The organism is Neisseria sp. HMSC070A01 (assembly GCF_001810165.1).
Taxonomy (GTDB): domain Bacteria; phylum Pseudomonadota; class Gammaproteobacteria; order Burkholderiales; family Neisseriaceae; genus Neisseria.
This window is the reverse complement of sequence record NZ_KV800123.1, coordinates 149540-206901: the sequence shown is the minus strand read 5'-3', so window position 1 is coordinate 206901 and position 57362 is coordinate 149540. Positions and strand designations below refer to the sequence as shown.

The 57362-nt window shown below is 51.2% G+C and carries 55 protein-coding genes and 1 riboswitch (1 of these 56 cut by a window edge); of the genes, 28 read left to right on the top strand and 27 right to left on the bottom strand.

What is annotated here, in order from left to right:
- From HMPREF2711_RS06500 to HMPREF2711_RS06455, 10 genes are all read right to left on the bottom strand, one after another.
- Positions 1-767, bottom strand: partial view of a glycosyltransferase family 8 protein gene (locus HMPREF2711_RS06500; RefSeq protein ID WP_003748940.1) — the 5' portion only. It extends 262 nt beyond the left edge of the window; the window shows 767 of its 1029 coding nt (coding positions 1-767); its start codon is at positions 765-767; the stop codon falls past the left edge of the window.
- Complete coding sequence (locus tag HMPREF2711_RS06495; protein WP_070615850.1) at positions 760-1830, bottom strand: WaaS/CpsH family glycosyltransferase; 1071 nt, start codon at positions 1828-1830, stop codon at positions 760-762. Before HMPREF2711_RS06495 ends, HMPREF2711_RS06500 begins: the two co-directional genes overlap by 8 nt.
- Before the next feature lie 54 nt (positions 1831-1884).
- Positions 1885-2886 carry a WaaS/CpsH family glycosyltransferase gene (locus HMPREF2711_RS06490; RefSeq protein ID WP_003748933.1) on the bottom strand — a complete coding sequence of 334 codons (1002 nt, stop codon included), beginning with the start codon at positions 2884-2886 and terminating at the stop codon, positions 1885-1887.
- Positions 2887-2960: 74 nt separating this feature from the next.
- Positions 2961-3887, bottom strand: coding sequence for an ACP S-malonyltransferase (gene fabD, locus HMPREF2711_RS06485; RefSeq protein WP_003748931.1), 927 nt, complete (start codon positions 3885-3887; stop codon positions 2961-2963).
- Between the two features lie 9 nt (positions 3888-3896).
- The gene (locus HMPREF2711_RS06480) at positions 3897-4244 is read right to left on the bottom strand and encodes a DUF1294 domain-containing protein (protein WP_036494016.1); all 348 of its coding nucleotides are present in this window, start codon (positions 4242-4244) and stop codon (positions 3897-3899) included.
- Positions 4245-4295: 51 nt separating this feature from the next.
- A complete protein-coding gene (locus HMPREF2711_RS06475; protein WP_003748928.1) occupies positions 4296-5258 on the bottom strand; it encodes a beta-ketoacyl-ACP synthase III in 963 nt (320 codons plus the stop codon).
- Between the two features lie 153 nt (positions 5259-5411).
- Positions 5412-6482, bottom strand: a complete 1071-nt coding sequence (gene plsX / locus HMPREF2711_RS06470; protein ID WP_003748926.1) for a phosphate acyltransferase PlsX — start codon at positions 6480-6482, stop codon at positions 5412-5414.
- Between the two features lie 120 nt (positions 6483-6602).
- Complete coding sequence (locus tag HMPREF2711_RS06465; protein ID WP_003748924.1) at positions 6603-7127, bottom strand: phosphoribosyltransferase; 525 nt, start codon at positions 7125-7127, stop codon at positions 6603-6605.
- A 92-nt stretch (positions 7128-7219) separates the two neighbouring features.
- Positions 7220-7399 carry a 50S ribosomal protein L32 gene (gene rpmF, locus HMPREF2711_RS06460; RefSeq protein ID WP_002240035.1) on the bottom strand — a complete coding sequence of 60 codons (180 nt, stop codon included), beginning with the start codon at positions 7397-7399 and terminating at the stop codon, positions 7220-7222.
- Between the two features lie 33 nt (positions 7400-7432).
- On the bottom strand, positions 7433-7936 hold the full coding sequence (locus HMPREF2711_RS06455) for a YceD family protein (RefSeq protein WP_003748922.1): 504 nt from the start codon (positions 7934-7936) through the stop codon (positions 7433-7435).
- 55 nt (positions 7937-7991) lie between these two features.
- Between HMPREF2711_RS06455 and HMPREF2711_RS06450 the strand changes: the two genes are divergently transcribed.
- Positions 7992-8582 carry a Maf family protein gene (locus HMPREF2711_RS06450; protein ID WP_172884824.1) on the top strand — a complete coding sequence of 197 codons (591 nt, stop codon included), beginning with the start codon at positions 7992-7994 and terminating at the stop codon, positions 8580-8582.
- Between the two features lie 54 nt (positions 8583-8636).
- A complete protein-coding gene (locus HMPREF2711_RS06445) occupies positions 8637-9347 on the top strand; it encodes an SAM-dependent methyltransferase (RefSeq protein ID WP_003748918.1) in 711 nt (236 codons plus the stop codon).
- A 94-nt stretch (positions 9348-9441) separates the two neighbouring features.
- Here HMPREF2711_RS06445 and yidC read toward each other — a convergent pair whose 3' ends face one another.
- From yidC to rpmH, 4 genes are all read right to left on the bottom strand, one after another.
- Complete coding sequence (yidC, locus tag HMPREF2711_RS06440; RefSeq protein WP_003748915.1) at positions 9442-11088, bottom strand: membrane protein insertase YidC; 1647 nt, start codon at positions 11086-11088, stop codon at positions 9442-9444.
- A 118-nt stretch (positions 11089-11206) separates the two neighbouring features.
- Entirely contained in the window at positions 11207-11428 is a 222-nt protein-coding gene (yidD, locus tag HMPREF2711_RS06435) for a membrane protein insertion efficiency factor YidD (RefSeq protein WP_003682178.1), read from the bottom strand.
- Positions 11425-11766, bottom strand: a complete 342-nt coding sequence (gene rnpA / locus HMPREF2711_RS06430; RefSeq protein WP_003748912.1) for a ribonuclease P protein component — start codon at positions 11764-11766, stop codon at positions 11425-11427. Before rnpA ends, yidD begins: the two co-directional genes overlap by 4 nt.
- Positions 11767-11768: 2 nt before the next feature.
- Positions 11769-11903 carry a 50S ribosomal protein L34 gene (gene rpmH, locus HMPREF2711_RS06425; RefSeq protein WP_002214728.1) on the bottom strand — a complete coding sequence of 45 codons (135 nt, stop codon included), beginning with the start codon at positions 11901-11903 and terminating at the stop codon, positions 11769-11771.
- A 319-nt stretch (positions 11904-12222) separates the two neighbouring features.
- Between rpmH and dnaA the strand changes: the two genes are divergently transcribed.
- On the top strand, positions 12223-13791 hold the full coding sequence (gene dnaA / locus HMPREF2711_RS06420) for a chromosomal replication initiator protein DnaA (RefSeq protein WP_070615848.1): 1569 nt from the start codon (positions 12223-12225) through the stop codon (positions 13789-13791).
- 105 nt (positions 13792-13896) lie between these two features.
- Complete coding sequence (dnaN, locus tag HMPREF2711_RS06415; RefSeq protein WP_003748908.1) at positions 13897-15000, top strand: DNA polymerase III subunit beta; 1104 nt, start codon at positions 13897-13899, stop codon at positions 14998-15000.
- 137 nt (positions 15001-15137) lie between these two features.
- Here dnaN and HMPREF2711_RS06410 read toward each other — a convergent pair whose 3' ends face one another.
- The 6 genes from HMPREF2711_RS06410 to orn all read right to left on the bottom strand — a co-directional run bounded on the left by HMPREF2711_RS06410 (position 15138) and on the right by orn (position 19947).
- Positions 15138-15500 carry an ACP-like domain-containing protein gene (locus HMPREF2711_RS06410; RefSeq protein WP_003748906.1) on the bottom strand — a complete coding sequence of 121 codons (363 nt, stop codon included), beginning with the start codon at positions 15498-15500 and terminating at the stop codon, positions 15138-15140.
- A gap of 297 nt (positions 15501-15797) precedes the next feature.
- Positions 15798-17384 (bottom strand): L-lactate permease, encoded by a 1587-nt coding sequence (locus HMPREF2711_RS06405; protein WP_003748905.1) that lies wholly within the window; start codon positions 17382-17384, stop codon positions 15798-15800.
- Between the two features lie 330 nt (positions 17385-17714).
- Positions 17715-18350, bottom strand: a complete 636-nt coding sequence (locus tag HMPREF2711_RS06400; protein WP_003748903.1) for a 7-carboxy-7-deazaguanine synthase QueE — start codon at positions 18348-18350, stop codon at positions 17715-17717.
- A 108-nt stretch (positions 18351-18458) separates the two neighbouring features.
- Positions 18459-18830 carry a DUF1304 domain-containing protein gene (locus HMPREF2711_RS06395; protein ID WP_003748902.1) on the bottom strand — a complete coding sequence of 124 codons (372 nt, stop codon included), beginning with the start codon at positions 18828-18830 and terminating at the stop codon, positions 18459-18461.
- A 73-nt stretch (positions 18831-18903) separates the two neighbouring features.
- The gene (gene queD, locus HMPREF2711_RS06390; RefSeq protein ID WP_003748900.1) at positions 18904-19326 is read right to left on the bottom strand and encodes a 6-carboxytetrahydropterin synthase QueD; all 423 of its coding nucleotides are present in this window, start codon (positions 19324-19326) and stop codon (positions 18904-18906) included.
- Between the two features lie 63 nt (positions 19327-19389).
- On the bottom strand, positions 19390-19947 hold the full coding sequence (orn, locus tag HMPREF2711_RS06385; RefSeq protein WP_003748898.1) for an oligoribonuclease: 558 nt from the start codon (positions 19945-19947) through the stop codon (positions 19390-19392).
- Positions 19948-20080: 133 nt separating this feature from the next.
- On the opposite strand from orn, the gene dxs reads away from it, so the two are divergent.
- The 4 genes from dxs to HMPREF2711_RS06365 all read left to right on the top strand — a co-directional run bounded on the left by dxs (position 20081) and on the right by HMPREF2711_RS06365 (position 25466).
- A complete protein-coding gene (gene dxs / locus HMPREF2711_RS06380) occupies positions 20081-21970 on the top strand; it encodes a 1-deoxy-D-xylulose-5-phosphate synthase (RefSeq protein ID WP_003748896.1) in 1890 nt (629 codons plus the stop codon).
- Between the two features lie 35 nt (positions 21971-22005).
- Positions 22006-23016: a glycosyltransferase family 2 protein gene (locus HMPREF2711_RS06375; RefSeq protein ID WP_003748894.1), complete on the top strand. Its 1011-nt coding sequence runs from the start codon at positions 22006-22008 to the stop codon at positions 23014-23016.
- A 35-nt stretch (positions 23017-23051) separates the two neighbouring features.
- Entirely contained in the window at positions 23052-24452 is a 1401-nt protein-coding gene (locus tag HMPREF2711_RS06370; protein WP_003748892.1) for an L-serine ammonia-lyase, read from the top strand.
- Between the two features lie 159 nt (positions 24453-24611).
- Positions 24612-25466: an ankyrin repeat domain-containing protein gene (locus tag HMPREF2711_RS06365; protein ID WP_003748891.1), complete on the top strand. Its 855-nt coding sequence runs from the start codon at positions 24612-24614 to the stop codon at positions 25464-25466.
- Positions 25467-25525: 59 nt separating this feature from the next.
- Here HMPREF2711_RS06365 and HMPREF2711_RS06360 read toward each other — a convergent pair whose 3' ends face one another.
- Entirely contained in the window at positions 25526-25747 is a 222-nt protein-coding gene (locus tag HMPREF2711_RS06360) for a hypothetical protein (RefSeq protein ID WP_003748889.1), read from the bottom strand.
- 8 nt (positions 25748-25755) lie between these two features.
- Complete coding sequence (locus tag HMPREF2711_RS06355) at positions 25756-26385, bottom strand: C40 family peptidase (protein ID WP_003748886.1); 630 nt, start codon at positions 26383-26385, stop codon at positions 25756-25758.
- 260 nt (positions 26386-26645) lie between these two features.
- Here HMPREF2711_RS06355 and hslO point away from each other — a divergent pair, with 260 nt between their 5' ends.
- Positions 26646-27542 (top strand): Hsp33 family molecular chaperone HslO, encoded by an 897-nt coding sequence (gene hslO / locus HMPREF2711_RS06350; protein WP_003748884.1) that lies wholly within the window; start codon positions 26646-26648, stop codon positions 27540-27542.
- A 174-nt stretch (positions 27543-27716) separates the two neighbouring features.
- Here hslO and tyrS read toward each other — a convergent pair whose 3' ends face one another.
- The 4 genes from tyrS to ppc form a co-directional block, all read right to left on the bottom strand.
- Positions 27717-29012, bottom strand: coding sequence for a tyrosine--tRNA ligase (gene tyrS / locus HMPREF2711_RS06345; protein WP_003748882.1), 1296 nt, complete (start codon positions 29010-29012; stop codon positions 27717-27719).
- 75 nt (positions 29013-29087) lie between these two features.
- A complete protein-coding gene (locus HMPREF2711_RS06340) occupies positions 29088-30947 on the bottom strand; it encodes an acyltransferase family protein (protein ID WP_003748880.1) in 1860 nt (619 codons plus the stop codon).
- A 484-nt stretch (positions 30948-31431) separates the two neighbouring features.
- Entirely contained in the window at positions 31432-32523 is a 1092-nt protein-coding gene (gene ychF / locus HMPREF2711_RS06335; RefSeq protein ID WP_003748877.1) for a redox-regulated ATPase YchF, read from the bottom strand.
- Positions 32524-32665: 142 nt separating this feature from the next.
- A complete protein-coding gene (ppc, locus tag HMPREF2711_RS06330) occupies positions 32666-35368 on the bottom strand; it encodes a phosphoenolpyruvate carboxylase (protein ID WP_003748875.1) in 2703 nt (900 codons plus the stop codon).
- Between the two features lie 187 nt (positions 35369-35555).
- On the opposite strand from ppc, the gene HMPREF2711_RS06325 reads away from it, so the two are divergent.
- The 6 genes from HMPREF2711_RS06325 to HMPREF2711_RS06300 all read left to right on the top strand — a co-directional run bounded on the left by HMPREF2711_RS06325 (position 35556) and on the right by HMPREF2711_RS06300 (position 40756).
- Positions 35556-36020, top strand: coding sequence for a cyclic pyranopterin monophosphate synthase MoaC (locus HMPREF2711_RS06325; RefSeq protein ID WP_003748873.1), 465 nt, complete (start codon positions 35556-35558; stop codon positions 36018-36020).
- A gap of 49 nt (positions 36021-36069) precedes the next feature.
- Entirely contained in the window at positions 36070-36816 is a 747-nt protein-coding gene (locus HMPREF2711_RS06320) for a HesA/MoeB/ThiF family protein (RefSeq protein WP_172884835.1), read from the top strand.
- Positions 36817-36999: 183 nt separating this feature from the next.
- Positions 37000-37344, top strand: a complete 345-nt coding sequence (locus HMPREF2711_RS06315; RefSeq protein ID WP_003748870.1) for a CidA/LrgA family protein — start codon at positions 37000-37002, stop codon at positions 37342-37344.
- 8 nt (positions 37345-37352) lie between these two features.
- Positions 37353-38045, top strand: a complete 693-nt coding sequence (locus HMPREF2711_RS06310; protein WP_141745661.1) for an LrgB family protein — start codon at positions 37353-37355, stop codon at positions 38043-38045.
- A gap of 42 nt (positions 38046-38087) precedes the next feature.
- Positions 38088-39308 carry a bifunctional glutamate N-acetyltransferase/amino-acid acetyltransferase ArgJ gene (argJ, locus tag HMPREF2711_RS06305; protein ID WP_003748863.1) on the top strand — a complete coding sequence of 407 codons (1221 nt, stop codon included), beginning with the start codon at positions 38088-38090 and terminating at the stop codon, positions 39306-39308.
- Positions 39309-39385: 77 nt separating this feature from the next.
- Complete coding sequence (locus HMPREF2711_RS06300) at positions 39386-40756, top strand: chloride channel protein (protein ID WP_036494011.1); 1371 nt, start codon at positions 39386-39388, stop codon at positions 40754-40756.
- An 81-nt stretch (positions 40757-40837) separates the two neighbouring features.
- Here HMPREF2711_RS06300 and ubiB read toward each other — a convergent pair whose 3' ends face one another.
- Entirely contained in the window at positions 40838-42349 is a 1512-nt protein-coding gene (gene ubiB / locus HMPREF2711_RS06295) for a ubiquinone biosynthesis regulatory protein kinase UbiB (RefSeq protein ID WP_003748860.1), read from the bottom strand.
- 206 nt (positions 42350-42555) lie between these two features.
- A riboswitch (glycine riboswitch) is annotated at positions 42556-42652 on the top strand.
- 210 nt (positions 42653-42862) lie between these two features.
- On the opposite strand from ubiB, the gene gcvT reads away from it, so the two are divergent.
- The 13 genes from gcvT (at position 42863) to rho (ending at position 57326) form a co-directional block, all read left to right on the top strand.
- Positions 42863-43963 carry a glycine cleavage system aminomethyltransferase GcvT gene (gene gcvT / locus HMPREF2711_RS06290; protein ID WP_070615846.1) on the top strand — a complete coding sequence of 367 codons (1101 nt, stop codon included), beginning with the start codon at positions 42863-42865 and terminating at the stop codon, positions 43961-43963.
- 146 nt (positions 43964-44109) lie between these two features.
- Positions 44110-44508: a glycine cleavage system protein GcvH gene (gcvH, locus tag HMPREF2711_RS06285; protein WP_036494010.1), complete on the top strand. Its 399-nt coding sequence runs from the start codon at positions 44110-44112 to the stop codon at positions 44506-44508.
- A 107-nt stretch (positions 44509-44615) separates the two neighbouring features.
- Positions 44616-45167 (top strand): DNA-3-methyladenine glycosylase I, encoded by a 552-nt coding sequence (locus tag HMPREF2711_RS06280; RefSeq protein WP_036494008.1) that lies wholly within the window; start codon positions 44616-44618, stop codon positions 45165-45167.
- Between the two features lie 55 nt (positions 45168-45222).
- Positions 45223-48075, top strand: a complete 2853-nt coding sequence (gene gcvP / locus HMPREF2711_RS06275; protein ID WP_003748853.1) for an aminomethyl-transferring glycine dehydrogenase — start codon at positions 45223-45225, stop codon at positions 48073-48075.
- A 224-nt stretch (positions 48076-48299) separates the two neighbouring features.
- Positions 48300-49109, top strand: coding sequence for a bifunctional hydroxymethylpyrimidine kinase/phosphomethylpyrimidine kinase (gene thiD / locus HMPREF2711_RS06270; RefSeq protein WP_003748851.1), 810 nt, complete (start codon positions 48300-48302; stop codon positions 49107-49109).
- 111 nt (positions 49110-49220) lie between these two features.
- A complete protein-coding gene (locus HMPREF2711_RS06265) occupies positions 49221-49640 on the top strand; it encodes an OsmC family protein (RefSeq protein WP_003679886.1) in 420 nt (139 codons plus the stop codon).
- Positions 49641-49899: 259 nt separating this feature from the next.
- Positions 49900-50613 carry a GntR family transcriptional regulator gene (locus tag HMPREF2711_RS06260; RefSeq protein WP_049348122.1) on the top strand — a complete coding sequence of 238 codons (714 nt, stop codon included), beginning with the start codon at positions 49900-49902 and terminating at the stop codon, positions 50611-50613.
- A gap of 72 nt (positions 50614-50685) precedes the next feature.
- Positions 50686-51465: a DeoR/GlpR family DNA-binding transcription regulator gene (locus HMPREF2711_RS06255; protein WP_070615844.1), complete on the top strand. Its 780-nt coding sequence runs from the start codon at positions 50686-50688 to the stop codon at positions 51463-51465.
- Between the two features lie 149 nt (positions 51466-51614).
- Positions 51615-52214 (top strand): hypothetical protein, encoded by a 600-nt coding sequence (locus HMPREF2711_RS06250; protein WP_070615842.1) that lies wholly within the window; start codon positions 51615-51617, stop codon positions 52212-52214.
- Between the two features lie 123 nt (positions 52215-52337).
- Positions 52338-54026, top strand: a complete 1689-nt coding sequence (locus HMPREF2711_RS06245; RefSeq protein ID WP_003748842.1) for a glutamine--tRNA ligase/YqeY domain fusion protein — start codon at positions 52338-52340, stop codon at positions 54024-54026.
- Between the two features lie 74 nt (positions 54027-54100).
- Positions 54101-54862 carry a hypothetical protein gene (locus HMPREF2711_RS06240; RefSeq protein ID WP_003748840.1) on the top strand — a complete coding sequence of 254 codons (762 nt, stop codon included), beginning with the start codon at positions 54101-54103 and terminating at the stop codon, positions 54860-54862.
- Positions 54863-54919: 57 nt separating this feature from the next.
- On the top strand, positions 54920-55822 hold the full coding sequence (locus HMPREF2711_RS06235; protein ID WP_036494007.1) for a DMT family transporter: 903 nt from the start codon (positions 54920-54922) through the stop codon (positions 55820-55822).
- A gap of 244 nt (positions 55823-56066) precedes the next feature.
- The gene (gene rho / locus HMPREF2711_RS06230; protein WP_003748836.1) at positions 56067-57326 is read left to right on the top strand and encodes a transcription termination factor Rho; all 1260 of its coding nucleotides are present in this window, start codon (positions 56067-56069) and stop codon (positions 57324-57326) included.
- Positions 57327-57362 lie beyond the last annotated feature (36 nt).

The following is a 57362-nucleotide window of genomic DNA, read 5'->3' as shown; positions in this document are numbered from 1 at the left end:
TGTACGAGCTTGATTGCATTTGGGTTTTTGTTTAATTCATAGGCTTTTTTTTGCCAATGTATCCAGTTGTATGTATCGGGAAGCCAGCGGATTTTATTGATACAAGTAAGGTTGAGGATGTCTTGGTCGGGGCATGATAGGCGGATGTTGGCATTTTCCACGGCTTCTATTTTGTTTTGTAATATATTGTCTGTTTGTGAATCGTTCCAGTTTTGGATGTTGAACAGTAATACGCCGGAATTGAAGTAGGGGGCGGTGTCGTTGAAGCCGACAGGATTTAGCTTGCAGATATAAGCGCGGAACATGGTATCGGGAGCTGCCGCGACGAGTTGGCCTGTAAGGTCTATGGTAAAGAGTTCGGAGATGTCACCCAAGCATAATACGTCGGTGTCGAGATAAAGAGCAGTATCGCTGATGCCGCCAAGTATGGCAGGTATGCACATGCGGTAGTACATGGCTATGGTGAAATAGCCGTTGGTTTGCAGGGTGGTAAAGTATTCGGTGTTGAGATGGTAAACCGTTACTGCATAGTTGGGGTTGATGGTTTCGAGATGGTTGAAAATGCTGAAGTCGTAGCTTTCCGATCCGCTGACCAGTAGGTGGAAGTGGATGGGGAAGTGGTTGTTTTCCAATACGGAAAGCATAGATGTGCCGATATGTCGGATGTAATTTTGATCGGCTGCATAGACGATGTGCCGTGTGTTTTTTTCAGGCGGCCTTTGTCTGACTGGCAGGACGGCAGTTAGTAGTTTTTCTTTTTCAAACATGCTGTTTCTCCAAAATGGACGGGTCCGCTTGGGGCAGGGTAATGGGGATGTTGGGTTCGATGTTAAAGGCGCAGCTGATCCAGTTGCTGAAGCTGTATTTGTGCTTCAAGCCTGGGGCAAGCGGTACATACGGCAAGGTCAGGAAGGCTTTGAGTTCTTTAAGGTTGCTTCCGTCCCAGTAGAACATATTGTTCGGGTGATAAAAATCGTAATGTACGATGGTCGGATTGGTTGTAATCAGTTTTTTGTCCAAACCAATCGCTTCGAAAATCCGCAAAGAGAGGCCGTAGTGCTTGCGGTTGAGGAAATCCACCAATACGGAGGATTGGGCCGCTTCTTCTAAGTTTTGACGATAGGAGAGGGCGTTTTCAAAGGAGAAAAACTCGACTTCTGGAATGCCCAAAGCCGCTTTTTCTTCTTCGATTTTCTTGCTGGCCAAGCGGAAATCTATTTCTAAACCGATTGAACGTGCAGCTTCGCAAAATGCGCGGATGTCGTTGTTGCGGTCGGCAGCGTACGAGCCGATAAACAAGATTTTGTTTTGCGGGTTTTCAGACGGCCTGAAGCAGTCAAAGTAGAAGCTGGTGGTTGGAAAGAGTTTTTCGGTGTATTCGGGATGTTTGCCCTGGTCAAACGGATCGAAAAAGTAAAATTTGTCGAAAAATTCGATGTTGTCGAAGTCTTCTTTTAAGAAGGTCAGGGCTTCCCAGTTGTAGTACACCATTAATTTGGAATGCGCTCTGAGCTTGGCGATAAAGTCTTTTGGATAGGCGCCCAGCCAAATCATGAAGCAATAATCCGCTTGTTCGGGATGTTCGCTTAACAGGGTATTGAGGCGTTCTTCTACGGCGTGGAACATGGTCCGTTTTTTGAAGTCTTTTTGTCCAAGAATATTTCGATACCAGATTTTTTTCAGCCGTTGAAATACATTTTTGTATTTGAACTCTTTTTCTTCATAGGTCAGAGACAGCACTTCAAATCCGCATTTCTCTAAGTTCTCAATAATGAGTTCGTGGATTTTGAAGAGTTCCGGCATGGCGAGAATGACTTTTTTCTTACTCATAATGTATTCAATATAATATTTTGTCAGATAGGGATATTTGCTATCGGCATAGGGTTAATCAATGCCGAGTAGGCGGTTCAGCCATTGTGTAAATGAATAATAGGCTTTGATTTCAGGGGCAGGTTGCTGATACGGGCGTGCCAAAAATTCAGGCAATGCGTCTAAACTACCGCCGTCCCATAAGAACACGCGGTCTGGGTGGTATAGGTCGGTCTCCAAGATATGTTTGTTGGTGGTAATCAGTTTTTTATCGAAACGCAACGCATCAAAGATACGGAATGATAAGCCGTAATGTTCGAATTGTGCAAAATCGACGACTGCGCCGCAACTTTGCACTTGGCTGAGGTTTTCTTCAAAGCTGAGGATGCTGCTGCGGTTGAGATAGCGGATGCCGTTGTGTCCGAAGGCTTTTTCGGCCCTGTCATCTTTGCAGTAGATATGGAAATCCAAGGGTAGGTTGAGGCGTTCGGTTTCTTGGATAAAGCGTTTGGTTTGCTCTTCGCGTCGGAGTTCATAGCCACCCAAAAAGTAGAGTTTGTTGGTAGGCGCATATTCCGCCACAGGAAAGTCAAAGTAAAAATTGGTGGTGGCTTTGAAACGGCATTGTGGATATTTTTGAATATCGTCGGGATCGAAAACCCAACATTGGTCAAAATAATCCAAATATTCAATAATATCTGGGAAACGACCTACGCCATCCCATTGATAATTCACGCAAACATTGCTGTATTCGCGGATGGTGGCGATGATTTCTTTGGGGTAAATATTGGCGCGGATACAGAGCGCATAGTCGGCTTTTTTACCGTTTAGCGAGGCCAATTTTTGCTGAATGTCGTCGAGGTGGCGGCTGTATTTGAGGTATTTTTTATAGTTGCCGTCTTTGGTGATGTGTTTGTGGTAGAGGTTTTTGAGTCTGCTGCCCAAGTTCGGGTAATAGGAATCCCGGTCGTCATAGCACAGGTTGATGACCTCAAAACCAAGAAAACGCAGATTTTTTTCGATACATTGATCCAGTCCGTACATGTAGGGAACGGCAAGAATAATGGTTTTTTTCATAATGTATTCGGATTGGAGTGGAGCTGATTTTTCAGACGGCCTTGCCTGACAGGATAAAGCCGTCTGAAAACGTTTTAGTGGGCTTCGATAAATGCAGCCACTTGGTCGGCATTGGTCAATGCGCTGCATACGGCTTCTTTGTTAATGCGTTTGGCGAGGCCTGCGAGGACTTTGCCGGGGCCGCATTCGGCGGATTCGGTGATGCCTTCGGAAACAAGCGCGTTGACGGTTTCTGTCCAGCGCACCGGGCTGTACAGTTGGCGTACTAGGGCATCTTTGATTTTGTCGGCATCATCATAAGAGGCAACATCGGCGTTATGAATGACGCGGATTTGCGGTTGTTTGATGGTGATGTCTTTCAATGCTTCGGCAAGTTTTTCCGCTGCGGGCTTCATGAGGCTGCAATGTGAGGGAACGGAAACGGGCAGCGGTAGGGCGCGTTTGGCTCCGGCTTCTTTGGCGGCGGCCATGGCGCGTTCGACTGCGGCGGTATTGCCGGCAATCACGACTTGGCCTGGGGAGTTGAAGTTGACGGCTTCAACGACTTCGCCTTGTGCGGCTTCGGCACAAATGGCTTTGACTTGTTCGTCTTCCAAACCCAAAATAGCGGCCATTGCACCTACGCCTTGCGGTACGGCAGATTGCATGAGTTCGGCGCGCAGGCGGACCAGTTTGACTGCGTCTGCAAAATCCAATGCGCCGGCGGCGACGAGGGCGGTGTATTCGCCGAGGCTGTGGCCTGCAACGACGGAAGGGGTTTTTCCGCCGGCTTCCAAGTAGGCGCGGTAGGTGGCAATGCCGGCAGCCAGCATGATGGGCTGGGTGTTGACGGTTTGACCGATTAATTCGGCATCTTCGCCGTTAATCATTGCCCACAGGTCTTGACCCAATACGGCGGAAGCTTCTTCAAATGTGGCTTTAACGATGGTTTGCTCGGCAAAACCGTTCATCATGCCTAGGCTTTGTGAGCCTTGTCCGGGGAAGAAGAATGCGAAAGACATGGTAATTCCTTATTGGTTTGAATGTTTGAGGGTGTCTGCCAGCAGAAGGAGGGTGGCGACAATATTGGTTGCGGCACTCAGCCGGAAGGTGCGGACAAATTCGGGTTTGCTGGTTTTATGCCGGAATATGAGGCTGCCGCAATAACCGCCCGGCCAGCCGCCAAGCAGGTTGAGCAGGTGCAATTTTGCTTCGGGTATGCGCCTGTCGTGCTTGCGTGCGCGCTGTTTGTCTTGGTAGTAAAGCAGGAAAACGTATGCACTCAGTGCGAGATAGGCGATTGCCAGTTTGGGCAATATTACAGCCGTTATGCTTAAAAACAGGCTGCTGATGCAGAGTGCAAACGTTAGGGATTTCATGGGTTTGAGCAGAATAGGCCGTCTGAAAGAGGTGTTCAGACGGTCCAACCATTAGTATTTCACCAAAACCGCACCCCAGGCAAAACCGCCGCCGATGCCTTCGAGCAAGAGGTTTTGTCCGCGTTTGATTTGGCCGTTTTTAATGCCGACATCCAGTGCCAACGGAATGGAGGCTGCGGAAGTGTTGCCGTGGTCTTGGACGGTCAAGATTACTTTGTCCATGCTCAAGCCCAAGTGTTTGGCGGTAGAGTCGATAATGCGCTTGTTGGCTTGGTGCGGCACAATCCAATCGATTTGATCGGCGGTGTATCCGGCTTCTTCGATAACGTCATCTGCAATTTTTGCCAGCATTTTGACGGCAAATTTGAATACGCCGGGGCCGTCCATGCTGATGTAGGGCGAGCCGCAAACCTGGCCGTTGGCGATTTGTCCGGGGACGTTTAAAAGGTTGAGGTAGTTGCCGTCGGCTTTGAGTTTGCTGTGGATGATGCCCGGTTCGTCAGATGCGCTTAAGACAACCGCGCCTGCGCCGTCACCAAAGAGGACGCAGGTGGTGCGGTCGTTCCAATCGACGATGCGGCTGAAGGTTTCCGCGCCGATAACCAAAGCGTTTTTCGCCATGCCGCTTTTGATGTATGCATTGGCAGTGGTCATGGCATACATAAAACCGGCGCACACGGCTTGGACGTCAAAGGCGGGGCAGCCGTTGGTTATGCCTAATTTTTGCTGAACGATGGTCGCAGTAGAGGGGAACTGCATATCGGGAGTGGCTGTGGCAACGATAATCAGGTCGATGTCGTCAGCCTGTAAATGGGCATCTGCCAAGGCGCGACGTGCTGATTCGGCGGCCAAGTCGCTGGTTTTTTCGCCCTCGTCTGCAATATGGCGGAATTTGATGCCTGTACGCGTGGTAATCCATTCGTCGGAAGTGTCCACTTTTTTGGCAAGGTCGTCATTGCTGACGCGGTTGGCAGGAAGATAGCTGCCTGTGCCGGAAATTTTGGCATATTGCATGAGAACGGCCTTTTTAGAGAGTTAATTCGGATAGTCGGATATTGTAAGCGAAAATGGGGAAATTCCCAATATGAAGCATGAAGTTGGTGTTTCAAAGATAAAAACAGGCCGTCTGAACGTTTTGAAGTTTCAGACGGCCTGTGTATATCAGCCTTAAGCTTCCGTGGCCGGAGCGGCGGTTTCTTCCTGCTCTGCTTCTGCTTTGGCGGCTTCTAAAGCGGCCAACTGGGTGGCTACGCCTTGTTCGATTTGGGCGAGGCCGGCGGATTTGGCTTCGTGGTAGGCTTCCTCCAAAGCATAACGGAAGCCGACTTCGTCGGTTCCGCCGTGGCTCTTAATCACGATACCGCGTAAACCAAGCAGGATGGCGCCGTTAAATTTACGCGGATCAAGTTTGCCTTTCAAGCCTTTGAGCGCGGGCAGGGCGGCAATGGCGGCAAGTTTGTTGAACAGGGTGCTTTGGAATTCACGGCGGATGGCACCGCTCATGAATTTAACCGCGCCTTCAATGGTTTTGAGCATAACGTTGCCGACAAATCCGTCTGCGACAACGACATCGGCTTCGCCATACAAAACGCTGTTGCTTTCGATATTGCCGATGAAGTTGAGTTTGCTGCTGCTCAACAGTTTAAAGGTTTGTTTGACGGCATCCGTACCTTTGATATCTTCAGTACCGACGTTCAAAAGAGCGACGCGCGGGCTGCCTTTTTCCGGGTGCAGGGCGTGTACCAGCTCGCTGCCGATGATGGCAAATTGAACCAGTTGCTCGGGCGTGCAATCGACATTTGCACCCAAATCCAAAGCTAAGGTAACGTGTTCGCTGTCGGAAGGCAGAAATTTGGCGATGGCGGGGCGCTCAATGCCGGGAATGGTTTTGAGGACGAATCGGGCGGTCGCCATCAATGCGCCGGTATTGCCTGCCGATACGGCGGCTTGCGCGTTGCCTTCTTTAACTTGGTTGATGGCGATGCGCATGGATGATTCTTTTTTGTTTTTCAGCGCGGATTGCGGCGCTTCATCCATTTCAACAACTTGTGCTGCATGGCAGACGGTAATGCGGTCCATGGGCGCGCCTGCCGAGCTTAATGCTTGGCGGACTGCTGCTTCATCGCCGACCATAATCAGGTGTACGTCGGATTGTTGTTTTAGGAAATCCACTGCACCGGGGACGGTAATCGCAAGGCCTGCATCTCCGCCCATGGCATCTACGGCCAGTGTAATCATGTTGTTCTCCGGTTTGTGTGTTTCAGATGGCCTCGGACCATCGGACAAGCACACTCATCTGATTTTCAGAGATAGATTGAAAATCAGATGGAAAGGCTTGTTGCGACGGTTATGCCGGATTTATCGGTTTTGCGCGGCCAATTTATTGTGTTCGTCGATGTCCAGCGCGTCCCAAGGATAGTTAATCCACCAGTCTTCCACGGTAATGCCGCTGAAATAAGGGATGCCTTCGGGAATCTTGCCGACTTTGGCTTTGATTTTTTCATGCAATACTGCCACGCCGATGGTGCCGAAATCTTCTTTCAACAATTCGTTCAGGCAGAATTCCATGGTAACGCGGCTGTCGTCCACTTCGTCAACAACCAGTACGTTTTTGCCTTTCAGTACATCGGGAACGGGATCGAGCCATTGGACTTTTTTCACTTCTTCGGTCACTTGACCTTCGTGATCGTTGTCGTAGTAGGCTGTGGTCACGGCGTAAATCGGGATTTCCAAGAAGCAGCGCAACATGCGGGCAGGGATAAAACCGCCGCCGCCAATGGCAATCATGGCATCGTATTTGGTGCCGGAGTTTTGGATTTTTTCCGCCAATCCTTTGATTACGCGGTGGATGTCGTCGTAGGTGTACCAGATTTTACGTTTCATGGTGTGCTTCCGAAGAGGAAAATACAGGGTGCAATGCAAAAAAGCCAGTCATTGCATGGCAATATTCTGGCTTTTTCAGTCAGACGAACGGATTATTCGCCTTTAGCTTTTACCACTTTACGGCCACGGTACATACCGTTTGGAGAAATGTGGTGTGGACGATGCACTTCGCCGGTTGCGCTGTCGACAGACAGAGAAGGCGCAGTCAGAGCGTCGTGTGAACGGTGCATACCGCGTTTAGAAGGGGATTTTTTGTTTTGTTGAACGGCCATTTCAAGCTCCTAAATAAATAAACTGTGTCCTAATTAACTGCTTTTCAAACCTGCTAAAACAGCGAAGGGGTTTGGTTTGTCCCGATTGACTTCTTCCAGTGTCCCATTGTTGCCGCAGTCTTTGTGTCGAGGGGAGAAAGGGAGCGACATCAGGATTTGGTCTTCGACCAGAGTTCGTACGTCTAGCTCTTTTTCGAGCAGCATACCTTCCAATTCTTCATCGGCAAGCATGGCTTCGTCCAAACTCTCTTCATCGGCAAACAAGACGATACGGCTGGTTTCATCGAGTAGAAACGGCATGGGCGTAATGCAACGCTGGCAAATCAGGGGCATGTCGGCTTTGACGTTCAAATCGAGAAACAGACGTTGCAGCCGGTCGCGGCCACCTTGCAGCGTAAACGACACGCGCGTCTGTTTGTCGGCCGGATAATCGTGCGAACTGACTCGTTCATCCAATTCTTCGAGCAGGAAGCTGCCTTGCAGATTCTGCCCTTCGGCGGCGAAAACTTCTGGGTCAATCAAATTAGGGTATGACATAAACGGAGTATGATATAATTTCGGCGGTCTAACGTCAATGTTTTTAAGTAAAAATATGGAAGTAAAACTGCCTTTGGTTTTAGGGTCGAGTTCGGTTTTCCGCTGCGGACAGCTTCGCCGTTTGGGTATCGATTTTCAGACGGCATCGCCTGATTTTGACGAAACGCCTATTGCGGGCGAGCATGCGGGCGAGACGGCGCTGCGTTTGGCTAAAGGCAAAGCCCGTTCATTGGCGGCAGCTTTCCCTGCCGCGCTGATTATCGGCGCAGACCAAGTCGCATGGTGCGAAGGACGGCAGTTGGGCAAACCGATGAACGTCGCAAATGCACAACAGATGCTGGCGGACTTGAGCGGAAAACGGATTGAATTTTACAGTGCAATCGTGCTTTTGAATACTGCCACGGGCAAGGTTCAGCATCATGTCGATCATACGGTGGTTACCATGCGCCAGTTGTCGCAGGAACAAATCAGCCGATATTTGGAACGCGAGCCGGATGCGGTTTATTGTGCAGGTGCGGCGAAGAGCGAGGGTTTGGGCGCTGCTTTGTTGGAGCGTATTGAAAGTACGGACCCGAATGCTTTGATCGGTCTTCCGATTTTCCGTCTGATTGATTTTTTGAAAAACGAAGGTGTGGAAGTTTTATAGTTTGAAGCCGTCTGAATGTGTTCAGACGGCCTGAGATTTTTTGGAGCTGCAAGAATGAAACCGATTTTGTATTTGATTCCTACCCCTTTGGGTGCGCCTGATACGCCAAGCCTGTTGCCGCATGAGCAACAGGCGATTGTCGGGCTGACGGATTTTGTCGTGGAAGCGGAGAAAACAGCGCGCGCGCATTTGAAATACTTGGGCGTAACTACGCCTATCCGCGAGCTGAATCTGCAAACGCTGAATGAACACACGGATTTGAAGACTTTGCCGGAATTGCTGAAACCTTTGCAAGAAGGGCGCAGTATGGGTATTGTCAGCGAGGCAGGTTGCCCGGCTGTTGCCGACCCGGGCGCGAATTTGGTGGCGTTGGCGCATAAACACGGTTTTGAAGTACGACCTTTGGTCGGGCCGTCCAGTTTGTTGCTGGCGCTGATGGCTTCGGGTGCGAATGGTCAGAACTTTGCGTTTAAGGGTTATTTGCCGTCTGAAAAAAATGAGCGGATTCAGCGTTTGAAGGCTTTGGAACAACGTTCGCGCCAGCAGAATGAAACGCAGCTGTTTATCGAAACGCCGTATCGCAACGATGCGTTGTTGGCTGATGCGGTGGAAAACCTGCATCCTGAAACGCGATTATGCGTGGCCACGGACTTAACCTTGCCGACACAGGAAATCATCAGCCAGACGATTGCGCAGTGGAGAAAAAGAAAAGAAATGCCGAATTTGAAAAAACGCCCGACAATTTTTGTGTTGCATGCCGCTTAAAACTGGATTGGGTTCAATTTCAAACTGTATTTGTTTGGGGAAATAAAAAAGGCCGTCTGAACAACAGACGGCCTTTGTGTTGCCTAAGCTTTTATCAAGAAACGACTTCGCCTTGGGCGCGTTGTTTTTCGATGCTGCGGTTGATGTGCCATTGTTGGGCGATGGTCAAGAGGTTGTTGACTACCCAGTACAGAACCAAACCGGCAGGGAAGAAGAAGAACATGATGGAGAAAATCAAAGGCATGACTTTCATCATTTTCGCCTGCATAGGGTCGGTTGACGGCGGATTCAGATAAGTTTGTGCAAACATGGTTGCCGCCATAATCAAAGGCAGGATGTAGAAAGGATCCGGACGGCTCAAGTCGGTAATCCAGCCCAACCAAGGCGCTTGGCGCAATTCTACGGAGGCGAACAATGCCCAGTACAGACCAATGAAGACGGGGATTTGCAACAGCATAGGCAGACAGCCGCCCAGCGGATTGATTTTCTCGTCTTTGTAAAGCTGCATCATGGCTTGTTGTTGTGCCATGCGGTCATCGCCGTATTTTTCTTTGATGGCTTGCAATTTAGGCGCAGCGGCACGCATTTTTGCCATAGAGCGGTAAGAGGCGTTGGTCAACGGGTACAGCACGGCTTTGACGATGATGGTCAAAACGATGATTGCCCAGCCCCAGTTGCCGATGATGTTGTGCAGTTGGTTCAAGAGCCAGAAGAGCGGGGAGGCGAACCAGTGTACTTTGCCGTAGTCTTTGGCCAGTTGCAGTTTGTCGGCAATGTTGGCGATAACGGAAGTGGTTTGCGGACCGGCATACAGGTTGATGGCGGTTTCGGCTTTCGCGCCGGCTTGGATGGCGGCTAAAGGCACGCTGACGCTTGCGCTGTACAGGTTGTCGTTGCGGCGTTTGATGTCGATACGGCAGTCGCCTGCGGCGCAAACGCTTTGGCCGTCTTTAGGCTGCAAAATCCAAGTGGACATGAAATGGTGTTCAATCATGCCGAGCCAGCCGGTCGGCGTTTTGCGGATGTATTCGGCTTCGGATTTGCCGGATTTGGCATCGTCGTCCAAATCAGAGAAGCTGACTTTTTGGAAGCCGCCTTCAGGGGAGTAAACCACCGGGCCGACGTAAGAGCGGGTAAAGTAGCCTTGGCCTTCGGGTTCGCTGTGGTCGCGGACGATGCGGTAGTCTGCGCTCAGGTTGACGGGTTGGCCTTTGCTGTTGGTAATGTCGAAACGGACGTTAACCAAGTAGCTGCCTTTGGTGAAAGTATAAACTTTGTCGATTTTCAGGCCGTTGGTTTCAGGCGCGCTCAGGCGGACTTCGACTTTGTCGCCTTCCAAACTGTATTGTTTTTGCGGAGCGCTAAAGCTGATGCCTTTCAGAACGTTGTTGCCTTGTGCGTCCAAAAGCTCGGATTGGGCAACGTAGGTGTATTCTTTGCCATCGTTAAACAGGACGAAAGGTTTGTGTTCGTCGCCGGTTGCTTTGTATTGCAAGAGGGTCAGCTGGCGCAGGTCACCGCTTTTTTCATCGATGACGGCTTTAACTGTGTCCGTGGTAACGGTAATGGGGGAGGCCGGGGCAAGCGCGGCTTCGGCAGCGGCTTTTGCTGGGGCGGCGGCCGTTTGCTGTTGCGCGGCTTGTTGCGCCGGATTAGGTTTGGGGCTGGGGAAGAAATGTTCCCAGCCGGCAAAAATTGCTACTGAAATGGCAAAAAACGCCATTAGTCTTTTAAAATCCATAAGAGATTCCTGGAATTGACGGATAGGTAATCGAGATGAAAACTGCTTCAGACGGCATTATATAGAAACCGACGGGAAATTAAAGGAAATCGTGTTCTTTAAATGGTTGACAGCAGCATTATGGAACAGGGTCGTGTCCGTGTCCGCCGAAAGGATGGCATCGTGCGATGCGTTTGATGGCTAGCCATCCGCCTTTGAATGCGCCGTATTTTTTGACGGCTTCGACTGCGTATTGTGAACAGGTCGGGGTATAGCGGCAGCGCGGCGGAATGAGGGGGCTGATGCAGTATTGGTAAAAGCGGATGAGTGCAAGGAGGAGCTTGGAAAGCAGGGTGTTCATCGGCGTTTTTTCATCAGCTGGGCAAGTTGGTTGCGGGCTTCTGGGGCGGTTTCCCGATTAAACGCCTGACGCACGCGCACAACAAAATCATGCGGCGGCAGCTGGTGTTGATTCAGCCTGAACCAGTCGCGGATGACGCGCTTCATATAATTGCGGTCATGGGCACGTTTGGCGGTCTTTTTGCTGACGACCAAACCAAGTCGCGGATGGCCGAGCGCGTTGTCTGCGGACTGGGAGACTTGCAGCAAATCGCGGCTGCGTCGGTTTTTCAACGCAAAAACGGATGAAAAATCATCCGTTTTTAATAAGCGATACTGCTTCGAGAAGCCGTAATTCAAAATTATACAGCCAGGCGTTTGCGGCCTTTGGCGCGACGGGCAGCCAATACTGCGCGACCACCGCGGGTTTTGGAGCGAACCAAGAAGCCGTGGGTGCGTTTGCGTTTGGTAACGGAAGGTTGATAAGTGCGTTTCATGATGTTTCCTAAAAATTGGTAGATAATTAAACCGTGAATTACACTCCAATTTGTTGCTTTTGTCAATCAATATAAAAACTTTTCGTCGGCTAAAGTGTGACAACGGGTTTGATGCGTTGATAGAATTTGTGGATAAAATTTTGCGGCGGTTGTGGATAAAAAAGAGCGGAATGGGTATAATCGCCCAACCTTGCTTTTCTCTGTGCGCAAGGCCGTCTGAAAGCAGCGGGAATATTGTAAAAATTTGATTTTTATCGGATTGCCTGTCTGCTCTGCCTTCTTGTATTTCCCAAATCTTCCATTTTCCGAGCTTAATCTCATGACGTTAGCTGAATTTTGGCCGCTGTGCCTTTGCCGCCTTCACGAAATGTTGCCTGCCGGGCAGTTTGCGCAATGGATTGCGCCTTTGACCGTGGGCGAAGAAAACGGCGTATGGGTGGTGTATGGTAAAAACCAATTTGCCTGCAATATGCTCAAAAGCCAGTTTGCCGCCAAAATTGACGCCGTGCGTGCCGAATTGGTGCCTCAGCAGGCTGCGTTTGCGTTTAAGCCGGGCGTAGGTACGCATTATGAAATGGCGGCTCAGGCTGTTGCTCCGGTGCAAGTGCAAGAAGTCATTGAAGTTGAAGAGTGTGTAGAGCCTGTTCAAATGCCTTTGCAAACTGCTGCGGCGGTGGAAGAAGATGGGCCGTCTGAAACGGTTTCCAAGCCTGCCGTTGCCATGACGGCTGCCGAGATTTTGGCGCAACGCATGAAAAACCTGCCGCATGAGCCTCAAGTGCAAACTGCCGCTCCGGCTGAGTCTAAAGCAGTTGCCAAAGCTAAAGCCGCCGCGCAACACGATGCGGAAGAAGCGCGCTACGAACAGACTAATCTGTCGCGCGACTATACATTTGAAACCTTGGTGGAAGGTAAGGGCAACCGCCTTGCCGCAGCCGCCGCCCAAGCGATTGCGGAGAATCCGGGGCAGGGCTACAACCCGTTTTTTCTGTACGGCAGCACGGGTTTGGGTAAAACCCACTTGGTGCAGGCCATCGGCAACGAATTGCTGAAAAACCGTCCTGATGCCAAAGTGCGCTATATGCACTCGGACGACTATATCCGCAGCTTTATGAAGGCTGTGCGCAACAACACTTATGATGTGTTCAAGCAACAATACAAGCAATATGACCTGCTGATTATCGACGATATTCAGTTTATTAAAGGTAAAGACCGTACGATGGAAGAATTCTTCTATCTATACAACCATTTCCACAACGAGAAAAAACAACTGATCCTGACGTGCGACGTATTGCCTGCCAAAATCGAGGGTATGGATGACCGTCTCAAGTCCCGTTTCTCATGGGGTTTGACTTTGGAACTCGAACCGCCTGAATTGGAAATGCGCGTGGCGATTTTGCAGAAAAAGGCAGAAGCAGCCGGTATCAGTATCGAAGACGAAGCCGCTTTATTTATTGCCAATTTGATCCGCTCCAATGTGCGTGAGCTGGAAGGCGCGTTTAACCGTGTCAGCGCCAGCAGCCGTTTTATGAACCGTCCTGTTATCGATATGGATTTGGCGCGTACGGCTTTGCAGGATATTATTGCCGAGAAACACAAAGTCATTACCGCCGACATCATCATCGATGCGACGGCCAAATATTATCGCATTAAAATCAGCGATATATTGGGAAAAAAGCGTACGCGTAACATCGCCCGACCGCGCCAAGTCGCCATGAGCCTGACCAAAGAGCTGACCACGCTCAGCCTGCCGTCTATCGGTGATGCCTTTGGTGGACGCGACCACACGACTGTGATGCACGGCGTGAAAGCAGTGGCGAAACTGCGCGAAGAAGACCCTGAATTGGCGCAAGACTACGAAAAGCTGCTGATTTTGATTCAAAACTGACCCAATGCAATTTCAGACGGCCTGATATCGATATGAGGCCGTCTGAATACAAAAAATATTTTAAAATACCCAAATCAACCGATTTCAAATTCAAAGGAATGGAACATGCTGATTTTACAAGCCGACCGCGACAGTCTGCTCAAGCCGTTGCAAGCCGTTACCGGTATCGTTGAGCGTCGTCATACTCTGCCGATTCTGTCCAATGTGTTGCTGGAAAGCAAAGACGGACAAACCAAACTTTTGGCAACCGACTTGGAAATCCAAATCAATACCGCCGGCCCTGAAAGTCAGGCAGGCGATTTCCGCATTACGACCAATGCTAAAAAATTCCAAGACATCCTGCGCGCCCTGCCCGACAGTGCGCTGGTGTCCTTAGATTGGGCGGACAACCGTTTGACTCTGCGTGCGGGCAAATCCCGTTTTGCCCTGCAAACCCTGCCGGCAGAAGACTTTCCTTTGATGAGTGTCGGCAACGATGTCAGCGCAACTTTCTCGCTGACTCAAGAAACCTTCAAAACCATGCTTTCGCAAGTGCAATACAGCATGGCGGTTCAAGACATCCGCTATTACCTCAACGGCTTGCTGATGCAGGTCGAAGGCAACCAACTGCGCCTTGTTGCAACCGACGGCCACCGCCTTGCTTATGCGGCCAGCCAAATTGAAGCGGAACTGCCGAAAACAGAAGTCATCCTGCCGCGTAAAACGGTATTGGAACTCTTCAAGCTGTTGAACAATCCGTCCGAATCCATCACCGTTGAGCTTTTGGACAATCAAGTACGCTTCCAATGCAATGGTACAACCATTGTCAGCAAAGTCATCGACGGCAAGTTCCCCGACTTTAACCGCGTGATTCCTTTGGATAACGACAAGATTTTCCTCGTTTCCCGTACTCAGCTTTTGGGTGCGCTCGAACGTGCCGCCATTCTTGCCAATGAAAAATTCCGCGGTGCGCGACTGTTCTTACAGCCAGGTTTGCTGAGTGTCGTATGTAGCAACAACGAGCAGGAAGAAGCGCGCGAAGAGTTGGAAATCGCTTACCAAGGCGGAGAACTCGAAGTCGGTTTCAATATCGGCTACCTGATGGATGTGTTGCGTAATATCCACTCCGACGATATGCAGCTTGCCTTCGGCGATGCCAACCGCTCAACGCTGTTTACTATGCCGAACAATCCGAACTTCAAATACATCGTAATGCCGATGCGTATTTGATTTGGAAAACAAACAAAAAGAGCGTGTACGGTACACGCTCTTTTTTATAGGCTTGAATCAAAAGGCCGTCTGAAAATTGTTTTTCAGACGGCCTTTTGATTAAACCGGGATGATTCGGTTAAATAGGAAAGCTGGGATTAACGTGGACGTGGTTCGCAGTTTTTCACCAGGAATGAGCCGTTAGGGGCGTTCACGCCAACTACTTCAGAAGTAGTGTGGGTGTTTTTGTCGATGAAACCGGCAGACATTACATAGCCGCGACGGTTGGTGAAAGTAGTGCCAGTGCTGTCAGAACGTTTTTTGTCGACAACCAAAGAGGCTTTTTTGCCACCGGCGTTTACGTCGGCAGTAACTGCGCGGCCGCTGCGGTCAAAGCCGTACATCACGTTCAGTGATTTGCCACCGTCACAACGGTAAGAAACGAAGCCGGCAGGTGCAGCGGCAGCAGAGAAGGAAACAGTAGCCAATGCGGCTGCAGTGATAACAGAAAGTAATTTCATGATCTAAGCTCCATATGAGGGTTGTGTGTCATCTTGCAAAGTGAGAAAGGGTTTCCGTTTGCAGATGAAGCGTATTTTAGGCGTTTTGTCGGTAGTGGCAATTAGGTAAATTGCAAAACAGTGTTTACTTATGATTACCTGATTGTTTATTAATAGAAAGTTGTTTGTAATTTGGTGTTGCAAAGTGGCTATGCGGATTGTTGCGGAATATATACATTAATGATTCTTTAAGAAATATAGCGAAAGAATACAAAAAAGGCCGTCTGAATATTCAGACGGCCTTTGATATGAAGTGGTTTACAAGAAGAAAATTGAAGCGATAGTCACGGCGATGACGCCATAGATGCTCATCGGGATGACAGTTTTCTTAATGATCGCGCCTTCGGCGTTGTTCACGTTCAACACGCTGCACACGGCGATGATGTTGTTGATGCAGACCATGTTGCCCATTGCGCCGCCGACAGATTGCAGGGCGAGGATGAGGGTAACGGACAGGCCGGTATCAAGCGCGATTTGTTGTTGAATCGGACCGAAGGTCAGGTTGGATACAGTGTTGGAGCCTGAGAAGAATGCACCGATTGCGCCAAGGTAAGGGGAGAAGTACACCCAGTGTTCGCCTGCCATCGCGGCAAACTCTTTACCGATGATTTTCACCATGGAGTCATCGCCGCCGACCATCATCAGCTGAACCATAATCAGCGCACCCATCAGGGCAAGCAGCGGTTTTTTGGTTTGGTTGAACGTTGCAGCGTAGAAAGACCATGCATCTTTGAATTTGGTTTTGTACAGCAGGATGCAGATCCAAACGGTGAAGACAAACGGAATCCAAGCCGGAACGTAGAGGGTTTGATAGGAAGCGTTTACGCCTTGACCGAAGATGTTGCCGAAGGTGATGGTCAGGGAGTCGCTGACGGTGATTTTGGATAAATCAAACGGCAGTTGGAAGCTGAACCATTCTTCTTTGCTGGTCAACAGGCCTTTAATGCCCAGTTGTTTGATACGGGTGACCACCAGCATGCCGATCAGCATACCCAAAGGGGCCAGTGCTTTGGCAACTTGGGTGAAAGGTACTTTTTCTGCATTCGGGTCTTTGGCGTAATCTTTGCTCAAGCCCCAGCCGCGGTTTGCTGCGAATACGGAAACCATCAGGCCGATTGCGCCAGCAACCAGAGATGGGAACTCTTCATTGACCATTGCCAATGCGACATAAGGAAGGGTACAGGAGAAGACGGCAATGCCGATGAAGCCCAAGTTTTTGCGGATTTCAGCCCAAGGCACGATGAAGCTCAAGCCGATGACAGGGATGATGAAACCTGCGAAGAAGTGCATGACGCCGGTTTGTCTGCCGATGGCAAGGATGTTTTCGGCACTCAGGTTCAACGGAGCGAAACCGAACCAAGTCGGTGTGCCTACCGCGCCGAAGGAAACGGGTACAGAGTTCATCACCAAAGTAAAGATGGCTACTTTCAGCGGATTAAAGCCCAAGCTCATCAAGATTGGCGCGGCAATAGCGGCAGGCGTACCGAAACCGGATGCGCCTTCAATCATAAAGGCGAAAGACCAGCCGATGATCATCAATTGGGCAATCGGGTTCGGGCTGATGGTGGCCAGCCATTTGCGGATGACGTCGATACAGCCGGTGGTTTCCATCATGCGGTTGAACATAATGGCACCGAAAATCACGGTAATCGGGGTCAGGGTAGAGACGAGGCCTGACGCTGCCGTTGCGTTGAGCAACATGGCGTTGTCGCCGAAATAAAACAGTTTGATGACGTAAATCAGCGCGGCGGTAATCGGCAGCGCAATGTAAGACGGCATACTGTTTTTCTTAACCATCAGCCAAATCAGCAGGATGATGGGGAAAATGCTGAGAAAGAGAGCCATAGGAATATCCTCGGGGCAACAAGCACCATAACCGTCAATGTAATGGCGGTTTGATACGATGTGTTGAGCAATAAATGTTTTTCGAATAGATATTTGCATCCTCAGATGCGGTTAGTTATCAGGTAAATTGGTTATACCAATTTATGAAAACTGTTGCACACTTTACGTAATCTTATGTAATCGGTCAAGAGTTTTATAACAAAAAAGGCCGTCTGAAATAGGGTTTCAGACGGCCTGAGCGCTTTGCCAGTAGTGCATTTGGTCGAATATCGAATGGTATTTACATTCAATATTTTGTAAAGGTTTAATTTTTGATTGATTTCAAACGAATTATTCTATTCCTGCCCACTTATGCGTCTGTACGCTCAGTTGCCAATGGACGGGGGCATCGGCTCGGCTGTTTAACACGCCGATTTGGCGGATGGTGTCGTAGATATTCATCGCACCGTCTTGTTCGCAAGGCGAGAGATAGTAATGTCGGGCGCGGATTTTGCGTTCCATTTCCTGACAAAACGCAATGACTTCGCCGTCGGCGACAATGCGCACTTCGTCTGCTTTTTCGATGCAGCTTTTTTCATATTTGGCAGCGTAACAGGCTTTGGGACTGGTGGCAACGTAGTCGATTTGCGGCGGAGCGGGGTTGAGGCCGTTGGTTTCGATACACAGAAAATAGCCTTCGGCTTTGAGTGCGTTGAGCAGGGTATCCAAATGCGGTTGGATGGTGGGTTCGCCGCCGGTAATAATGATATTGCGCGCCGTGTAGGTTTTCAGACGGCCCAAAATATCGGACAGGCTCATCATGCCGAATTTGAGGTAGTCGGTATCGCACCAGCTGCACGCAAGATTGCATTTGCCCAGGCGGATGAAAACGGCGGGCATGCCTGTGTTCCAACCTTCGCCTTGCAGGCTTTCAAAGATTTCGACAATGCGGTATTGGGGATTGTTCGGCGTGATGTGAATGGTCATGAATATTAGGTGTGCGGGATTGAATTGTTGTCGTGAAGCGTTTTGAGAAATCGGTTGAGGCAGCCATTCTTTCTGTCAGTTCAATAGGAAAGAATGGCTGGTGTGTATTTAAGCGGCAATGACGGCTGCGGCGGCCAAAAATGCCGGCAAGCCTTGTTTGAACAAAATGCCTTTGTTGCCGGACGAAAATGCGCCCCATGCGGCGGCGATGAGGACGAAGCCGAGGAACAGGATGGTCGCGCCGTAAACGGCGTTGTCGGGTGCGGCAAAGCGCGCCCATACCAAGCCGATGGCGAGGAAGCCGTTGTACAGGCCTTGGTTGGAAAACAGGGTTTGCACGCGCTTTTGTTCCATAAATTCGTAAGGCATATTGAACAGTTCTGCCGCTTTTTCGCTTGGGATTTGCGTCATTTCGAGCCAGGCGATGTAGAAATGTTCGACAGCGACGAAGAGGACGAGGAGGGTGGAGAGGAGTTTCATGAGGATTCCTTTTGATGTTTAGCGGATGGGTGTGTTTGGGGAACAGGCCGTCTGAAAAATACAAAATGCCGGTTTATTCCCCTTCATATTCTGCACACGAAGTCGGCGTTTCCCATAATTTCACGCTGCACACTTTGACACCGGCGTTTTTCAGACGGCCATACATTTCTACGCTCATGTTTTCGGCGGTGGTGCGGCAGGGCAGGCGTAGGGTTTTCATGTTCCAGCCTTCCAAAAGTGCGGCGATTTGGCTTTCGCGTTCGTTGTTGCCGTGATAAATGAAGGCATGGTCGAACGGGTCGGTAATGTGTTGTTTGACGATGGCTTTCAGGTCGGTAAAGTCCATCACCATGCCGTCTTTTGCACCGCCTTGGATAACGGGCGCGGAGACGGTGATTTCGAGTTTGTAGGTGTGGCCGTGCAGGTTTTGGCACTTGCCGTCATGCCCGTCGAGCATGTGCGAGGAATCGAAGGTAAAGATTTTGGTGATTTTCATGAGATGAAGGAAGCCGATCAGGCCGTCTGAACGGTGTCAAACCGGTTTCAGACGGCCTTAAGATTATTGTTCGGAAGGGAGTTTGAGGAAATGCTCGCGATAATGACGCATTTCTTCGATACTTTCGAGGATGTCGTCCAATGCCTTGTGCGAACCGCGTTTGACCACGCTTTTGGCAACGGCCGGATTCCAGCGTTTGGCCAATTCTTTCAGCGTGGATACGTCTAGGTTGCGGTAGTGGAAATAAGCTTCCAAACGCGGCATGTATTTGACCATGAAGCGGCGGTCTTGATGAATGGAGTTGCCGCACATGGGCGTGGATTTCTCGGGTATCCATGCGGACATGAAGTCCAGCAGGTTTTGCTCGACTTCGGCTTCGGTCAGTGTGGATTCGCGTACGCGTTGGGTCAGGCCGGTGCGGCCGTGGGTGGCGGTGTTCCACTCGTCCATGCTGTCGAGCAATTCATCGCTTTGATGGATGACGTATACGTCCGATTGCGCCAGTACGTTCAAATCGGAGTCGGTAATGATCATGGCGACTTCGATAATGCGGTCGTGTTCCGGGTTGAGGCCGGTCATTTCCATATCGAGCCAGCAGAGATTGTTTGCGTTTTGGGTCATTTCAGACGGCCTTGTGTTTTCAGTTGGCAGTATTATAAAGGATAAAGGTTCGGGCCGTCTGAAAGCATTTGTAACAAGTTGTGCAATCTCTTGATATAATCGTCCGTTACACAAAAATTCACCGCCAAAAATCATGAACCCAAGCCCTTTGCTCGATATTATCGATACGCCTCAGGATTTGCGCCGTCTGGAGAAAAAACAGCTGCCGCAAGTCGCCGCCGAATTGCGCGAATTTCTGTTGGATTCCGTCGGTAAGACGGGCGGCCATTTCGCCAGCAACTTGGGCGCGGTCGAGCTGACGGTGGCTCTGCATTATGTGTACGACACGCCCGAAGACCATTTGGTCTGGGATGTCGGCCACCAAAGCTATCCGCACAAAATTCTCACCGGCCGCAAAAATCAAATGCACACCATGCGCCAATACGGCGGTTTGGCGGGTTTTCCTAAACGCAGTGAGTCGGAATACGACGCGTTCGGCGTGGGACATTCTTCCACATCCATCGGCGCGGCCTTGGGCATGGCCGTTGCGGACAAACAGTTGGGCAACAACCGCCGCAGCGTCGCCATCATCGGCGACGGCGCCATGACGGCAGGTCAGGCGTTTGAAGCCCTGAACTGCGCAGGCGATATGGATGTCGATTTGCTGGTCATCCTCAACGACAACGAAATGTCGATTTCCCCCAATGTCGGCGCGCTGCCGAAATATCTTGCCAGCAACGTCGTGCGCGATATGCACGGCCTGTTGAGCACCATCAAAGCCCAATCGAGCAAAGTGTTGGACAAATTGCCCGGCGCGATGGAGCTTGCCCAAAAAGTCGAAAATAAAATCAAAACCTTGGCAGGCGAAGCGGAACACGCCAAACAGTCGCTGTCTTTGTTTGAAAACTTCGGTTTCCGTTACACCGGCCCGGTGGACGGCCACAACGTTGAAAATTTGGTGGACGTATTAAAAGACTTACGCGGCCGCAAAGGCCCTCAGTTGCTGCACGTCATCACCAAAAAAGGCAACGGCTACAAATTCGCCGAAAACGATCCTGTCAAATATCACGCTGTTGCCAAGCTGCCGAGCGAAGTGCCTGCTCCGGAAGTCAAACCTGCCGCGGCCAAGCCAACCTATACGCAAGTGTTCGGCCAATGGCTGTGCGACCAAGCGACGGCGGACGAGCGTTTGGTTGCTATCACGCCTGCCATGCGCGAGGGCAGCGGCTTGGTTGAGTTTGAACACCAATTCCCCGACCGCTATTTCGACGTCGGTATCGCCGAGCAACACGCCGTTACCTTTGCAGGCGGTTTGGCGTGCGAAGGCATCAAGCCTGTCGTGGCGATTTACTCCACTTTCCTGCAACGCGCTTACGACCAGTTGGTACATGACGTTGCCCTGCAAAACCTGCCTGTTTTGTTCGCCATCGACCGCGCAGGTATTGTCGGTGCAGATGGCCCGACCCATGCCGGTTTATACGACTTGAGCTTTTTGCGTTGCGTGCCGAACATGATTATTGCCACACCCAGCGACGAAAACGAATGCCGCCTGCTGCTCTCAACCTGCTATCAGGCAAATTCGCCGTCCGCCGTCCGTTATCCGCGCGGTACAGGCACGGGGGCAACTGTTTTAGACGGCCTGGAAACCGTTGAAATCGGCAAAGGCATCATCCGTCGCGAAGGCAAGAAAATTGCCGTTATCGCCTTTGGCAGCATGGTTGCCCCATCATTGGCCGCTGCCGACAAGCTGAACGCGACCGTTGCCGATATGCGCTTTGTCAAACCGATAGATGAAGAGCTGATCGTCCGTCTCGCCCGAAGCCACGATTACATCGTTACTGCTGAAGAAAACGCCGAACAAGGCGGCGCAGGCAGCGCGGTGTTGGAAGTGTTGGCGAAACACGGTATCTGCAAACCGGTATTGCTGCTGGGTGTAGAAGACAAAGTTACCGAACACGGCGACCCGAAAAAACTCTTAGCCGATTTGGGACTGAATGCCGAAGCCGTTGAAAAACGCATTGCCGGTTGGATAGAGGTCGTCTGAAAAATATTAAAACATCTCAATACATTGCGTAATTTATGGGAAAAAAATTAATCAGCATCAGTATGGTGCGCAACGAAAACGACGTGATCGAATCGTTTGTCCGTCATAATCTCGAGCTGATGGATGAAATGCACATCATCGATCATGGCAGCAGCGATGGTACAAGGGAAATCCTGATTCAATTGAAAGAAGAAGGTTTACCGGTATTTATCTATCAATATCAAGCGCTCAAGTTCAATCAAGACCAATTGGTAAACCTGCTTATGAAGCAGCTTGTAGCAAAAGATGAAGCGATAGATTTTGTTTTTCCGCTGGATGCGGACGAATTTATTTCATGTCCTAGCCGTATCATGCTGGAACAACTTTTGGATGTCATCGGCGAAAACAGGATCGGCATGTACCTTTGGCGCGGCTATTTGCCGACATCGTTGCAATACAACCCTGATTTCACCACTCAATTTACCGAGCAACGCCTCGAAACGCTCTTTACCCCTAAAGTCATTATTCCCAGATGGGCTGCCGAATCTTGCAGCGTGATTATCGGCTGCCATTACATGTTGGATAAAGATGGCAACAAGGTTGAATCAACCCTGTTTCATTCGCCGAATTATCGAGGTTTACATTCCTGGTTTATCGAGCAGTTTTCCGCACAATTTGCAGAGACCGATTTGTTGTGGCTGGGGCATTTCCCAATCCGCTCCTTGAACCAGCACATCAAAAAAATCCTAGAAAAGTCTATCTTGATTGCCATTAAAGACGGAAGTACCGATATTGCCTGGGAAAACCAGTTGCGCGAATTGTTGGACAACGGCATGAAGATGGACTTGAACGATTTACGGCTGTTGGCATACAGATACCGCGCCGGTTCCACAAGTTTAGAGGCCTCACAGTGTGAAGTCAGCCATTACGAACCCTTGCGTAAAAAACCGCTGACGCTGAAATACACCTCGCCGGAAGCAGGCGATCCTTTGATGACTGTCGGACATTTGGTACTTGCATTGGCAAGCGGCGCACAAGATTCCTCTTTAGGCCTTAAGGCCGTCTGAAAAACACAGCCCGCACACACAATGATAGGAAAATTATGATCAGCATCTTTGATATTTTTAAAATCGGCATCGGCCCGTCCAGCTCGCACACCGTCGGCCCGATGAAGGCCGCGGCCGCTTTTGCCGATTTGCTGAATGCCGAAAACTTGGATACACAAGTGGCGCGCATTGTCATTGAAGTGTACGGCTCGCTTGCTTTGACCGGCATCGGACACGGTACATTCGACGCATTATTGCTTGGTTTGGAGGGTAGCCTGCCGCACGATATTCCGCTGGCAGACATCCCCCAACGCTTGGAACGCATCCGCACGCAACACGTTTTAAAATTCAACGGCCGTGAAATGGCCTTCAATCCCGAAAAAGATTTGGATATCCGCGGCGACAAAGTGTTGCCCAAACATCCGAACGGCCTGAACTTTATCGCCTACCATTCAGACGGCCAGAAGCTGAAAGAGCAGATTTATTATTCGGTCGGCGGCGGTTTTGTCGTAACAGACGAAGGGTTTGCACAAGAAGCGCAGGAAAATTCGGACGTGCCATATCCTTACAAAAACTGCGACGAGTTGCTGGCACAATGCCGTCTGAACCAGTTGAATATTTCCGAAGTCGTGTTGGCCAATGAAGCAGCGTTGGCAGGTTGCGATGAAGCGGAAGTTCGCCGCCGTGTGGCCGCCGTAGCCGATGTGATGGAAAACTGCATCAAGCGCGGCTTGGGTGCGGAAGGGCAATTGCCTGGCGGCCTGAACGTACGCCGCCGCGCGCCGCAGTTGGCGGCCAAACTCAAAGTCTTGCGCGAGAGCGAAATCGTCAATACCCAACTTTGGCCGATGGTGTACGCCATGGCGGTCAACGAAGAAAATGCCGCCGGCGGCCGCGTCGTAACCGCACCGACCAACGGCGCGGCAGGCATTATTCCTGCCGTCTTGCACTATTTCCGCAAATTTAATCCGCACGCCAACCAATCGCGTGTTGAAGACTTCCTGCTGACTGCCGGCGCCATCGGCATTTTGTACAAAACCAACGCATCGATTTCCGGCGCGGACGTCGGCTGCCAAGGCGAAGTCGGCGTAGCGTGTTCCATGGCGGCGGGTGCATACGCCGAAGTTATCGGCGGAACACCGAAACAAGTGGAAAACGCCGCCGAAATGGCCATGGAACACCACTTGGGCCTGACCTGCGACCCTGTCGGCGGCTTGGTGCAAATCCCCTGTATCGAGCGCAACGGCATCGCCGCCGAAAAAGCCCTCAAGCTCGCCACGCTTGCGCTTTTGGAAGACGGCACAGACAAAAAAGTTTCACTTGATGAAGTGATTCAAACCATGCTGCAAACCGGCCGCGATATGAAGGCAACCTACAAAGAAACCTCACTCGCCGGCCTGGCCGTTACCTTGCAGAAAAAAGCCGTCCCCGTATCCGTGCGCGTGGTGGAATGTTAGAAATAGAATAGGGCAATTGTCCGATAAAAAAGGCCGTCTGAAATCATTGAGTATTTATTACTGTAATACAAGAACAGATATGGTTAAAAATATGTTCTTCGTAAAATTGGGTTGATGATGAATTGGAAATATACTGCATATTATTAAAAGGAGAATCCTATGCCGAAATACTCTAACATTTGCAGTGCCGCACGTGCTAGCGATTTGGCTGCTGTGCAGGATATTGTTCAAGTCGATCCAAAATCTGTTTTTACTATAAACAGTTACGGTTTTAACGCACTACATGAAGCTCTCATTGCCGACAGTTGCGGGAATGTCAATTTTGAATTGGTAAAATTTTTAGTAGGAGCAGGCTGCCCAATCAATCAAATCAGTAAAGGGGAACACCCTCGCTCTCCGCTGTGGATAGCTGCAGAGTTTTGTCCTGATACTGAAATTGTACAATTTCTTATCGATAATGGGGCAGACTTGGCTACGTTGGAGTCAGCCGGAAATCATAAGCATGTTATAGACTGTATAGATAACCTCAGTGAGCAAAAAGCTGTCCAACAACTACTTAGTAAATTGACAGGGTATCCACTTCCTGAGCCTCCGCCACCACCCAAATTTCCCGATCAGCGTGCTGATACCGCAACATGGAGAAAAACCACGGCGGCAATTAAAAAAGCTTTTGCGCAACTGGAGTGCGCAGATATTATTGCGATACCGAATGCAAGTTATACTGTCGGTGAATGTATTGCTGAATGTTTTGATAGGCTAGAGCGTCAGCCTGACCGCAATCGCTTTGTGGGTTACTGCTTTTATACAGAGCCTAATAAAAACCGTGCAAGAGAATATGGTTGCTTATATTTGAACTATGGCATGATTGGAGATGACGAAAGCGGAATCATCGAATTAGCAGACCGTATTGTTTCTTTATTGCGGCAACAAGGTTTTGATGCAGAGTGGAATGGTAATCCTGACGATTATATCAATGTATGGTTACAGCCATTTTATGCAGCCATAAGGGAGTAAGAATAAGAAAGTGCCGTCTGAAAAACTTTCAGACGGCCTTTTTTGTATGGATTGAAGAACTAACCGTTTTTTTGATAAGGGTTTTCCAGCCCAGCCATTAAGTCGCGGAAGTATTCGCGCAACTGTTTTTCGGAGCAACCCATCAGCAGGGCGTCTTCAAAAGCGTCCTGCGCCATTTGGTAGAGTTCGTTCAAGTTTTCGGTCATGACTTTGACTTTTTCGGTACAGGAAACGATCTGACCGTCGTCGTCATACCATTTGGGCATTTGCGGCATTCCCATAGCTCACCTCAGTTTAAGAAACGGGAAGGGTCGTTTTTCTTTACACGGCGGCCGAAGGCGTATTTCGCGCTCCAATATTTGTGGCCGAGGCTGGTAATTTCGATGCGTTTGCCCGTCCTCGGTGCGTGAATGAAATTGTTGTTGCCGATGTAGAGGCCGACGTGGGAGATACGGCCGCGACCCATGGTGCGGAAAAAGACCATGTCGCCCGGCTGCAATTCCGAACGGCTCACGGCAACGCCCATTTGCGCTTGTTCGGCAGAAGTGCGCGGCAGGTTCAGGCCCATGGCGCGTTTAAAGATGTGTTGCATGAAGCCGCTGCAGTCAAAGCCGGTAGAGGCTGATGTGCCGCCGTAGCGGTAGGCCACGCCGAGCAAGCCCATGGCGCTGCCGATTAACTCATCTGCATTGCCCGAAGGTGCGCGCGTATTGTTGCTTGCGGCAGGATAGGTATTGATGGGATGGACAGGGGTTGCCTGACGCGTATTGCCGTAAACGTTGGCGTTGTCGTTGAATTGGTTTAAAACACGCTGACGGGTGGTAATCAGGTTTTCCAAATCATCGGCGTAAGAAAAATTGACGCTCGCGAGCATGGCGACCGAAGTCCAAACTGCTGCGAGCCGGAGTAAAAAATTCATTGTACAAACTTCCGTTTCAGAAGGCATTCCCTGCCGATTGCAGGCACATTGCCGGTTTCTGAGATGTTATCCCGTATCATTCTCTTGTTATCTGCTTGATTGTATTAAAAAACTGTCTTTTTGGCAAAAAAACTGCTGTTATTTTGCGTTAAACCCTTGTTTCCAAAAGAACTAGAAAAACATCAGGCGCGGTTTCGCTTGATTTATCCGCCGCTGCAACCATATAAGCGGCATTCATTGATTTATTTTCAGAGACTGACATGACACAAAATCACAGCGATATCCGTACACGCTTTATCTTTGACGATATGCCCATCCGCGGTATGCACATCCGCCTCGAAAAGGTTTGGCAACACATCGTCAACCAAAAACATTATCCTGTCGCCATCCGCCGCGCTTTAGGCGAGTTGTTGGCCGCCTGCTCTTTATTGTCTGCCAACCTTAAAAACGAAGGCACGCTGATTGTTCAGGTTCAAGGTCAGGGCCGTCTGAAAATGTTGGTGGTGGAAGCGACTTCTGAAAATACTGTCCGCGCTACCGCCCGTTGGGACGAAACTGCTGAAATCCGTGATGATGAAAGCCTGACTGCGCTGTTGGGCGAAAACAGCGTGTTCGTTTTGACCCATCAGCCTAAAGATGCCGACCCTTGGCAAGGTGTTGTGCCGCTGGAAGGCGACAGCATTGCGCAAATGCTGGTCAACTATATGAAACGTTCCGAGCAGCTCGATACTTATATTACGCTTGCCGCCGACGACCACGCCGCAGGCGCATTATTGCTGCAACGCCTGCCGGAAGAAGAATTGGATGATGCCGCTTGGGAGCATGTGACCACGCTTGCGCAAACGCTTACTCCGCAAGAATTGACCGGTTTGGACGCTCATCACGCCCTTTACCGCCTTTACCATGAAACCCCGCCCCGCGTTTTTGAACCGGAAGCCATTGAATTTGCCTGCACCTGCTCCCGCGGCAAAGTCAGCGATATGCTGTTGATGCTTGGCGGTCAGGAAGTCGGCGGCGTGGTGGCGGAACAAGGCAGCATTCAAATTGACTGCGATTTCTGCCATAGCAAATATGTGTTTGATGAAACCGATGTCAACGCTTTGTTTGGTGCGGACGTGGTGAATGCCGTCCGTCAAGAAAATGAGCGTTTGCAGTAATTGCGCGATAAAAGTTGCTTAAAAAATTAGATTATTTAATAGAAGGGCAGGTGTAAAACCTGCCCTTTCTTTTTGGGAAAACTGAATATCATCAATAGGAAATGCCGTCTGAAAAAAGCGTGGCTGATTTCAGACGGCATGATTGTTTTAAACGATGCGTTTAATGTTTAAAGATTATTTCCAAACCAACAAAGCGTGGTTGCGTTTGCCGCGGCGGACGATGGTGTATTTGCCGAAACGTTTGTGTTCGTCGGTCAGCATATAGGCATCGTCAGGTTTTTCAGCGGCATGGTTCGGATTGTTGGCTTCAGCAGGTTTGCCGTTGAGCAAAACCGCTTTGCTGTTGACAAAACCGCGCGCTTCTTTGTTGGAAGACGCCAAACCGGTTTTCACCAAAGTCTCCACCACGTTGAGGCTCTCGGAAACTTCAAAAGTCGGCAGGCCATCGAGTGCCAGCTGCTCGAAGTCGCTTTCGGTGAGATGGCTTTGGTCTTCGGCAAACAAGCTTTCAGAAATGCGTTGGGCGGCGGCAAGGGCTTCTTCGCCGTGAATCAGGCGGGTCATTTCCTCTGCAAGAATGCGTTGCGCTTCTGGTTTGGTGCCGCTGGCTTTGTCTTTCGCTTCGATGGCATCGATTTCTTCGATAGACAGGAAGGTAAAGTATTTCAGGAATTTATACACATCTGCATCGGCGACTTTCAGCCAGAACTGGTAGAACTGATATGGCGAGGTTTTCTTCGCGTTCAACCATACCGCGCCGCCCTCGGTTTTGCCGAATTTGGTGCCGTCTGATTTGGTAACCAAAGGCAGGGTCAGGCCGAATACTTGTTTTTGGTGCAGGCGGCGGGTCAAGTCGATACCGGCAGTGATGTTGCCCCATTGGTCGGAACCGCCGATTTCCAAAACCGCGCCATGGCGTTTGTTCAATTCGGCAAAGTCGTAGCCTTGAAGCAGGGAGTAGGCGAATTCGGTAAAGGAAATGCCCACGTCGTCGCGCTCGATACGCTGTTTGACAGATTCTTTGTTCAGCATGGCGTTGACGGAGAAATGCTTGCCGATGTCGCGCAGGAAGTCGAGGCAGTTCATGCTGCCGAACCAGTCGGCGTTGTTGGCCATAATAGCAGCGTTATCGCCTTCAAAGCTCAAGAAAGGGGTCAATTGGTTGCGGATGCTTTCTACCCAGCCGGCAACGGTTTCGGCGGAATTCAAGCTGCGTTCTGTCGCTTTAAAGCTTGGGTCGCCGATCATACCGGTCGCGCCGCCCACCAAAGCAATCGGCGTATGACCGGCTTGTTGGAAACGGCGCAATGCCAATACAGGCAGCAAGTGGCCGATGTGCAGGCTGTCGGCCGTCGGGTCAAAACCGCAATAGAGGGAAATTTTTTGTTCGTTTAGCAAAGCGTCTAAGGCTTCGATGTCGGTAGTTTGCGCGATTAAGCCACGCGATTGTAGGTCTTTGATGACGCTCATTGATGTCTTCCAAAAAAATTAGCAGTTTTACAAACTGCTAATTGTAGCAAATTTCATCGGATGAATGGCTATGGCTTACTGAAGAAGCGTGTGTTTTTCAGAAAAACGCTTGGCCAGTTCTCTGCCGCCGTAAGGGTTGATGTGGTCTCTATCGGAATAAACCGGCAATCCGTTGATTTTGAAATTCTGCGGAATATAGGCGGCGGCATCGATAATATACACATTGGCATATTTTTCGGCTAATTTTTTGATGCGTTCGTTTCCTTTAAAAGTGTTTTGTTCATCAATAACAAGATTTTGATTAAATCCCGGTATGCGGTAAGACAGGATATAGGCGCGCAAACCGTTGTAGGATAGATTAGGGTTGTCTATCATCAGGTAAACCGCTTGTTTTTCCGAAGAAAGTTTTTGCAACATGAGGTCGAATTTTTTGAAAAAATCGGCATCGTAAGCAAGGGAATGGCTGTTTTCAGGCATTTGGCTGCCCCAGCGCATGGCTAAAAGCACTTTTGAGTATTGGGGCAGATGCTCTTTGGCATACTCATAAACGGCACGGCAGGAAGCGTTTTGCTTGAATACGGGGGCGGCATAACCTTCTACATAGGCACAACTGTCCGCAGTGACCATTGTTGCCGACCATTTTTCTTTTTTGCCGACGGTATCAAAAAACGTTTTATATTGGTCGGCATGCGAATCGCCTAGAATCAGTAATTCCGGCTGTTTGTCGGTATCGCCCCAAACACATTGTTTGTCGGTATTGTTGTGGCAAGAAGTGTAGGAACGCGCCAATCCCATATGGTCGTACTGCTCCATAAACGGGAGCCTCATGGCAAGAAAAGGCGTTATGGCCAAAACAAGCATGGGGGCGGCATAAACCCATGCCACAGATTGGGCAAAAGAGCCTTTCCACTTTTTAAACGGTTTCTCGACAAAATAATAAGAAAGCAGGGAGAGTGCAAACATTAAGACAATCGCGGCCGCAGTCGAATACGAAGGCAGATTGTTTGCACCGATGTATCTCATAAAAGCCAATACAGGCCAATGCCACAGATACAGTGAATAGGAAATCAAGCCTATGCCGACTGTAATCTTCCATTGGAAAAATTTTTTCAGCCGGTGTTCAAATTGATTGAAATAAATGAATGCGGCGGCGGCCAAACAAGGAATGATGGCGGCAGGCCCCGGGAAATAGGCGGTTTTTTCCGTATAGGCAAACAGGCAGGCAAACAGTACGCATACGGAAAGTAATGCGCCTGCCGCCGCATATGGTTTGCCGGTATCCAGCCCTTGTTGTTGCCGGTATTGCATCCACACTGCAGTCAACGAGCCGATCAGCATTTCGCAGGCGCGCAGATGGGGCAGGTAATATTTATCCAGCGAAGTCGGTATAAAAGAAGCTAAAATGCTGAATACGCATAGCGTGATGAGGAAGGCAAACTGGGTGCGCCAGCTTTTGCGGACAACCAATAACAGCAATATCGGGAAGACGAAATAATATTGTTCTTCGACCGATAAAGACCAAATGTGAAGCAAAGGTTTTTCTTCTTGTATGGGGTCGAAATAGCCCTGACCCTTTGCAAAAAAGATATTGGAAATGAACCCCAAGGTGGACAGTGCCGTCCTCCATAAAAGGGAAAAATCATCTTTGGTGAATAAAAGAAAGCCGCATATCAGCGTTGCCGCCAATACGGTAAAAAATGCGGGCAGTATCCGCTTGATACGGCGGATGTAAAACTTTTTGAACGAGAAAATTCCACTGCTCATTTCACGATGGATAATCATCGTGATCAGAAAGCCGGAAATGACAAAAAAGATATCAACACCAAGAAAGCCGCCAGGCAGCCAGTTTTTTTCAATATGGAAAACGACAACGGATAGAACAGCAACGGCACGCAATGTATCAATATCTGGGCGGTAAGATAAAACTTTGCTCATAATATTTTGATTTTAATTAGTTTATTTTAATGGCGTCGTCTGAAAAGTGATTCCTGCCGAGAATGGCAGTATTTCGGAGGTCGGCCATCGTTTGTCGGAACAGGGCAGTTTGTTTGCCTTCTTAGAATGATTGCTGATGATATGCGTTTGAATAGTAATGGATTAGAGTAGGAATAAAGTTGATAGTTTCAACATAATATTTAATATGTTGTTTTTATAATGAATCAATACGATGTGGTATTGTTTAATTTTTTATTGTCATATCAATGATATTGTTATTGATGATGTAACCTTGCGCTATTTTTAGGTGAGGCGTCGGTAAGAGATGGGAGATTTGAAGAAAGAAAAATTACGGGCCATGTCCGTATTTATTATGGAGATAATGTCTTGTTTTGTTGATATTTCAAGACGTGAGGCCGTCTGAAAATAAATTCAGACGGCCTTAATCTTAGAAAAGGCCGTCTGAAAAAGCGTTTTACCGGGTTTATACGTTAAACAGGAAGTGCATCACATCGCCGTCTTGTACGACGTATTCTTTGCCTTCCACACGCATTTTGCCGGCTTCTTTGGCTTTGGCTTCGCCGCCTAAAGCGATGAAGTCTTCGTAGGAGATAACTTGGGCGCGGATGAAGCCGCGTTCAAAGTCGGTGTGAATGACGCCGGCGGCTTGCGGTGCAGTGTCGCCTTTGTGGATGGTCCAGGCGCGGACTTCTTTGACGCCGGCGGTGAAGTAGGTTTGCAGGCCCAAGAGGTCGTAGCCGGCACGAATCAGGCGGTTCAGGCCCGGTTCTTCCAAGCCCATTTCGGCGAGGAACTCGGCTTTTTCGTCGTCTTCCAACTCGGCGATTTCGCTCTCCATCGCGGCGCAAACGGCAACGACGGGCGCGTTTTCTTTTTCAGCCAATTCTTTCAGGCGGTCGAGGTGCGGATTGTTTTCAAAACCGTCTTCGGAAACGTTGCCGACGTACATGGCAGGTTTGGCGGTCAGCAAGAACAGCGGCTTGAGCATGGCGAGTTCTTCCGCGTCCAAACCGAAGGAGCGGACGGGTTTGCCTTCGTCCAGATGCGGCAGCAGTTTTTTGCACAGTTCGACCAGTTTTTGCGCGTCTTTGTCGCCTGAGCGGGCGCGTTTTTCTTCGCGGACGATGGCTTTTTCGACGCTGGCCAAGTCGGCCAGTGCCAATTCGGTGCCGATGGTTTCGATGTCGGCAATCGGATCGACTTTGCCTGCAACGTGAACGATGTTGTCGTCGTCAAAGCAGCGTACGACGTTGACGATGGCGTCAGTCTCGCGGATGTTGGCGAGGAACTGGTTGCCCAAACCTTCGCCTTTGCTCGCGCCTGCAACCAAACCGGCAATGTCGACGAATTCGACGATGGCAGGCTGCATTTTTTGCGGATTGACGATTTTTGCCAATTCAGCCATACGCGGATCAGGGACTTCAACGATGCCGACGTTGGGTTCGATGGTACAGAAAGGATAGTTTGCCGCTTCGATACCCGATTGGGTCAGCGCGTTAAATAGGGTAGATTTGCCGACGTTGGGCAAACCAACGATGCCGCATTTCAAGCTCATGGTTTTTCCTGAAAAGATAAAAGTTTAACGGCGGATTATAGCATATTGTGGAGGTACTCAAAACAGCCGCAATGCTGGTGTATGTTCATCATAAAAAGGCCGTCTGAAAACTGTTTCAGACGGCCTTTTTTTCCGTACTGCTTTAACCGGTATTACGCAAACCTTGCGCTACGCCGTTGATGGTCAAGTGAACCATCAGCAGGGCGTGCGGATTGTCGGGCTCTTTGCGCAGGCGTTTGAGCATGGCAACTTGCAGGCCGTTGAGGGCGTTCAGGTATGGAATCCTCAAGGCAAGCGAACGGGCGAGGCTGCGGTTGTCGCGCAGAAGCTCTTCGGTTTGCAGCAGGTCGAGCAGTGCTTTGCGGCTGCGTTGGTATTCTTCCTTGATCATGCCGAAGATGATTTTTGCTTTATCGGGCGATTCGCTCAAGCCGGCATAGTTTTCCGCCAAAGTGATGTCGGTTTTCGCCATGACTTGTTCCATATTGGAGAGCATGGCTTGGAAGAACGGGTTGCTTTGGGCGTGTTCGCGCAGGGCGGCGAGGGTTTCGGGTTTGCCTTCGCACAAGGTTTCCACTGCGCTGCCGAAACCGTACCAAGCCGGCAGCATGAGGCGGTTTTGCATCCAGGAGAATACCCACGGAATCGCGCGCAAGTCCTGAATCCGCGCCAGGGTTTTGCGGCTGGCGGGACGGCTGCCGAGGTTGAGGGTGGCGATTTCCTGAATCGGGCTGGTTTGCAGGAAGTAGTCGATGAAGTCGGGGTGGGTAATCAGTTCGCGGTAGTATTTGAACGATACGTCCGACAAATCCTGCATCAGCTTGGCATCAGGGTCTTTTTTGTCCGGCAGGATGCTGGCTTCCAAAGTCGCGGCGACCAAGGTTTCCAAGTTGCGTTGGGCATTGCCCGGATCGGCGTATTTGGCGGTAATGACTTCGCCTTGCTCAGTAATGCGGATTTGTCCGGCAACGCTGCCCGCGGGTTGCGCCAAAATGGCTTGGTAAGACGGGCCGCCGCCGCGGCCTACGCTGCCGCCGCGGCCGTGGAACAGGCGCATGCGGACATCGTATTTTTTGAAGAGTTCGACCAAGCCCAATTCAGCCTGATACAGACACCATGAGCTGGTAACGTAGCCGCCGTCTTTGTTGGAGTCGGAGTAGCCGAGCATGATTTCTTGGATGTTGCCGCGACTTTCGAGCAGGGCGTCATACCAGTCGAGGCGGAACATGGTTTCCATGACCGGGCAGGCGTTTTCGAGCGCTTCGATGGTTTCAAACAGAGGCACGATGTTGATGCGGCTGCGTGGTTTGCCGTTTTCCACTGTCAACAGGCCGCTTTCTTTCAGCAGCAATGCCAAGGCGAGCAGGTCGCTGGGTTGTTCGCAGTTGGAAATAATGCTTTGCGTCACGGCATCTTCGCCGAATTCGTCTTTGATTTTGCGCGCTTCGTTGAAAATCGCCAGCTCGTGGCGGGTATGGTCGCTGTATGTGATAAACGGGCTGTACAGAGGACGTTGATGGCTCAATTCGCGCAACAGGGCAGTTTGTTTTTGCTCTTCGTTCAGGCTGTTGTAGTCTTCCAAGCCTGCGTGTTGGAAAAGCTCGGCAACCACATCGGCGTGTTTGCCTGCGTGTTGGCGCAGGTCGAGCGGCATCATGTGGAAGCCGAACACGGACACGCTGCGGATAATGTCGGCCAGACGGCCTTCCGCCAGCAGTTGGCTGCCGTTTTCGTGGAGCGAGCGTTGCAGTTTTTTCAGGTCGTTGAGGAACTCTTCAACCGTGGCATAAGGCTCGAGGAAGCCGAATTTGCAGCCCATCCCCAAACCGAGTGAGCGCGCTTTGCCCATGGCGCGTGCCATGATGTAGGCGATGGCGCGGCGGTAGGGTTCTTCGGTACGGGCGATTTCTTCGTCAGGCGAGAGGGCGGCCAATGCCATCACATCGTCGTTGACTTTGACGCGGCGGATGGAGAGTGGCAATTCGCGGTAAAGTTTGTCGAGTTCGCCACGATAGAAACGGAACACTGCGTCGGCATGCCGTCTGAACGCAAAACGCAAGGTTTCGGCAGAAACGAACGGGTTGCCGTCGCGGTCGCCGCCGATCCAGCCGCCGATTTTAAGGATATTCGGAACGCGGACGCCGGGATAGGCCGTCTGAAAGTCGCGTTCCATTGTGCGGTAGAGTTTAGGCAGGGCTTCAAAGAAGCTCATTGGGAAGATGGATACACCGTTGTTGATCTCGTCGTTGACGCTGAGTTTGTGGCGGCGCGTTTCGCTGGTCTGCCACAAGCCCAAAAGGACTGTGTCGATTTCGCGGCGCAACTGAGCCAGCGCATCAGGATTAGTGCAGCGTTCGCGTTGCGGCAGCAGCGCACGGATGCGGCGGTTAAAGCTCAAGACGGTTTGGCGTTGCACTTCGGTCGGGTGCGCGGTCAAAACGGCGGTAACGACCGTGTTGTCCAGTTGTTGCTGCACCGATTTGCCGTTGACTTTTCCGGCTTTAAGCTTGCGCACGGTTTCCGTCAGGCTGCCTTCGGCGCCGCTGTGGCCGGCTTCTTCGTGGATTTGGCGGCGGCGTTCGTGGTGCACGTCTTCGGCGATGTTCAGAATTTGTGCGAACAGGCCGCAGGCCAGGGTTAAATCGTGGGTTTGCTGTTCGTCCAGTTGCGGCAACACCTTCTCAATCAAGGCGGCGCTGTCGTCTGAAGTCGATAACAACTTAACGGTTTCGACCACCAAAGGCGATGCTTCCTCATGCAGCAGATTGAACAGAGACTGTTTTAAAAATTCCGCATCCGCTGCCAAAGCGGCATCTTTGGGATTGTTTAAGATATGCAGTTGCATGATTTTTCTCTTATTTAAATGTTAATTTGGGTTTGTCCCGAACCCATTGTATAGCAAATTTTTGTAAACCGCCAATGCTGCCGTCCGATACATTTCAAACCGGAAAACGGCCGTCCGTATCCGCCGCGTGGCCGGTGTCTGTAAAATGCCGTAAAATATTGGCTGTCAAAACAGAGGCGAGAACCCCATGATCGAATTCCCCAACCAGCCCGATTTTCCTGAGCAACACACCGCCGTCGCCGTCGGCACCATCAACATGAGCCAGCAGGCGATACGGGTGTTGATAGAGAATGCCGCCGAAAAGGCAAGCATCCTGACCATCGCCCGCGTTGCCGCCATTCAAAACATCAAACAAAGCGGCAACCTGATTCCGCTGCACCTGCCCGGCCGCATCATCGGCGTGCAGGTTGATTTCGATATTAACGTCGAGCTGGCCTGCCTGAAAGCCACATTGACCGTCCAAGCGCACAGCAACGGCAGCATTGCCACCGAAGCCCTGACCGGCCTCAATCTGGCACTCTTGAGCGTTTACGACATGATGAAAGACGTTGACCGCAATATGATGCTCAGCGGTATCCGCCTCGAATCCGAAACCAGCAGCGAAGGCCGCCCTTTCCTGTTTGACAACGCCTACGAAAATATTAATTTCTAAACCACTCAGGCCGTCTGAATATTCGGTTTCAGACGGCCTTATTGTTATGATGAACGATCAACAACTTTTGCGGTTCAGCCGCCATATCCTGTTGGATGAAATCGGTATCGAAGGCCAAGAAAAACTCTTGGCCGCCCATGCGCTCGTTGTCGGTTGCGGCGGGCTGGGTGCGGCGGCCTTGCCGTATCTTGCCGCCGCCGGTATCGGCCGCCTGACGATTGCCGATGCCGATACCGTCGACGAGACCAACCTTCAACGCCAAATCACGTTTACCGAAGCCGACATCGGCAAAAACAAGGCTTTGGTCATGCAAGGCCGTCTGAAACAGATCAACAGCCAAACACACATTACCGCCATGGCCGAATTTCTCGATGAGGCCAAGCTGGTCGAATTGGCAAACGCCGCCGACATCATCCTTGATTGTTCCGACAACTATCCCACACGCCAGGCGGTCAACCGCGCCGCCGTTGACGCGTGCACGCCTTTGGTTTCCGCCGCGGCCGTCCGCTTTGATGGACAAATCGCCGTGTACCGCCCCGACCTTCCCGATACGCCTTGTTATGCCTGCCTGTTTGACGGCGAACAAGCCGACGACGGCGCTTGTGCATTGTTCGGCGTTTTTTCGCCCTTGGTCGGTGTTGTCGGAACGACCCAAGCCGCCGAAGCGCTCAAAGTGCTGCTCGGTATCGGCACGCCGTCGCACGGCAAACTTTCCACCTACAACGCATTGAGCGGACAATGGCGGCAATACGGGGTGAGGCGCAATCCCGAATGTCCGGTTTGCAGCGGCCGTTAAAGACAAAAGCAGGGCAAAGGTTTCACTACTCCGAAGCCAATCCGCCGGAGCAATCATGCTTATCTTTCATTAAACTTGAAAGAAGGCGTTTCTTCCCTTTTCAGACGGCCTGTGGCACGATATGATTCAATGATTAATAAATTTTTTGAGGCCGTCTGAAAAAGATAGGGAGAAACCGGCTTAATGAATATTATTCGTGCCTTATTGGTGGTATTGGGTTGCCTGACTTTGGGCGAGGCGGCCGTTTGGATTTTGGGGTTGAAGCTGCCGGGCAGCATTGTCGGCATGGGTTTGCTGTTTGCCGCGCTTCAGGCCGGCTGGGTCAAATTGTCTTGGGTGGAAGAGCTGGCGGACATTTTGATGGCGAACCTGACTTTGTTTTTGGTGCCGCCTTGCGTAGCCGTCATCAGCTATTTGGATGTGATTGCAAACGACTGGTTTTCGATTTTGACGGCCACCATCGTCAGTACGGTGTGCGTGTTGTTGGTCACGGGCAAAGTGCATGAGTGGGTCAGGAGGCTGATGTGATGGGCGATATCGACAATTTGTTGCGTATGCCCGTGCTTATGCTGTTTCTGACTTTGGCCGTGTATGCTTTGGCGGTGCAGATTCGGGTGCGCACGGGAAACGTTTTGTGCAATCCGGTATTGATCAGCACGCTGGTGTTGATGGGGTATTTGAAGGTATTTGCCATCGATTACGAGCTGTATCACGATGCGGCGCAGTTTATCGATTTTTGGTTGAAACCGGCGGTCGTATTGCTGGCCGTGCCGCTTTATCGAAATTGGGACCGTATCCGCAGCCAGTGGTTGCCTGTGGTGTTGTCGCAATTGGCGGGCAGCGTGACGGGCATTGTTACGGGCGTGTATTTCGCCAAATGGCTGGGCGCGTCGCGCGATGTGGTTTTGTCGTTGGCTTCCAAATCGGTGACCAACCCGATTGCAATTGAAATCACGGCATCGGTCGGCGGTATTCCGGCGATTACGGCGGCAACGGTGATTATCGCCGGACTTTTTGGACAGATGGCCGGATATAAAGTGTTGAAAGGGGCGTTGTACATGCCTTCTTCAGTGGGGATGTCTTTAGGGACGGCTTCCCATGCGATGGGGATTGCGGCGTCTTTGGAATACGGCCGCCGTATGGCCGCATATGCCGGCTTGGGCTTGACGCTCAACGGCGTGTTGACGGCGATATTGGTGCCTATCTTGATTCCCTTATTGGGCGTATAGCGTTTAGGCCGTCTGAAAATAGTGTAAACAGGAGAAAATGATATGGCTGTAAATTTGACTGAAAAACGTGCAGACGAATTGTTGGAAATCGACGGCATCCGTCTGTTTACGGGGCGTGCCGGCATCAAGCAACAAGACCGCGACGATTTGACGCTGATGGTGTTGGGCGGCGGCCATACGGTGGGCGCGGTGTTTACGCAAAACCGTTTCTGTGCCGCGCCGGTGCATATCGCCAAGTCGCATCTGTTTGACCAAGACGGTGTGAGTGCCTTGGTCGTTAATACGGGCAATGCCAATGCGGGTACCGGCGCACAAGGCCGTCTGGACGCGATTAAAGTGTGTGCGGCCGTGGCGGAACAGGTCGGCTGCCAATCCAATCAGGTGATGCCGTTTTCGACCGGCGTGATTTTGGAGCCGCTGCCTGTGGATAAAATCGTGGCCGCTTTGCCGCAAGTGCGCCCTGCATTCTGGTCGGACGCGGCGCGTGCCATCATGACGACGGACACTGTGCCGAAAGCCGCTTCACGCACAGGCCTGGTCGGCGAGAAACACACAGTCCGCGCCACCGGCATCGCTAAAGGCTCGGGCATGATTCATCCGAACATGGCGACCATGTTGTCGTTTATCGCCACCGATGCCAAAGTGTCCCAGCCGATTTTGCAGCTGATGACGCAAGAAATCGCAGACGAAAGTTTCAATACGATTACTGTGGACGGCGATACCAGTACCAACGACAGCTTCGTGATTATGGCGACAGGCCGTTGCGGTCAGAGCGAAATCGACAATACTGCCGATCCGCGCTATGCCCAGCTCAAAGCCTTGCTCGGTTCGCTGGCATTGGAATTGGCGCAGGCGATTGTCCGTGATGGCGAGGGCGCGACCAAGTTCATCACGATTGAAGTGCAAAACGCGAAAACCCGCGAAGAGGCGCGTAAAGTGGCTTATGCCGTCGCCCATTCGCCTTTGGTAAAAACCGCGTTCTTTGCCTCCGACCCGAACTTGGGCCGTCTGTTGGCTGCCGTCGGCTATGCCGGTATTGAAGACTTGGATGTCGATGCTTTGAAAATGTGGCTGGATGACGTGTTGGTAGCCGAAAACGGCGGCCGCGCGGAAAGCTATACCGAAGAGGCCGGACAAGCCGTGATGAACCGTCCGGAAATTACCGTCCGCATCGATTTGCAACGCGGCGATACGGAGGCGGTCGTCTATACCTGCGATTTGTCGCACGAGTATGTGTCGATTAACGCGGATTATCGTTCTTAAAAACCTTTATCCTTGTGTTCAGACGGCCTTTGAGAAAAGCATCAAGGCCGTCTGAATACATTGACTGTATGCCTATTATGAAATTTCCACAGACTTGGGCGGCGCGCCTCGCCCACAAAATCCGCCAAACCAAACGCCTGTCGAAAAAAAGCATGGCCTTTCTGTTTTTGCTGGCAGGCTCGGCACTGGTTGCCCTGACAGCTTTGCTGTTTGCGCGTCTGGCGGATTTGGCTTTGGAATGGAATGCTTTGCTGGCGGGCAAATATCCGTGGTTTGCGTGGGTGGCCTTGCCGCTGGGCTTGCCGCTTTTGGCGTGGTTTACGCGCAAATTTGCGCCGTACACTTCCGGCAGCGGTATTCCGCAGGTCATCGCTTCGTTGTCTTTGCCGTATGGTGCGCAGAAAACCCGTCTGATTCGTCTGGGCGAAACCTTTTTTAAGATTCCGCTGACGTTTTTGGGCATGATTTTGGGGGCGTCGATCGGTAGGGAAGGGCCGTCTGTACAAGTGGGTGCGGCGGTCATGAACGCTTGGGGCGCGTGGTGTAAAAAGCACGGGCTGGCGTTTAGGGGCATGCAGGAAAACGATTTGATTGCCGCAGGCGCGGCCGGCGGTTTGGCGGCGGCGTTTAACGCGCCTTTGGCCGGCGTGGTGTTTGCCATCGAAGAATTGGGGCGCGGCGTGATTTTGCGTTGGGAACGCCAAATCTTGATGGGCGTGTTGGCGGCCGGTTTCATTCAGGTGGCGATACAGGGCAACAACCCGTATTTTTCAGGGTTTCAAGGACACGAGCTGCCAAACATGCTGATGTGGGCCGCGGTGTCGGGCATCGTTTGCGGCGTGGCCGGCGGATTGTTCGGCAGCTTTTTGTATCGCGGCGCGGCGGCATTCGCACCGGTGCGCTGGCGCAGTTTCATCCGCCGTCATTTGTTGGTGGTCGCCTTTGTAATGGGCATTTTGCTGGCGCTGCTCGGTACGTTTTATCAAGGCAAAACCTATGGCACGGGCTATCACGAAGCCGCCGCCGCACTCAAAGGCGCGTATGAAGCGCCGTTCGGCTTGGCCGCCGCAAAATGGGCGGCAACCGTGTTCAGCTACTGGGCAGGCATTCCCGGCGGCATCTTCACGCCGTCGTTAACCATCGGCGCGATGATAGGCGAACACATGGCTTCTTTCGCACAACTGGGCGACGCATCCAATGTCGCGGTTTTGCTCTGCATGGCCGCATTCCTTGCCGCCGCGACCCAATCGCCGTTGACCGCCGCCGTGGTGGTAATGGAAATGACGGGCGGACAGAATTTGCTGTTTTGGATGCTGCTGACGTGCATCTTCGCTTCGCAAGTCTCGCGCCAATTCTCGCCGCATCCGTTTTACCATGCCGCAGGTTTGCGCTTCAGACGGCATATCGAAGCCGAAAGCGGACATGTTCCGCATGAGAAAAAAGAATAGATAGGCATATAAAAGGCCGTCTGAAAATCAGAGTTCAGACGGCCTTTTACTTTTATATATCGTTTAAAGCTGTATTACGGTTTACTTAAACAGCAAAATCAGCAACAAAACAACCGCAATCATACCCAGCCACAAACTTTGGCGTTGCTGTACTTTGACCAAGTGCACATAGGCATCGCGCATTTCCTGCTGGCGGTTTTCATCAACCAACGCATTGATTTTGCGCGGCAGGGAAGGGATGATTTGCGCCCAGTCAGGGGCTTCATTTTTGAGGTTGCGCCAAAGGGCCTTGGGGCCGACCTGTTCGTTCATCCATTTCACCAAAAACGGTTTGGCGGTTTTCCACAAGTCCAAATCGGGATCAAGCTGGCGGCCCAAGCCTTCGATGTTGAGCAGCGTTTTTTGCAGCAACACAAGCTGCGGTTGGATTTCGACATTGAAGCGGCGGCTGACTTCAAACAGGCGCATCAGCACCAAGCCGAAGGAAATTTGCGAAATCGGTTTGTTGAACACCGGCTCGCACACGGCGCGGACGGCGGCTTCCAATTCTTCCGCGCGCGTGTCGGCAGGTACCCAACCCGATTCGATGTGGGCGGTGGCGACGCGGTGGTAATCGCGGTTGAAAAAGGCAAGGAAGTTGATGGCGAGATAGCGTTTGTCGTAATCGGTCAGCGTGCCGACGATGCCGAAATCGAGGGCGATGTAGCGGTTGTCGGCGGCGACCAGAATGTTGCCGGGGTGCATATCCGCATGGAAAAAGCCGTCGCGGAAAACTTGCGTGAAGAAGATTTCCACGCCGTAATCGGCAAGTTTGTGCAAATCGATGCCGTCGGCTTTGAGTTTGGCAATATCGGATACCGGTGTACCGTCCATCCATTCGATGGTCAGTACGTCGCTGGTGCAGTAGTCGTAAAATACCTTGGGCACAATCAGCATATTGCTGTTTTGGAAATTGCGACCAAGCTGGCTGGCATTGGCAGCTTCGCGCATCAAATCCAATTCGTCGTGCAGGTATTTGTCAAATTCGGCCACGACTTCGCGCGGCTTCAAACGCTTGCCGTCTGAAAACAAACGTTCTACCCAGCCTGCACCAAAGCGCATCAGCGACAAATCCTGTTCGATAACGGGCAAAAGGTTGGGGCGCAAGACTTTCACGGCGACCTGTTCGCCCGAATGCAGGCGGGCTTTGTGTACCTGGGCGATGGACGCGCTGGCGACAGGCTCTGTTTCAAATTCCGCGTATAAAGTGTCGATGGATTGGCCTAAAGATTTTTCGATTTGCGAGCGCGAAAGCTGCGCATCAAACGGCGGCACTTTGTCTTGCAGTCTTGCCAGTTCGACCGCGTAATCATGCGGAATCAAATCGGGGCGCGTGGACAATACCTGTCCGAATTTGATGAAAATCGGCCCCAGGCTTTCCAACGCCAAACGCAGGCGCACGGCAGGCGTCTCGTGTTTGAACTTGGACGACTGCGGCAGCATATTGAGGAAAGTCCGCGCCCAACCCGGACGGACCAGCGAGGCAATCAGCTCGGCGAGGCGGTAGCGGTAGAGCGTGCAGAGGATGGTTTTGATGCGTTTGAGGCGGTTCATAGTGGGCGCGGATAAATCGAAAAAACAGAATTATATAGGAAAAACGGGTAAGGGCTTCAGACGGCCTGAGACTTTTGCAAAAATGTTTGCCGCATATCCGGCAATTTCGCAAAGGTTTGCGGTCGGCCGTTTTGATAAAAAGATGAATATTCACATCATAAATATTCGTCGGCCACTTGCCCAAACCGCCGATTCAAGCCATAATCGGAGCATGTGCAGGAGAGAGCTACACCCAACTACATGTGGCCACCGAAGGCGCAGACACCCTTAAATCGCTCAGGTATCAGGGACTGCACATTGAAACAAACAATCTGGAGAGCGGCGTTGGAATAACGTCCACCGAAGGGGAGAAGGCCGTCTGAACCACCATTCAGACAACCGCGCAAAGCAGTGAGCAGACTGGTTTGCCGTCCAGCGGATACGGCCGAAAATCTCAGGTTCAAGGACAGATAGGGTCATCCGCGCACAGGTGCGCGGGCGGCATCTGAACAATAAATCCGGAGAAACTTGAGAATGACTGCCCTGAAAACCACCCCGTTTTATCAAGCCCATCAAGATGCAGGCGCGAAGCTGGTCGATTTTGCCGGCTGGGAGCTGCCCATCCATTATGGTTCGCAAATCGCCGAACACGAAGCCGTGCGCACCGACGCCGGTATGTTCGACGTATCACACATGCTTGTTACCGACGTAGCAGGCGCAAATGCCAAAGCCTTTTTCCGCAAGCTGATTGCCAACGACGTTGCCAAACTCGCCTTCGTCGGCAAAGCCCTTTATTCCGCGCTGCTCAATGACAACGGCGGCGTGATTGACGACTTGATCGTTTACCGCACCAACGAAGCCGAAACCCAATACCGCATCGTATCCAACGGCGCGACCCGCGAAAAAGACACCGCCCAGTTCCACAAAGTCGGACAAGAGTTCGGCGTTGCCTTCAACCCGCGCTACGACCTCGGTATGCTTGCCGTGCAAGGTCCTAAAGCCATCGAAAAACTTTTGACCGTCAAACCAGAATGGGCGGATGTCGTCAACAACCTCAAACCGTTCCAAGGCGCGGATTTGGGCAATGACTGGTTTGTCGCCCGCACCGGTTACACCGGCGAAGACGGCGTCGAAGTCATCCTGCCCGGCACCGAAGCCGTCGCATTCTTCAAAGCCCTGCAACAAGCCGGCGTGCAGCCCTGCGGCCTCGGCGCACGCGACACCCTGCGCATGGAAGCCGGCATGAACCTCTACGGCAACGATATGGACGACGACACCAGCCCGCTCGAAGCAGGTATGGGTTGGACGGTTGATTTGAAAGACGAAAACCGCGATTTCGTCGGCAAAGCCGCCTTGCTGGCATTGAAAGAAAAAGGCGTTGCCGTCAAACAAGTCGGTTTGCTGCTCGATAAAGGCGGCATCCTGCGCGCACATATGGAAGTGTTGACCGACAAAGGCAAAGGCGAAACCACCAGCGGCGTATTCTCGCCCAGCCTGAAACAATCCATCGCCATCGCCCGCGTACCGAAAGAATTTGACGGCGATACCGCCAAAGTGCTGATTCGCGGCAAAGAAGTCGATGTGCGCGTACTGAAGCTGCCGTTTGTGCGCAACGGTCAAAAACAGTTTGATTAATATCGATTCAGACGGCCTTTATTTGTTAAGGGCCGTCTGAAAGCAGGTTTTAATTGTCGTCCGATACGGACGTTTATAGAAAGCATTGAACAAGGCATCTGTGGATATTGATTCACGCAGAGGCCGTCTGAAAATAACCCCTATCAATGGAGAATCAAACCATGAGCAACATCCCAGCCGAACTGAAATACGTTGCCAGCCACGAATGGCTGCGCCTTGAAGAAGACGGTACCATCACTGTCGGCATTACCCATCACGCGCAAGAGCTGTTGGGCGACATCGTGTTCGTCGAGCTGCCCGAAGTCGGTGCGAACCTGGCTGCCGAAGAGCAAGCCGGTGTGGTTGAGTCTGTGAAAGCCGCGTCCGACGTGTACGCGCCGATTGCAGGCGAAGTCGTTGCCGTCAACGAAGATTTGCCAAGCGCGCCGGAAACTGCCAACAGCGACCCTTACGGCGCAGGCTGGTTCTTCAAAATCAAACCTGCCAACCCTGCCGATTACGACGGTCTGCTGACTGCCGAACAATACGCAGGCGAAGTAGCTTGATTTTTGCAAACATCCAAACAGGTTTTATGCCTGTTTGATATTGCAGGTCTTAGGTCGTCTGAAAAATGCTTTCAGACGGCCTTTGTTTCAATTTTTCCTCAGTAAACATGAATTACTGCGAATTTGTCGCCACGCTGCCCGACGATACGGACAACCCCAACCAACATTATCACGACACGCAATACGGTTTTCCGATTGAGGACGACAATGAATTGTTTGAGCGGCTGGTGTTGGAAATCAATCAGGCAGGATTGAGCTGGACGCTGATGCTGAAGAAGCAGCAGGCATTTCAGACGGCATTCAAAGGTTTCGACATTGATACGGTTGCCGCATTTGACGAAGCCGATATTGAGCGGCTGCTTGCCAATGCAGGCATCGTCCGCAACCGCCTGAAAATCAACGCAGCCATTTATAACGCGCGACAAATCAAACAAATACAGCAAGAATACGGCTCATTCAAAAACTGGCTGGATGCACACCATCCGCTCGACAAGGCTGAATGGGTGAAGCTGTTTAAAAAACATTTTAAATTTGTCGGCGGCGAAATCGTCGGCGAATTTCTGATGAGTACCGGCTACCTGCCCGGCGCGCATGTGGAAAGCTGTCCGGTTTATAGGGAAATATTGGCATGTCGTCCGAAGTGGGCGGAGGCCGTCTGAAACAACATCTGAAAGAAAAAGCGGTTTTGATACCGATAACAAAAAAGGAGTAGAAATGAAACTATCTGAATTGTTCAACCCGAACGAATTTGCCGCGCGCCATTTGAGTTTCGGCGACGAGGCTGCGCTTTTGGAAGCGCTCGGTGAGAAGAGTATGGACGATTTTGTCGGCAACACCGTGCCGCAAAGCATCCGTATGCCGTCCGAACTCGACCTGCCCGAAGCCTTGACCGAGGCGGACGCTTTGGCGAAATTGAAAGGCATTGCGTCGAAGAACGTGATCAACAAATCCTATATCGGTTTGGGTTATTACCCGACTCGTGTGCCGAACGTGATTTTGCGCAACGTATTGGAAAATCCGGGTTGGTATACCGCCTACACCCCGTATCAGGCGGAAATCGCGCAGGGTCGTTTGGAAGCGTTGCTGAACTTCCAACAAGTGTGTATCGATTTGACCGGTTTCCCCGTGGCGGGTGCGTCTTTGCTGGACGAGGCGACCGCTGCCGCCGAAGCGATGGCGATGGCGCACCGCGTGGGCAAGGTGAAATCCGAGCGTTTCTTTGTGGACGAGCGCGTCTATCCGCAGACTTTGGACGTGATGAAAACCCGCGCCAAATATTTCGGCTTCGAGCTGGTGGTCGGCGATTTTGCCAAAGCGGATGAAGGCGAATACTTCGGCGCGCTGTTCCAATACGTCGGCAAAGACGGCGACGTGCAAGACTTGCAGGATGTTATCGGCCGTCTGAAAACCAAAGGCACGATTGTCGCCGTTGCCGCCGACATCATGAGCTTGGTTTTGCTGAAATCGCCTGCCGAGTTGGGCGCGGACATCGCGTTGGGCAACACGCAACGCTTCGGCGTACCGATGGGCTTCGGCGGTCCGCACGCTGCTTATTTCGCGTTTAAAGACGAGTTCAAACGCTCTGCCCCGGGCCGCATCATCGGCGTATCCAAAGACGCATCGGGCAAACCTGCCTTGCGCATGGCTTTGTCCACTCGTGAGCAACACATCCGCCGCGAAAAAGCGACATCCAATATTTGTACCGCGCAGGCATTGCTGGCGAACTTGGCCGGTATGTACGCCGTTTACCACGGCCCCGAAGGCGTAAAACGCATTGCCAACCGCATTCACGCGCTGGCTTCTGCCTTTGCCGATGCGCTGGTTTCAGACGGCCTGAATGTGGTTCACAAGGTCTTCTTCGATACCGTTACCGTTGATTTCGGCAGCAAAGAGAAAGCAGACCAAGTGTTCGCCGCTGCTTTGGAATCGGGCTACAACCTGCGCCGCGTCAACGATACTCAAGTTGCGGCAGCCTTCCATGAAACTTCGACACGCGAAGATTTAACTGATTTGTACTGCGCGTTTACCGGCAAAGATACGGCTACATTTGCCGATGACGTCAAAGGCCGTCTGAACGCCGAGTTGCTGCGTCAGGACGATATTCTGCAACATCCCGTGTTCAACCGTTACCACACTGAACACGAAATGCTGCGCTACCTGAAAAAACTCGAAGACCGCGATTTGGCGATGAACCGCAGCATGATTTCGCTCGGTAGCTGCACCATGAAGCTCAATGCGACTGCGGAAATGTTGCCGATTACTTGGGCAGAGTTCACCGACATCCACCCCTACGCCCCCAAAGACCAAGCCGCAGGCTACCGCGAACTCTTGACCGACATGGAAAACAGCCTGAAAGCCATTACCGGCTTTGACGCGATTTCCTTCCAGCCCAACTCCGGCGCACAGGGCGAATACAGCGGCATGCTGTCCATCCGCCGCTATCAAGAAGCCAACGGCGAGGGACACCGCAACATCTGCCTGATTCCCAAATCCGCCCACGGCACCAACCCCGCCACCGCCGCCATGCTGGGTTTGAAAGTCGTCGTTGTCGATACCGACGAACACGGCAACGTCAACATCGACGATTTGAAAGCCAAAGCCGAGCAACACCGCGACGCTTTGTCCGCCATCATGATTACCTATCCGTCCACCCACGGCGTGTACGAAGAAGGCATCCGCGACATCTGCCGCATCATCCATGAAAACGGCGGACAGGTTTACATGGACGGCGCCAACCTCAACGCCCAAATCGGCATCATGCAGCCTGCGGAGGTCGGCGCGGACGTGTTGCACATGAACCTGCACAAAACCTTCTGTATCCCTCACGGCGGCGGCGGCCCGGGCGTCGGCCCCATCGGCCTGAAAGCCCACCTCGCCCCGTTTGCACCGGGACACGCTTTGACCGACACCCACAGCGCCAGTGCCGACCAAACCGCCGTTGCTGCTGCGGCCTTCGGTTCTGCGTCCATCCTGCCGATTACTTGGATGTACCTGACCATGATGGGCAAACAAGGCATGGAACAGGCAACGTGCTGGGCATTGCTCAACGCCAACTATGTCGCCAAACGCCTGAGCGAAGACTATCCGATTCTGTATGCAGGCAAAAACGGCCGCGTCGCGCACGAATGTATCGTTGATTTGCGTCCGCTCAAAGCCGAAAGCGGCATCACAGAAACCGACATTGCCAAACGCCTGATGGACTACGGTTTCCACGCCCCGACGGTTTCCTTCCCCGTTGCCGGCACGCTGATGATTGAGCCGACCGAGAGCGAAAGCAAAGCCGAACTCGACCGCTTCATCGCCGCCCTGAAACAAATCAAACAGGAAGTGCTGAAAGTCGAGCGTGGCGAATGGCCGAAAGACGACAACCCGCTGGTCAACGCCCCGCACACCGCCGCCGACGTAACCGGCGAATGGGCGCACCCGTATTCCCGCGAAGAAGCCGTCTTCCCGTTGCCGTTTGTCCGCGAACACAAATTCTGGCCGAGCGTGAAACGTTTGGATGAGGTCTATGGCGACCGCAATCTGGTTTGCTCCTGCTTGCCGATTGACGCATACGAAGAATAAGCCTGAATAGGTTTAACATTGAACAGGCCGTCTGAAAATGAAAATAGTTTTCAGACGGCCTTTTGTTTGTTAAGATATTCCGCCCGAGAATGTACGTTTGTTTTAGGTAAAACAACAAATAAGGCTTTCGGAAAGATAAACGGCGCATGCCTTTGTTTGCGGATAAAACCAAACGGCTTTCAACAACGATAAACAAAAGGCCGTCTGAAAAACAGGAGGACACGATGGATGAACTTTTTATTCAAACGCTGACGATTGCCGGCTCCGATTCCGGCGGCGGCGCAGGCATACAGGCGGATTTGAAGACGTTTCAGATGCGCGGCGTGTTCGGCACCAGCGTACTGACCGCGGTTACCGCACAAAATACTTTGGGCGTATCGGCAGTGCATCCGATACCGACCGACATGATTGCCGCGCAGATTGCCGCGATTCAGGAGGATTTCCAAATCCGCGCCTATAAAATCGGCATGCTGGGTACGGCGGAAATCATCGAATGCGTGGCGGAACAAACCGCCGAATGCGACTTCGGCAAACGCGTGTTGGATCCGGTCATGATTGCCAAAGGCGGCGCGCCGTTGTTGGAAAATTCGGCCGTCGAAGCCATGAAACGCCTGCTGTTGCCGCATACGGACGTATTGACCCCCAATCTGCCCGAAGCGCAGGCATTGACGGGCATCAATATTGAAAACCGCCAAGATGCGGAACGCGCCGCCAAAATTCTTCAGGATTGGGGTGTGAAAAATGTGGTAATTAAAGGCGGCCATCTTGCCGACAGCCAAAGCGAATATTGCACCGACTGGCTGTTTACGCCAAACGAAACCATCGAGCTGAACAGCAAACGTTTCCCAACGCCGCATACGCATGGCACAGGCTGCACGTTTTCAGCCTGTATTGCTGCCGAGCTGGCAAAAGGGTTTGGCGTTCCCGAAGCGGTTCAGACGGCAAAAAACTATATCGCCGCCGCCATTTCCCATCCTTTGGGCATCGGGGCAGGGCACGGGCCGGTCAATCATTGGGCGTATCGGGACGAATAATGCGTTCAGACCAATTGTAATTGATTGTATTTTTCAGATGGCCTGACTAGGTTTATCACTTGAAATTGTTTACAATATCGGATTAATGCTTTTACGGATAAAAAAGACACCATGCAAGTTACTTCAAAATGGATAGACGGAATGTGCTTCGTCGGAACAACGGCAAACGGACACAGCGTTGTGATGGAAGGCGCGGCGGCTGAAGGCGAAGTCAAACGCGGCCCCAGCCCGATGGAAATGCTGTTGTTGGGTGTAGCAGGCTGTTCTAGCATCGATGTAGTGATGATTGCCGAGAAACAACGCCAAAAAATCACCGACTGCCGTGCCGAAGTGACTGCCAAACGCGCCGACACCGCGCCGCGCGTGTTTACCGAAATCCATATCCATTTCAAAGTGTATGGTCGGGATTTGCAAGAAAGCGCGATTGAACGCGCTGTACAGATGTCTGCCGAAAAATATTGCTCCGCATCGATTATGCTGGGCAAAGCGGCAAAAATGAGCCACAGCTTCGAGATCGTCGAAACAGAATAGGGCGGTTTCAGGGGGGGTGTCGGAGCGTGAAACGGCTGCCCACAAAAAAAGCAGATATATTCACGCATTAACATGAATATATCTGCTTGCTTTTTATTCCTTTTTCTCTCTCTCTATCAGCCTTTATAACTTGGCTTGTTGACCTCATTGTGCAAGTTTCGTTTAACATTGTCAACAATTTTTAATTATATTTTAAACACCCCCGAAAGCTGCAGGTTTGTAAACGCTTGTGCCTTAATACGGATACTGGGGAAACATTATGGATTACGAAAATAATACCAACGTTGCGCCTGCAACTTCATCGCTTATTTTGGAAGAGCGTCACGATTCCGAACTCTTCCGCGTGTACGCATTGATTTTGGACGGGATTACCGACCATCTGCTGCTGCCGGGCAAAAAATTGACCGAGTCCGAGCTGTGCCGGCAAATGGTTTGCTCGCGCAATACCGTGCGTGGCGCATTATCGCTTTTGGCGCACGATAAAATCGTCGATTTGCAGCCCAACCGCGGCGCATTTGTCCATGTGCCGGACTTGAAAGAAATGAAAGACGTGTTCAACACGCGTATCGAAATGGAAAGCATGATTTTGAGCGTCCTCATCGATATGCCTGATTTGGAAACGCGCCTGCAACCGCTTTACGCCATGATTGAGCAAGAGGCCGCAGCCTCCGAAAGCGGCGACCGCGTGGGTTGGAACCGCCTGTCCAATGCCTTCCATGTCGAATTGGCGCGGCTGCTGGACAACGACGTCCTGTTTGAAATCATGAATACCTTGTGCGCGCGTTCTTCACTGATTGTGGCCGTTTCCGATCCGCTTCGCAAAGAAAAGCGCACCATCAATTCCAATTCGCACCATGAACACCGCGAAATCCTCGATTTATTGGTGGCCGGCAAGCGCAACCGTGTGACCAAAGTCATGCGCCGCCACTTGAGCGCGTGCATCGAACGCTTGGAACAGAAACTCGAAATGTAATCGGTTTGACAATAAAAAGGCCGTCTGAAATATTCAGACGGCCATTGGTTTATCCCTGCAAAGTAAAACGCCATGAAACCCAAAATCCAAAGACACGAACATATCCTCACCCTTGTCCGCGAACATAACTTTATGACGGTGGAAGAGCTGGCGGCGAATTTGGATGTGACGCCGCAAACCATACGCCGCGATGTGCAGGAATTGAGCGAAACCGGACAGCTCAAACGCTATCACGGCGGCGCGTCTTTGGGCGACGTTTCAGTCGTAACGGCAGGGCAGGAGCGGCGCAACCATCAGCAGCAGGAAAAAAACGCCATTGCCCGGCTGATTGCTTCCACCATTCCCGACAATGCCTCGCTCTTTATCAGCATCGGCACCACCATGGAAGCCGTCGCCGCCGAGTTGGTCAGACAGCGTAAAAACCTGCGGATTATCACCAACAACATCTACGCCGCCTCCATCACTGCGGCGCGTACCGACTACACGGTCATCATCGCTTCCGGCGTGGTCCGTCCGTTGGATGGCGGTATTACCGGCGTGGCGACTGTCGATTTCATCAATCAATTCAAAGTCGACTATGCCATCATGAGTACCCACGGCATAGAAAACGACGGCTCGCTTTTGGATGACGATTACAAGGAAGTTAGCGTCATGCAGGCGATGGTAAACAATGCCCGCGTGCGCTATCTCGGCGTCGACCACAGCAAGTTTAACAGCAATGCCTTGGTCCGACTGGGCGATATCGGCGCATTCGATAAACTGTTTACCGACCGCATACCATCCGCCGCCATGCAGAAAACCCTAAACGAGCGCGGCGTGGCGTGGCAGGTTGCCGAATTTATGCCGCTTTGAGTTCGGTTGTTATAAAAAGTTAATGAAATTCGGGTACAATGGGGAGGAGTTTCAGATGGCTGTTATTGGATGAGTAGGCCGTCTGAAAACCAATCATCCGTCCATAAATGTTCTTTGATTCAGGAGAACAGTTTTGAAAAACAGTAAAGATGAATTTCCCCCGTATTAGCGAAAAAAAATTTGCCGGCCTTTCATTGGCAGGCAGTATCGTTATTATCATCACTACTTCGATATGGTTCTATCTGGTAGGTCCTGAAGGTTTTGACAGCACATTGATTGCCGGTATGTTGATGCTTGTCTCGGCGAATCTGGTTTATGCTCTGTTTTACCGGCGTTTGCGTCCCGCTACGTTGGCGGGCAGCTTGTGGGCGACAGCCATCGTTTGGGTTTGGTATATGATAGAGGTGCTCGATGAGCTCGCTTACATTCGGCACGGTTCAGGTGATTTGTGGTTTGTGTTGCCTTTATTCTATGGCATCTCGCTGATTGCTTCCATTATCGCCACCGCAGCCCGCACCAAGCTGCTCTCTTTGGAAAAATCCTCGCTTCAAGCATTTTGGGCGTCTATGAGCTGGTCTTTTATCGGCAATGCCGGTTTGCTTTGGATTTTTTACCCAATCGCACTTTTGATTATTTTGGGTATCGTTCTGTTGATTAATCTGCTGGTCAAGTTGATCGATTCATCAATGGCACCCAAACGTATGGAAGACAATACTTCCAACCATTCCAATCTTCCATCAGATTCATAATTACCCATGCAGAGGTCGTCTGAAATGGTTTTCGGACGACCTCTGTGACTTGTATTTACTGTAAAGCCGTCCTGTTTTCAGGTAAAATCGGTACGACATAATATTTTCAGATAGCTCCCGACCATGCTCAATAAAGACCAATTCGCGGACAACCACTTTATCCGCACCATCATCGAAGAAGACCTCAAAAGCGGCAAACATACAGCCATCCAAACCCGCTTCCCGCCCGAGCCGAACGGCTACCTGCACATCGGCCACGCCAAATCCATCTGCCTGAACTTCGGTTTGGCGTATATTTACGACGGCTTGTGCAACCTGCGTTTTGACGATACCAACCCCGAAAAAGAAAATGACGAATACGTCAACGCCATCAAAGAAGATGTCGAGTGGCTCGGTTTCCATTGGGCGGGCGAGCCGCGTTTCGCTTCCAATTATTTCGACCAGCTTTACGATTACGCCGTCGGTTTAATCAAAGACGGCAAAGCGTATGTCGATGATTTGACGCCTGAAGAAATGCGCGAATACCGCGGTACGCTGACTGAAGCGGGTAAAAACAGCCCTTATCGCGACCGCAGCGTCGAAGAAAACCTTGACCTGTTCACGCGCATGAAAAACGGCGAATTTCCCGACGGCAGCAAAACCCTGCGCCTGAAAATCGACATGGCTTCGGGCAACATCAATATGCGCGATCCTGTCATCTACCGCATCCGCCGCGCCCATCACCACAACACAGGCGACAAATGGTGCATCTACCCGATGTACGACTACACGCATTGCATTTCCGATGCCATTGAAGGCATCACGCATTCCTTGTGTACACTCGAATTTGAAGCCCACCGTCCGTTGTACGACTGGGTGTTGGACAACATTCCTGCGCCGCACGCCACACGTCCGCGCCAATACGAATTTTCCCGTTTGGAGCTTCTGTATTCCATCACGTCCAAACGCAAGCTGAACCAACTGGTTTCAGACGGCCACGTTGCCGGTTGGGATGATCCGCGTATGCCAACGATTTCCGGTATGCGCCGCCGCGGCTACACGCCCGAAGGCCTGCGCCTGTTTGCCAAACGCGCCGGTATTTCCAAATCTGAAAACGTGGTCGATATGAGCGTGTTGGAAGGCGCGATTCGCGAAGAGCTGGAAAACTCCGCCCCGCGCCTGATGGCGGTTTTGAATCCGCTCAAAGTCACCCTGACCAACTTTGAAGCCGGTAAAACCCAAAGCCGCCGTGCCGCGTTCCATCCGAACCACGAAGAAATGGGCGATCGCGAAGTACCTGTTTCACAAACCATCTATATCGAAGCCGATGACTTTGCCGAAAATCCGCCTAAAGGCTTCAAACGCTTGATTCCCGGCGGCGAAGTGCGCTTGCGCCACGGCTATGTGATCAAGTGCGACGAAGTAGTAAAAGACGAAGCAGGCAATGTGGTCGAACTTAAATGCAGCATCGACCACGACACCTTGGGCAAAAATCCCGAAGGCAGAAAAGTCAAAGGCGTGATTCACTGGGTGTCTGCCGAACACGTAGCAGAAATCAAAGTCCGCCTGTACGACCGCCTCTTTACCGTCGAGCGTCCCGATGCCGTGCGCGGTGAAGACGGCGAATACCTGCCGTTTACCGATTTCCTCAATCCAGAATCCATCAAGGAAATCACCGCCTACGCCGAACCTGTCGCAAAAGATTTGCCGGCGGAGAGCCGTTGGCAGTTCGAGCGTATCGGCTATTTCGTCACCGACCGCAAAGACCACAGCAAAGACACGCCGGTGTTTAACCGCACGGTAACGTTGAAAGATTCTTGGCAGGCAAAATAATTGGTAAGAAGGCAGTCGTTATGTATCGGCTGCTTTTTTATATTTAACTTATTAATTTTATAGTAGATAATTTTATGGAAAACCAAATACACACTTCACTGGAAGTTCGATATCACGAGCCTGAACGTCTTCCTGCTTCTGCAGGCATCAAGTGGATTACCGACGCTTTCGGTATTTTCAAACTTCATCCGTGGAAATGGATGGGCGTATTATCGATTTATCTGATTGTAGGTCTTGTGGTTTCTATCGTGGATTTTCTAGAAATTAATGTACTTTCTAGTTTAAAAAACATTGTATTCGGCTGGGTGGGCTTATGCTTATTGGGCGGAACCATGTATGCTGCTAAGAATGCTGATAATGGAAAAGCCTTTGATGTTGAATGTTTTTTTGTTGTCTTTCAAGATAAAAAAATAAGTTTTTTCATTTTATTTTTAGTTCAAACGCTATTTGCGATTGTTGGTGATTTTTTTATTATTTCGCTATATTTTTTAGGTCATTGGGCAGTGATACTCAGTACAGTATTATTTACTTCGATCACTTTATTTGTGTTTTTATTGACACCTGCTTTGATTGTTTTAGATGGCCTGAATCCATGGGAGGCTATTAAGGCTAATGTAAAATCGACTATGTGCAATATTCCTTCAATGATAGTTTATATTGGAAGCGTTGCTCTCTTTTCTTCTATGTGGATTAATTTGGGTAATATGTTGCTTAGTATATTTAAGCATTGGATCGTCATAATCATACTATTCTTACCTGTTGTTACGATTTTATTGCTGTCCCCTTATATTGCTTACCGCAGTATTTACCCTAATGGTCGTATTGTAAAATCCTAAGTGGATAAAGGCCGGCTGAAACATTTTCAGACGGCCTTTGTCGATAAAAGGGATGAGATGGAACGTTATTCTGTACATTTGAAACTGCTGGGAATGGCGGTGTTGTGGGGCGCGTCCTGGCCGATGGGGCGGATGTTGGGGCAGTCGCTGCCGCCGCTGACGGGCGGGGCGGTTCGGTTTGTTTTGGCTTCGGTTTTGTTGCTGGGCTGGTTGTTTGCGCGCAGCAGATTCACGACTTTGGCGGCTTTGTCGGTGCGGCAATGGCTGGGTCTGACGGCAGCCGCTTCCGTCGGCGTGTGCGGCTATGCGGTGTTTTTTATGCTGGGTTTGCAGACTATGCCGGCAGGCAAGGCGGCGGTGGTTGTGGCGGTGAATCCCGTGTTGACGCTGCTGTTGGCAACTTGGTTTTTCGGCGAGCGTTTAAATGTGAAGATTTTGGCGGGTATGCTGCTGGCGGTCGGCGGTGCCATTATGGTGGTAACGCAAGGGCAGCCGTTGACGGTATTGTCGGGCGGCATCAAGGCGGGGGAGTGGCTGATTTTCGGCTGCGTGGTCTGTTGGGCGGCTTATACCTTAATCGGTCGCGCGGTTTTGCGTGGGATAGATGCGCTGACGGTAACGACGGCAACGTCGTTCATTGGTGCGTTGATGTTGTCGGTGGTGGCGTTGTGGACAGACGGAGTGCCGTTTGAGGCGATAGCGGCAATGGATGGGCGCGGTTGGACAGCCTTGGCGTGGCTGGTCATTGGTGCGACGGTATTGGCCTATGCGTGGTATTTCGAAGGCGTGAAGACTTTGGGTGCAGGCAGCGCGGCGGCGTATATTACGCTTGTGCCGATTTTCGGTGTGCTGTCTTCGGCGTGGTTTTTGGGCGAACCGCTGCATATTTCGCTGGTTGCGGGCTGCGCGGCGGCAGTCGGCGGCATGACGCTGATGCGGTACGGGCAGAGGGCCGTCTGAAGTTGGGTAAATACTCGGATTTTGGGCGATGGGGTTGCGATTGCCAAGCTGTTGCCGGCCATAATCTTATTGTAGGGTAAGATTATGGTCTCGGCTCAGCGTTCGATTTAAAAATTTGACACCCTGCCTCCAACTGCCTAAAATTCAACTTTCTCAAAAATCTACCGTATCCTGCGGCACGATTTCATACTTTCAGACGGCCTGTGTGCCATCTCTCTGATACCATCCAAAATATATCAATACTATGCACGTTTCAGAACTCCAAACCCTCCACATTTCCAAACTCTTGGAAATGGCAGAAGAACATGGCATTGAAAACGCCAACCGTTTCCGCAAACAAGACCTCGTTTTTGCCATCGTCCGCCAGATGATGAAGCAGAATGTCAGCTTTACCTGTTCGGGTACACTGGAAATCCTGCCCGACGGCTTCGGTTTCCTGCGCAGCGCAGATACTTCTTATCTTGCCGGTCCTGACGATATTTATGTTTCGCCCACGCAAATCCGCCGCTTCAATCTGCACACCGGCGACACCATCGAAGGCAGCGTGCGCGTGCCGAAAGACAATGAGCGCTATTTCGCGCTTGTCCGCCTCGATACCATCAACGGCGATCCGCCCGAAGTCTGCAAACACAAAATCCTTTTTGAAAACCTCACGCCTTTATTCCCAACCGAACAATTCAAACTCGAGCGCGACATTAAAGCCGAAGAGAATCTGACCGGCCGCGCCATCGACTTGGTTTCCCCAATCGGTAAAGGCCAACGTGCATTGTTGGTGGCGCCGCCTAAAACCGGTAAAACCGTGATGTTGCAAAACATCGCCCACGCCATTACCGCCAATTATCCTGATGTCGAGCTGATTGTCCTGTTGATTGACGAGCGTCCGGAAGAAGTGACCGAAATGAGCCGTTCTGTACGCGGCGAAGTCGTTTCCTCTACGTTTGACGAGCCTGCACAACGCCATGTACAAGTGGCCGAGATGGTGATTGAAAAAGCCAAACGCATGGTCGAACATAAAAAAGACGTGGTCATCCTGCTGGATTCGATTACCCGTTTGGCGCGTGCCTACAATACCGTTGTGCCGACTTCGGGCAAAATCTTGACCGGCGGTGTCGATGCCAACGCTTTGCACCGTCCGAAACGCTTCTTCGGTGCCGCGCGTAATGTGGAAGAAGGCGGTTCGCTTACCATTATTGCGACAGCGCTTGTTGAAACCGGCAGCCGCATGGACGACGTGATTTACGAAGAGTTCAAAGGTACGGGCAATATGGAATTGCACCTTGACCGCCGTATGGCAGAAAAACGCCTGTTCCCGGCCATCAGCATCAATAAATCCGGTACGCGCCGCGAAGAATTGCTGGTGCCGAACGATCAGTTGCAGCGCATGTGGCTCTTGCGTAAATTCCTCCATCCGATGGACGAAATCGAAGCGACCGAGTTTTTGGTGGGCAAACTCAAAGACTCCAAAAACAATGACGATTTCTTTGAATTGATGCGCGGTAAATAAACATAAGGCCGTCTGAATATGTTTCAGACGGCCTTT

Excerpts from the sequence above, each read along its gene's own strand:
- HMPREF2711_RS06370 (WP_003748892.1), top strand. The coding sequence starts at position 23,052 with ATGATCAGCATCTTTGATATTTTTAAAATCGGCATCGGCCCGTCCAGC.
- HMPREF2711_RS06325 (WP_003748873.1), top strand. The coding sequence starts at position 35,556 with ATGATCGAATTCCCCAACCAGCCCGATTTTCCTGAGCAACACACCGCC.
- HMPREF2711_RS06260 (WP_049348122.1), top strand. The coding sequence starts at position 49,900 with ATGGATTACGAAAATAATACCAACGTTGCGCCTGCAACTTCATCGCTT.
- HMPREF2711_RS06395 (WP_003748902.1), bottom strand. The coding sequence starts at position 18,830 with ATGAAACTCCTCTCCACCCTCCTCGTCCTCTTCGTCGCTGTCGAACAT.
- dnaN (WP_003748908.1), top strand. The coding sequence starts at position 13,897 with ATGCTGATTTTACAAGCCGACCGCGACAGTCTGCTCAAGCCGTTGCAA.
- argJ (WP_003748863.1), top strand. The coding sequence starts at position 38,088 with ATGGCTGTAAATTTGACTGAAAAACGTGCAGACGAATTGTTGGAAATC.
- plsX (WP_003748926.1), bottom strand. The coding sequence starts at position 6,482 with ATGATTACACTGGCCGTAGATGCCATGGGCGGAGATGCAGGCCTTGCG.
- HMPREF2711_RS06400 (WP_003748903.1), bottom strand. The coding sequence starts at position 18,350 with ATGACCATTCACATCACGCCGAACAATCCCCAATACCGCATTGTCGAA.
- HMPREF2711_RS06265 (WP_003679886.1), top strand. The coding sequence starts at position 49,221 with ATGCAAGTTACTTCAAAATGGATAGACGGAATGTGCTTCGTCGGAACA.
- HMPREF2711_RS06410 (WP_003748906.1), bottom strand. The coding sequence starts at position 15,500 with ATGAAATTACTTTCTGTTATCACTGCAGCCGCATTGGCTACTGTTTCC.
- HMPREF2711_RS06300 (WP_036494011.1), top strand. The coding sequence starts at position 39,386 with ATGAAATTTCCACAGACTTGGGCGGCGCGCCTCGCCCACAAAATCCGC.
- HMPREF2711_RS06280 (WP_036494008.1), top strand. The coding sequence starts at position 44,616 with ATGAATTACTGCGAATTTGTCGCCACGCTGCCCGACGATACGGACAAC.
- HMPREF2711_RS06480 (WP_036494016.1), bottom strand. The coding sequence starts at position 4,244 with ATGAAATCCCTAACGTTTGCACTCTGCATCAGCAGCCTGTTTTTAAGC.
- tyrS (WP_003748882.1), bottom strand. The coding sequence starts at position 29,012 with ATGAGCGTCATCAAAGACCTACAATCGCGTGGCTTAATCGCGCAAACT.
- dnaA (WP_070615848.1), top strand. The coding sequence starts at position 12,223 with ATGACGTTAGCTGAATTTTGGCCGCTGTGCCTTTGCCGCCTTCACGAA.
- HMPREF2711_RS06240 (WP_003748840.1), top strand. The coding sequence starts at position 54,101 with ATGGAAAACCAAATACACACTTCACTGGAAGTTCGATATCACGAGCCT.
- HMPREF2711_RS06365 (WP_003748891.1), top strand. The coding sequence starts at position 24,612 with ATGCCGAAATACTCTAACATTTGCAGTGCCGCACGTGCTAGCGATTTG.
- HMPREF2711_RS06475 (WP_003748928.1), bottom strand. The coding sequence starts at position 5,258 with ATGCAATATGCCAAAATTTCCGGCACAGGCAGCTATCTTCCTGCCAAC.
- HMPREF2711_RS06255 (WP_070615844.1), top strand. The coding sequence starts at position 50,686 with ATGAAACCCAAAATCCAAAGACACGAACATATCCTCACCCTTGTCCGC.
- thiD (WP_003748851.1), top strand. The coding sequence starts at position 48,300 with ATGGATGAACTTTTTATTCAAACGCTGACGATTGCCGGCTCCGATTCC.
- yidC (WP_003748915.1), bottom strand. The coding sequence starts at position 11,088 with ATGGATTTTAAAAGACTAATGGCGTTTTTTGCCATTTCAGTAGCAATT.
- rpmF (WP_002240035.1), bottom strand. The coding sequence starts at position 7,399 with ATGGCCGTTCAACAAAACAAAAAATCCCCTTCTAAACGCGGTATGCAC.
- HMPREF2711_RS06445 (WP_003748918.1), top strand. The coding sequence starts at position 8,637 with ATGAAACCGATTTTGTATTTGATTCCTACCCCTTTGGGTGCGCCTGAT.
- HMPREF2711_RS06250 (WP_070615842.1), top strand. The coding sequence starts at position 51,615 with ATGAATTTCCCCCGTATTAGCGAAAAAAAATTTGCCGGCCTTTCATTG.
- gcvP (WP_003748853.1), top strand. The coding sequence starts at position 45,223 with ATGAAACTATCTGAATTGTTCAACCCGAACGAATTTGCCGCGCGCCAT.
- HMPREF2711_RS06360 (WP_003748889.1), bottom strand. The coding sequence starts at position 25,747 with ATGGGAATGCCGCAAATGCCCAAATGGTATGACGACGACGGTCAGATC.
- rho (WP_003748836.1), top strand. The coding sequence starts at position 56,067 with ATGCACGTTTCAGAACTCCAAACCCTCCACATTTCCAAACTCTTGGAA.
- ychF (WP_003748877.1), bottom strand. The coding sequence starts at position 32,523 with ATGAGCTTGAAATGCGGCATCGTTGGTTTGCCCAACGTCGGCAAATCT.
- ubiB (WP_003748860.1), bottom strand. The coding sequence starts at position 42,349 with ATGAACCGCCTCAAACGCATCAAAACCATCCTCTGCACGCTCTACCGC.
- yidD (WP_003682178.1), bottom strand. The coding sequence starts at position 11,428 with ATGAACACCCTGCTTTCCAAGCTCCTCCTTGCACTCATCCGCTTTTAC.
- HMPREF2711_RS06355 (WP_003748886.1), bottom strand. The coding sequence starts at position 26,385 with ATGAATTTTTTACTCCGGCTCGCAGCAGTTTGGACTTCGGTCGCCATG.
- HMPREF2711_RS06495 (WP_070615850.1), bottom strand. The coding sequence starts at position 1,830 with ATGAGTAAGAAAAAAGTCATTCTCGCCATGCCGGAACTCTTCAAAATC.
- HMPREF2711_RS06340 (WP_003748880.1), bottom strand. The coding sequence starts at position 30,947 with ATGAGCAAAGTTTTATCTTACCGCCCAGATATTGATACATTGCGTGCC.
- gcvH (WP_036494010.1), top strand. The coding sequence starts at position 44,110 with ATGGAGAATCAAACCATGAGCAACATCCCAGCCGAACTGAAATACGTT.
- dxs (WP_003748896.1), top strand. The coding sequence starts at position 20,081 with ATGAACCCAAGCCCTTTGCTCGATATTATCGATACGCCTCAGGATTTG.
- hslO (WP_003748884.1), top strand. The coding sequence starts at position 26,646 with ATGACACAAAATCACAGCGATATCCGTACACGCTTTATCTTTGACGAT.
- HMPREF2711_RS06490 (WP_003748933.1), bottom strand. The coding sequence starts at position 2,886 with ATGAAAAAAACCATTATTCTTGCCGTTCCCTACATGTACGGACTGGAT.
- HMPREF2711_RS06320 (WP_172884835.1), top strand. The coding sequence starts at position 36,070 with ATGAACGATCAACAACTTTTGCGGTTCAGCCGCCATATCCTGTTGGAT.
- fabD (WP_003748931.1), bottom strand. The coding sequence starts at position 3,887 with ATGTCTTTCGCATTCTTCTTCCCCGGACAAGGCTCACAAAGCCTAGGC.
- HMPREF2711_RS06375 (WP_003748894.1), top strand. The coding sequence starts at position 22,006 with ATGGGAAAAAAATTAATCAGCATCAGTATGGTGCGCAACGAAAACGAC.
- queD (WP_003748900.1), bottom strand. The coding sequence starts at position 19,326 with ATGAAAATCACCAAAATCTTTACCTTCGATTCCTCGCACATGCTCGAC.
- rpmH (WP_002214728.1), bottom strand. The coding sequence starts at position 11,903 with ATGAAACGCACTTATCAACCTTCCGTTACCAAACGCAAACGCACCCAC.
- orn (WP_003748898.1), bottom strand. The coding sequence starts at position 19,947 with ATGACCCAAAACGCAAACAATCTCTGCTGGCTCGATATGGAAATGACC.
- HMPREF2711_RS06245 (WP_003748842.1), top strand. The coding sequence starts at position 52,338 with ATGCTCAATAAAGACCAATTCGCGGACAACCACTTTATCCGCACCATC.
- ppc (WP_003748875.1), bottom strand. The coding sequence starts at position 35,368 with ATGCAACTGCATATCTTAAACAATCCCAAAGATGCCGCTTTGGCAGCG.
- HMPREF2711_RS06235 (WP_036494007.1), top strand. The coding sequence starts at position 54,920 with ATGGAACGTTATTCTGTACATTTGAAACTGCTGGGAATGGCGGTGTTG.
- HMPREF2711_RS06405 (WP_003748905.1), bottom strand. The coding sequence starts at position 17,384 with ATGGCTCTCTTTCTCAGCATTTTCCCCATCATCCTGCTGATTTGGCTG.
- HMPREF2711_RS06315 (WP_003748870.1), top strand. The coding sequence starts at position 37,000 with ATGAATATTATTCGTGCCTTATTGGTGGTATTGGGTTGCCTGACTTTG.
- gcvT (WP_070615846.1), top strand. The coding sequence starts at position 42,863 with ATGACTGCCCTGAAAACCACCCCGTTTTATCAAGCCCATCAAGATGCA.
- HMPREF2711_RS06455 (WP_003748922.1), bottom strand. The coding sequence starts at position 7,936 with ATGTCATACCCTAATTTGATTGACCCAGAAGTTTTCGCCGCCGAAGGG.
- HMPREF2711_RS06465 (WP_003748924.1), bottom strand. The coding sequence starts at position 7,127 with ATGAAACGTAAAATCTGGTACACCTACGACGACATCCACCGCGTAATC.
- HMPREF2711_RS06450 (WP_172884824.1), top strand. The coding sequence starts at position 7,992 with ATGGAAGTAAAACTGCCTTTGGTTTTAGGGTCGAGTTCGGTTTTCCGC.